Origin of the sequence: Bartonella sp. TT29SHDZB (genome assembly GCF_042193395.1) — a bacterium.
Classification (GTDB): Bacteria; Pseudomonadota; Alphaproteobacteria; order Rhizobiales; family Rhizobiaceae; genus Bartonella.
In genome coordinates this window covers 1-41,232 of record NZ_JBHILQ010000004.1, presented here as the reverse complement: position 1 = coordinate 41,232, position 41,232 = coordinate 1, and the positions used below count along the sequence as shown (strand labels likewise).

Below are 41,232 nucleotides of genomic sequence, written 5' to 3'. Positions count from 1 at the left end.
TGAATTGCCAGAAATTTTTCGCCAATTTGTTTCTCATTCATTGCGTTTAGAAGCATGCATTTTTTTCATTTAGAGATGCTGCTGTAGTTTAAGCACTTTGGTCAATAAGCGGTGGCTGTAGTTTAAGCGATGATAATCCAGTGGGAAAATAAATCGAATTACTGAAAACAGCTTTTGGGGGTGTTTTGAGAAGAATAGCGCCTTGCTTCTTTCTTGCGATATTTAGAGCAGTATACCCATTTTTTTTACAACCGAAATTTCACAATTAAAACTAATCTAGAGTGTTTTTTTTCTGCCTAATTTCTATTTGGCGTAGAAATATCTTGAGCTTATAGCTTAGAGGGGGTGTATAAGTATTGATTTCGAATATGGCATGGGATGGAGTATGGTTGGTCTTATGGAAATCGACTTTGGTTGATTGCAGCTGGAACACTTTCTGTTGATCTATCGTGTGATTTTGTTTTGGCTCTGATAATGATCTGGCTCTAAGATAGAGCAGGGGTTTGTACATCAATTTATTTATGCTCTATAATTTATGCCTATAAAGCTGCTGTAAAGTGTGTGTTAATGAGGATGATACACATTGTTACAGTTTTTGGGCTTCTTTTGTTTTGAATGGAAGGTATTTTCCCTCGCGTAAAATAAAATATCCAAAATAAAGTGCCATATAATGAATGTCCCATGGGTTCCCTGTGCCCCCATGCATGTTCCTCTCTATGAAATGTCCCTCTCTACGCGATGTCATTGTGGTGTGATGGGTATATTCAAAAACACCTCTCAGTTCTTATTCACATCCGTTGAGCCTCTCTCATCTTTACGCTTGCAAAGGAAAAAGCCGGCACGATCATCATCTTTGCCAGTCCCCAATGTTGCGGTAGCCTTTGGAACTTGAGACAATTCATTAGAGGCATTTTTAGTCCTTTCTTGTACAGTTTCACTCTATACGGCAATCCCACGTTTCATATGTAAGAGAATGGTTTTGATTGCTTCAATATAAACAGATTTGTAATGAGAAAATCTTAGGATATTCGGGATTCTTATGCAACATACAAAATAATTAATTATCTTTATAAATCAACGTGTTGAGTTATAATGATAGCGTCATGCTATAATGTAAAAAGTTTTCGCAAAGTGTGTACCATCCATTGCATAGCCTCTTTACACATTATGAATGTGCAATCCAGCACTGATCTATTTGCTCGCTTGCGATGTTTAACCGTTATGGCATTGGATATGATATAGAAAGGGAATTTTTATGCTTTAGAGGGTGCTTGATCGGGTGCTTGCTTGTGGTGTGTGAATGGTTTTGATTGATTTCAGTTACGCTTCATAAAGTATGTTTCATAAAGATGCTGTTCGTTGCGTGTTATAATTGTATAAATTTGGGGGGATGATTATCTTTTTACTGGTTTTGTCTTGTACTGCTGTTTTCTTTGTGGTCTTGTCTTTATTCACATCTTTATTCACATCTTTATTCACAGGGGGGAAAAGTGTATAGACTGTAGTTTATGGCAGAGACGATTCGTATTATAGGCATTGATCCCGGATTACGGCGTACAGGGTGGGGCGTTATCGATGTTGTGGGTAATCGTCTTCAGTTTATTGCAGCAGGGACGGTTTCTTCTGATGTAAAGTGTGAGCTGGCTTCCAGACTATGTCAGATCCACAAAGGTCTTTCAGAGGTTGTGCATCAATTTATGCCTCATGAAGCTGCTGTAGAACATGTGTTTGTCAACAAAGATGCTACAGCAACTTTAAAACTTGGGCAAGCGCGTGCAATTGCACTGCTGGTTCCTGCGCAAGCCAATCTTCCTGTTTTTGAATATGCGCCCAACAAAGTGAAAAAATCGGTTATTGGGGTTGGACATGGGGCTAAAGAACAAATCCATATGATGGTCAAAGTTCTCCTCCCACGGGCTGAATTTGATAGCAGTGATGCGGCTGATGCTCTTGCTCTTGCTCTTTGTCATAGTATGCACCGTAACAGTATTGACCGATCTTATCAGGCAAGGATAGCGATATGATTGGGGTGGCAACATGATTGGCAAATTAAAGGGCACCCTTGAACATATCTTTGATGATCATATCCTTCTTGATGTGCACGGTGTGGGGTATGTTGTTTTTGTGTCAAATCGGCTGCGTCCTTCTTTGCCCTCTGTTGGGGAGGCGTTAAGCCTTTTTATTGAAACGCATGTTCGGGAAGACGCAATTCGCCTTTTTGGTTTTGCGACAAGAGCGGAACAGGAGTGGTTTTGTCTTCTACAAAATGTTCCTGGAGTAGGGGCAAAGGTTGCTTTGGCAATCTTGGGTACTTTATCGCCAGATGAACTTGCACAGGCTATTGCTTTAAACGATGTTGCGATGATTAGTCGAGCGCCGGGCGTTGGTAAAAAAGTCAGTGAAAGAATTGTGGGTGAACTGAAAAGTAAAACACTCCCCTTTGAACAAGCGGTCAAGACTGTTTCGGTTTCTCAGCGTGAGATGACCAATCAACCTGCGCATGATGCGCTTTCCGCGTTGATGAAGCTAGGGTTTGAACGGGAGCATGCATCCCGTGCTCTTGCTCTTGCGATGAACGCTCTTGAGGGCGAAACTGTTTCTTCTGCCCTGCTGATCCGCCATAGTCTCAAATTGCTTTCTTCTCCTACTTAAAATCAAGGTAACAATGCATAAAGATGAAGATAAACGCCTTCTGGGTTCCGCCCCCCTTCCTAACGATCCAGATCGTTCCTTAAGACCACAAGTTCTCGATGACTTTATTGGTCAAGAAGCGGCACGGGCTAATTTAAAAATATTTATTGAAGCAGCAAAAACGCGGCAAGAAGCGCTGGATCATGTTTTGTTTGTAGGACCACCGGGGCTGGGAAAAACAACGCTTTCACAGATTATGGCAAAAGAATTAGGCGTTAATTTTCGCTCTACTTCAGGGCCGGTCATCGCTAAAGCAGGAGATTTAGCCGCTCTCTTGACCAATCTTGAAGAACGTGATGTCTTGTTTATTGATGAAATTCATCGCTTAAATCCGGCGATTGAGGAAATTCTTTATCCAGCCATGGAAGATTATCAACTTGATTTGATCATTGGGGAGGGGCCGGCCGCACGCTCGGTGAAAATTGATCTGGCTAAATTTACTTTGGTAGCGGCAACCACACGTTTGGGGCTTTTGACCACACCGCTGAGAGACCGTTTTGGCATTCCAATTCGTCTCAATTTTTATACGATAGAAGAATTGGAATATATTGTGCAGCGTAATGCGCGGCTTTTTGCCGTCAAGATCAGTGATGATGGTGCCCATGAAATTGCACGCCGAGCACGGGGGACCCCTCGTATTGCCGGACGGCTTTTACGGCGCGTTTGTGATTTTGCTTTGGTTAAACAAGCAAAACAAATTGACCAAAAAATTGCCGATGAAGCGCTTTCGCGCCTTGAGGTTGATCATCTTGGGCTTGATCCGCTTGACCGCCGCTACTTGCTCCTGATTGCGGAAACTTTTTTAGGGGGACCGGTGGGGATTGAAACAATTGCTGCTGCTTTATCAGAACCACGCGACGCCATTGAAGATATTGTTGAACCGTATTTGCTCCAACAAGGTTTTATTCAAAGAACCGCTCGTGGACGCATTCTAACTGAAAAGGCTTGGAGCCATTTAGGGCTTTCTGCTCCAGCCTCTACAACGTCTATACAAAGGCGTTCTCAACTTTCTGATGCTCAAGACAATTCATCACTTCAGACGTCTTTATGGGATGGGGAAGATGACTAAGGCATCCCTTTATTAAAAGAAACTATTTGAACATTTTATAGCAAGGTCATAAAATACAAGAGATGTGCTGCCTTTAACATATTCTGGTCGAAAAGGTTTGTCCCTGGTGAGGGGTTGTGCTTTTGCTTTTCACAACTTCAACACAAAAATGTGTTCAATCTTTTGATTGATAAACAATTTGCTATATTAGCTATATTAGATGATTTTATGGGATATGAAGTCGATGACAGAAATAACACCTTTTAAGAGCAATCATACAAACGCTTTTCATAATTTTCAAGTCCGCGTTTATGTTGCGGATACAGATTTTTCCGGTGTGGTTTATCATGCGCGTTATCTTGAGTTTTTTGAACGAGGACGTTCAGAGTTTTTACGGGATACCGGTTTTAATAATAAGATGTTAGCAGCAGGGGGTGAGGGGGAAAAACTATTTTTTGTTGTTCGTCATATGGAAATTAATTTTTCAAGACCAGCTAAAATTGATCATCTTTTAGTTGTTAAAACACGTGTTACTCATATCCAAGGGGCCCGCTTTTTTATGGAGCAATCTATTTTGCATGAGGCGATTACGTTGGTAACAGCCAAAGTTGAAATTGCTCTGATTAATGAGGAGGCAAAACCGCGACGTTTACCCAAAGAGCTTTTTGCAAAAATACTTGGTTAAAAATGTGCTTCATTGAAACAGCCGCTTCAGGAGAGATCAGCAGATATAAAGTAATCTATAATCTAAGACTATACATTTATTATAGCCTAAATGTTTTCCAATAAGGTTATATGATACAGCAAAAGAAAGCACCTCTGCTACAATAACTACAATAAATTGAAGATGATATCCCACAAAATTAAACACGCTTCATCCATGTTATGATTCAAAATCAATGTCATATCATCCATTTTCTGCTATAAGCTCAAGATATTTTTCTTTCTTTTGAAGAAAGGTTTGTTGGTATCAGAAAACAGCGAAAAGTACAAAATATAAAAAGAAATAAAAATGTATATACCCAGCAACATATTGCAATAAAGTGATAATAAGCTATTAGGTCGAAAATTGTCTCAAAACACCCAAAGGGTGTTTTTAAGCAATTTGATTTGTTTTTTTACTGGATTATCATTTGGCATCATAAGAGCGCGTCTCTCATCCATTTCTATCTATAATGCATCACTTTATGTGCGCTTCTAAGCGTAGTGAATGAGTGAGAGATCAATGTATATAAAGCAGAAATGTATTCTTGATTTAAAGTTTCAAAAGCATATTAGTCTATATAATATATTGACTGAGAAAGATAAATTATCACTTCTCACGGGCACAAACCCCAATAGAGGAATAGAATAAAATACTTTCATTTCAAATCTGTTCATGTTGAAACAATTAAAATCATTTGCTTATACATCATAAGAGAGCAATATAAATCATTGAAAAAAATTGAAAAAATGTTCCTTATGGATCATTCTCAATGCAATAATGATCAAATATCGCAAGTGAGAAAGAGAGCGAAGAAGCTGGTTTTCATGAAGTAAAGATATGAAAAGGCTTTTTTCATATCACAGAAGCTTTTACGTTATACCATAGTGCCAGAGAGATGATAGGCATTGAAAGAGGCAAATTCACAACACAATGAGATTACATGAGACTTACACTAGATTATATAGGACTTATAGGGGGCCTGGGTGAGGTGCATTGTTGTGAGGCGTTTTAGGGTGGTTTAGTGTCGTTTTTTTGCCCGATGGTGTGATCTTATTAAAGAATGAGAGAAACAATAGCCTGAGGCAAAGCATAATTTTTCATGATGATAACATATTTATTTACAATGATAATTTACGGCGTTGTCACTTTCAGATAATTCTGAAACTTGTAAAATTTTTTCTTTTCAAGCTCTATTGCCGCGAATTAATCAAAAACATTTTCTTACATGTCACAAGTGGGGTTGGTGAGTGGATACAAAAATACTTAAGAAAGGAATAAAATACCTCTTACGAATCTTTTCAAGTGCTAAGACTTATCACTGTATTTTAAGCTGGAAATGCGTATGATGATTTAGCGTTCTTTTCATGAGCGTAAAGATGGTGGTGCATAATAGATTTAATATCATGCATTTTTATATCTTTTATTTTTATAGTATTTATGGAGAAGTTCTTATCGTTATATTTTTCATAAATGCTGTTGTGAAATGAGGAGGGGCCTGCATTGAGGGATGTCTCTCGTCATCACTTTTTAAGGAAATTTAAGAAACAAGTCTTGTTTTAGCGCATGGATTTATGTGAGACTAGAGTCTTTACTTAAATTTAGAAACTATAAAATAATCTGTTTTATAAAATTTAAAAAATGCATCTTTCATTTAGAGGGACAAAAATTATGCCGCATTTAGAACTAACGAATCCAGAAACAATTGGAATGTTGCATTTGTTTATGCAAGCGAGTTGGATCGTGAAAGGTGTTATGATTGGGTTGCTGCTCGCTTCTATCTGGAGTTGGGCAATTATTTTTGATAAAATTTTTACGTATCGGAGAATACGGCGTGAAATAAAGCAGTTTGAACGCACATTTTGGTCTGGCAAAGCGCTAGAAGATCTTTATGCATCATGCAAAAGTCAACGTACCAATAGTATATCCGCAGTTTTTATAGCAGCAATGGTTGAATGGAAAAAATCTCTTGAAAAAGGGACCCATACATCGAAAAGTTTGCAGAGCAGAATTGATAAGGCTATGGATTTGACGCTGGGACGTGAAAGTGAAAAAATAGAATCAAAATTAAGTTTTCTTGCGACACTGGGATCTGCGGGACCTTTTATCGGACTTTTTGGAACAGTTATTGGTATTATGGAGTCTTTCCTTTCTATTTCAGCTTCTCAAAATACGTCACTTGCCATTGTCGCGCCAGGGATTGCAGAAGCGCTTTTGGCAACCGCTATTGGTTTGTTTGCAGCAATTCCTGCCGTTATTGCTTATAACAAGTTGACTCATGAAAGTGCGCGCATCATTGCACAAATAGAAAATTTTGCCGATGAATTTTCAACAATTGTATCGCGGCGTATTGATGAAACACGCACAGCACCTTCCTCTTTATAAAAAGGAGCTTATCCATGGGCCTTTCTGTTGCTTCTTCTTCTCGCAAAAATACACGTAGGCGGCATCATTCACGAAGCCAACTGATGAGTGAGATCAATGTCACTCCTTTTGTGGATGTCATGCTGGTCTTGTTGATTATTTTTATGGTCTCTGCCCCTCTTTTAGTAAATGGTGTTCCTCTGGACTTACCGCGGAGTCAAGCGGGTCCCGTACGAGCTCAAAAAACACCCCTTACGGTTTCACTTGACGCGCAAGGGCGCTTTGCCATTAATCAAGATTATTATGAAACGTCACAGGCCCTGATTGCACACCTGAAAACTCTTCTGGAAGCAGATGCTACACAAAAAGATCAACGAGTTTTTGTGCGGGTTGCTAAAACTGTTGAATATCAGCAAGTATTAAAACTGCTGGCGGATATTCAAAAAGCGGGGTTTTCTCAAGTTGCGTTAGCAAGTCTAGCACAATAAATAATAAGTAATAAAATTTCGCATAACTGATTGTTTTTAAGATGTTTTTTAAATAGCATAGAGTGATTAAAAATGAAAAAATGTAAGGCATAAATAAGGCATAAAGAATGAACAAAGACTCCTATCATAGCATGAAACGAGGCTTGGCTTTATCCCTTGTGGTCCATGTCATTTTTCTCAGTTGGGGAGCCATTCAGTTTACAAGCTCTGTCTCTTTACCACAACCATTGGAAGCAATTCCTATTACTCTTGCTCCTTTGGTGGACGAGTTTTCTTCTCAACAAGGAGCCGTGAAGGCTCCTATCCGTGCAATCCCTGCCGTTAAACCAACTATGCAACCACAAGAGAAAGAAGATGCACGCCATATTGGAGAGGGACAAATAGATAGTCTTGCACCGTTTCAACCAAAGGAAAAGCTGCTCCCCGTTGAGACAACACCGCCGCCACCAAGCGAAAATACGCCGGATACATCTGCACCAGAACTTACAAAACCAGAATTATTAGAAGCAAAAACAGAGGATGCGCCCAAGGTTGCGCCTGAGACGCCTTTGGAGACACTGGAGGATGCGCCCAAGGTTGCGCCTGAGATGCCTTTGGAAGCACTGGAGGATGCGCCCAAGGTTGCGCCTGAGACGCCTTTGAGAGCGCCGGAGGATGCGCCCAAGGTTGCGCCTGAGACGCCTTTGGAAGCACCACCGGAGGATGCGCCCAAGGTTGCGCCTGAGATGCCTTTGGAAGCACTGGAGGATGCGCCCAAGGTTGCACCTGAGATGCCTTTGGAGGCACCACCGGAGGATGCGCCCAAGGTTGCGCCTGAGACGCCTTTGGAGGCACCGGAGGATGCCTCTAAGGTTGCGCTCAAGCCTGCGCACAAAAATGAAGAGATGATATCGCCAAAAGAATTGGCTCCAACGGTCCCAAAAGTACCAGAAGAGCAGATTGTTCATCAAGCGCCCAAAATTGTGCTTCCAAAAAAATCTCTTCTTCCACAGTTTAAACCAAAGTTTGACGGAGAATTTCCAAAGAAGAATGAGGCTGCATTGAATCAAAAGACGCCAAAGCTTAACAAGAAAAACCAAGAGGAACAGACCATTGAAGATATTTTAGCTCTGGAGGAAAATAATTTGCTCAATCGTGCGCGGTCACAAGGAGGGGGGGCAAAACGTTCTCATACACCAGAAGCTTTGGGTGCAAGAAAAAATATTAATGATACCACAAAAATGGCACAAACATTGGTCAATATTGCGGGGGGATGTATTCAACAGAAGCTTAAACTTGTGGCGCTTGGCGGCGATTTAAAAAACCGTCCGGTTGTGCGGTTGCGATTTTACTTAGACCGTGAAGGGATGGTTGTGGGTGATCCTATCATTGATCCCGTAAGCGGCCTTGAGAGTCAACAAGCTATTATGATAAGGCAGGTATATGCTGCTGTCTTTTCATGCCAACCTTATGCAGATCTGCCACGTGATCAATATGATCTATGGGGGCAAGGTTTTGACTTTAATGTTGATCCCCTCCAAGAAATAAGATGATAAACGAGAAAAAAGCGCTTAACGAAAGGACACATTCTATGATGACTATAACGAGACATAAAGTTTTTGCTTGGTTTATTGTCACTTGTGGGTTGTGGCTTTCAAGTATTTCATCCGGTTATGCGCAATTGAAAGGAACTATTTCGAGCGCTGATTTTAATCCCATTCCCATTGCAATTACAGACTTTATTTCCAATGATTCGATTGGGTTGAAAATATCTGCTGTGGTGACAGCCGATCTTGAACGGTCGGGGCTTTTTTTACCACTTGATAAAGAAAATTTTTTTGAAAACATTTCTAATCCTAATAAACAACCGCATTTTGCTTCTTGGCAGAAAATAAAAGCGCAAGGTTTAGTTACTGGGCAGGTCATGAGAGAAGTCGATGGACGTTTGAGGGTCGACTTTCGTTTATGGGATGTTTTTGGACAAAGGCAATTGAAAGGACGGCGTTTTTATACTGCGACAGAACGTTGGCGGCGTGTGGCACATATGATCGCAGATGAGATCTATAGTGAGATGACAGGAGAAAGTGGTTATTTTGATACACGAATTGTTTTTATCGATGAAACAGGCCCCCAAAATGCGCGCATTAAACGCTTAGCAATGATGGATCAAGATGGCGCAAATTTGATTTATATGTCTGATGGAAGTGAATTGGTGCTTACACCGCGGTTTTCTCCAAAAAGACAAGAAATGACCTATATGGCTTATGAGGACAATCAAGTACCTCATGTTTATCTCCAACAAATTGAAATGGGGCAAAGAGAGTTGATTGGAACGTTTAATAACATGACAATTGCTCCACGTTTTTCTTCTGATGGACAAAAGGTTATCATGAGTTTGTTACAAAATGATGGGAGTGCCAATCTTTACACCATGGATTTACGAACCCGTACGATGACGCGACTTACAACAACTTCTGCTATTGATACTTCTGCTTCTTATTCACCGGATGGAAAACAAATCGTCTTTTCTTCAGATCGTAGTGGAAAGCCGCAAATCTATAAAATGAATGCGGATGGGAGTGATATTCAACGTATTTCTTTAAACGAGGGGAGTTATTCAACACCTATTTGGTCTCCACGGGGTGACTATATCGCCTTTACAAAACAATTAAACGGACAATTTTCTATCGGTGTTATGCGCCCTGATGGACAAGGAGAACGAATTTTAACCACAGGGTTTCACAATGAAGGACCAACTTGGGCCCCCAATGGTCGTGTGCTGATGTTCTTTCGCAAAAATCCCGGTATGGGACCAAAAATCTATACGATTGATATTACGGGTCGCAATGAACGTCAATTACCCACCCCCAATGATGCTTCAGATCCAGCATGGTCGCCTTTGCTCAATATACAATAAAACAAAATGCTTAAAAACAGAATATAGAAGGAATACAGTCTCAAGTTTACACAATCTCAATAGTTTTTAATTATTTAAAAGAAGGAATTGATTATAGTGGGCATGGGGAGTTATGTAGGTTTCATCTATCATCTACGGTTGTTGATCGATAATGGAATTTCCTTGGGGGAAAATGCTTAAAAAAATTCAAAACAATACCTTGAAAAAATAGAGCCGAAAATTCTGAGATCTCTAGATTTCAACTTTTTATTCAAAGTGTCGCTATATATATTTTTTTAAACTTCCTCTTCAATTTTGTTTGTGAAGAGTTTGGTCTTGTCAGGGGGCTGTTGCTCTCTGATGTGTTTTATTCAAGTACGCGGTTGTTTTAGGTCTGAATATTGATTGATTGGTAAGAGCAAAAGGACAGATTTTTAAGATAAATGACGTTATTTTAGAAATATACGATATCATAAAGTTAATGCCATAAAGTCAAAAATTTATTTGCAACAGATTAGAGAGATGTACCGGCTTTTTGTACAATACTTTGCTAAACAATCAGCTCTGGCTTTCCATTTGCTTATTTTTATTCTGTGATGTTGTAAAAACACTGTCCTTTGAAGTGTGGTGATATAGGGCGTATAAATAGGACGTATAAACCTCCTTGATATATTCTAAGTGTTTTTAAGTGCGTGGCGAATATTTAGGGGAGTGCATGTTTGTTGAGCCTTAAGTTTCAAGTGAATTTTATGAGTGATTCGTCATAGGAATACGTTAGGAAAATCCGAATTGTTTACAGGCTAGATCATTTTCATCACTTGAGGGTGGGGAGGTTAATCTTAAAGAACAACAAGATCGAATAGAGAGGGGATATAGGGATAATCTTTGGGGCATGTAAGAAAGGTGTGAGACTACAGAGTTTTGTATGCTTTCTTTTTGGGATTATGTTTTCTGCGATTGATTGTGGTTTTTTGTTGCACCAATGGCTTACCCCGCTATTGACGCGGGGCTTTTATATGTGCGGATAAAGAAGAAGAATGACAAATGCTTTTGAAGCTCTCATGAATGAAGAGAGGGCTTGTGCAAATGATGGAAATTATACAGATAATTTTGCCAAAATCTCATCACTGACATCAAAATTGGCATAAACATTTTGCACATCATCATCTTCTTCTAATGTTGAAATCAGTCGTAAAACGGACAAAGCTTTTTCTTCATCTATTGGTGCAAGGGTGGTGGCTTTCCAAATTGTTTTAATCGATTCTGCTTCACCAAGTTTTGCTTCAAGCATTTTTGAAACTTCACCAATATCTTCAAATGCGCAGGTAATATGATGTCCGGTTTCTTCTGATTGCACATCTTCGGCACCGGCTTCAATTGCTGCATCCATGATGTTATCGGCTGTTCCTGCTTCTGGCTTATAGATTATTTCACCAATCCGATTAAACATGAAACTGACCGATCCTGTTTCCCCTAAGGCTCCTCCTGATTTTGTGAAGGCGGCGCGCACATTTGAAGCGGTGCGGTTGCGGTTATCGGTTAAAGCTTCAACAATGACGGCAACGCCACCTGGTCCATAGCCCTCATAGCGTACTTCATCATAATTTTCGACATCGGTGCCTGACGCTTTTTTAATCGCGCGTTCAATATTATCTTTCGGCATCGATTGTGCTTTGGCATTTTGAACAGCCAGCCTTAAACGTGGATTCATGGCTGGATCAGGAGCACCTTGTTTTGCTGCTACGGTAATTTCGCGCGCAAGCTTAGAAAATATTTTCGAGCGCATAGCATCTTGACGCCCTTTACGGTGCATAATATTTTTAAATTGTGAATGGCCTGCCATAGTTTTCCTTCCTGTTTGAGGGCTTTCTTTCCAGTTGGACACTCTTTAGAATTTAAGGCGATAAAGCTCGCATCCCACCAGAATAAATGTGCCACAGCATGAGGTGAAATAATCGAATAAACCCTTTATAAGAAAATTCATCTTAAAGGTAAAGACACCTTAGTTGAGGATCATTACAAGAGAGATCTCTTGTCGTTGAGCAAAAATAACGCTATAACAGAATGTAATTTCATAGCAAAATGGTTTATTCCATCCGCGCTTTGTTTTAGGAGTGGTTGGAGAGACCTAAACATATAAAAAAGTTCCAGTGCTCTTGAGTGGGCGGTAACCTGCCTCATAGAAGAGGCGCAGAAGAGGATTTATAAAAATGGCAACGCAACTTTTGATGCCCAAAGCAACAGCTGTTTGGTTGGTTGATAATACAGCTCTTTCTTTTGATCAGATTGCAGAATTTTGTAAATTGCATGTCTTGGAAGTAAAAGCTATTGCCGATGGTGATGCGGCTTATGGTATTAAAGGTTTAGATCCGATTAGTTCTGGGCAATTGACGCGTAGTGAAATTGCACGGGTGGAGGCTGATCAAAATGCACGCTTGAAAATTTCTCAATCGAGGGTGCATATTCCTGAAAAAAAACGTAAAGGGGCGCGCTATATCCCTCTTTCTCGACGCCAAGATCGTCCCAATGGTATCTTATGGTTGGTTACGAACCATCCCGAGTTGAAAGATGCACAAATTGCACGGTTGATTGGGACAACAAAAGCGACAATTGAACAAATCCGCCTTAGAACCCATTGGAATAGTGCAAATTTGGTTCCTCTTGATCCTGTAGGGCTTGGTTTGTGTTCGCAAATCGATTTAGATTTTGAGCTCCAGCGTGCGGCGAAAAATCGTCCTGTTGCAGCAGAAGAAGATAGGTCGTTGCTTCCCGCTTCTCTGACGGAAAACGCTGCTCTAGAGGAAAATGAGGGTGAAGACAATCTGCATAAGACTTTTGACGCTGATAAAGTTTTTGCAAAGCTGAACGCGCTGCAAAAAAATCGTCAAGATCAAGATCAAGATGATGCATAAAAAACCATGACGCATAAGGGAAACATTTCTTATAGAAATGTTAGAGGAATGGCTGAAGAGAAGGAAAATTGGCAGAGACTTAAAAGTAAAAATGATGACCAAAAAAATAGAAAAAATTTCGTCTTCATTAGGAATTAACGGTTATTCTTAAAAATATTTTTAAGAATTGACCCTTCTTTACGAAATTCAAGGAGAAACGGACTATGCGCTCTACCAAAAAAACCATCTCTCATTCCTTAGCTATCCTCTTTCTTTTCTCACTATGCTTGGGTGGGTGTGGCAAAAAAAATGTCGGTGCACTTAACGGTATGAATGGCGCTTATATGAATGATGCTGGTTTGAATCAGATGTCACCAGGTTCAGGACAAGAATTTACGGTTAATGTGGGTGATCGCGTGTTTTTTGGTCTCGATTCTTCTTCACTTGATGCTGATGCTGAACGTATTTTAACGCGCCAAGCAGAATGGTTGCTTCATTATCCTTATTATTCTATTATGATCGAAGGTCATGCTGATGAGAGGGGAACACGTGAATATAACTTGGCACTTGGACAGCGCCGTGCTGTTGCTGTGCGAAACTATTTGGTGTCTCTTGGTGTGTCTGCACAACGGATTCAAACAATTTCTTACGGAAAAGAAAGACCTGTAGCGGTATGTGATGATATTTCCTGTTGGAATCAAAATCGACGTGCTGTGACAACGTTGAGTGACATGAATAGTCATTAAAAATAAGATTGTTTGTTTCAATTATTTAATAAGCTCTTAAGGGGAAAAAAGAATGTATCGTAAAATCAATTGGAAAACACTCTTTTATATGGGGGTTTTCATAGCTTGTTCTACTTCACTTGTTCAAAGTGCGGCACGAAAGGCTTCCGAATATCCTGCACATGATACGGATAAAGTTGATGCAGTTGATAAGGCAACTGATGATGTAAAGAAAGCACCTGAAGCCGCTGATAAAGCAGCATCTGATGTGTTGGAAAAAGCCACTGACGCTGTTGATAAGGCAACTGATGATGTAAAGAAAGCACCTGAAGCCGCTGATAAAGCAGCATCTAGCGCGGTGGAAAAAGCTACTGACGCAGTTGATAAGGCAACTGAAGCTGTAAAGAAAGCCCCTGAAGCCGCTGATAAAGCAGCATCTGATGCGGCGGAAAAAGCCACTGACGCAGTTGATAAGGCGTCTGATGCTGTGAAAGAAGCCCCTGAAGCAGCTGATAAAGCAGCATCTGATGCGGCGGAAAAAGCCACTGACGCAGTTGATAAGGCAACTGATGCTGTAAAGAAAGCCCCTGAAGCAGCTGATAAAGCAGCATCTGATGTGTTGGAAAAAGCTACTGACGCTGTTGATAAGGCTGTCGATGCTGTGAAAGAAGCGCCTGAAGCAGCCGATAAAGCAGCATCTGATGTGTTGGAAAAAGCCACTGACGCTGTTGATAAGGCAACTGAAGCTGTAAAGAAAGCCCCTGAAGCAGCTGATAAAGCAGCATCTGATGTGTTGGAAAAAGCCACTGACGCTGTTGATAAGGCAACTGATGCTGTGAAAGAAGCCCCTGAAGCAGCCGATAAAGCAGCATCTGATGTGTTGGAAAAAGCCACTGACGCTGTTAATAAGGCTATTGATGCTGTAAAGAAAGCACCTGAAGCAGCTGATAAAGCAGCATCTGATGTGTTGGAAAAAGCCACTGACGCTGTTAATAAGGCGTCTGATGCTGTAAAGAAGGCACCTGAAGCAGCTGATAAAGCAGCATCTGATGTGTTGGAAAAAGCCACTGACGCTGTTGATAAGGCGTCTGATGCTGTAAAGAAAGCACCGGAAGCAGCTGATAAAGCAGCATCTGATGTGTTGGAAAAAGCCACTGATGCTGTTAATAAGGCTGTCGATGCTGTGAAGGAGGCACCTGATGCTACTGATGAGGCATCTGATGCGGCGGAAAAAGCTTCGGATGTTATGGAGCACCAAGGGATTATTTTAGAGAATCAACAGGCTTTATTTAAAGATTATGATTTAGATAAGCTTTTGCATGAGATACGAGCAGTGCTTGAACATAATAATTTGAAAAATGTTAACAAGCAGTTTCATCGGCTTTTTGATAAACAAGACTCTTCTGTTTATTCTTGTCCCTTTGAAAATGCCGCTGTGGATGAACAAGTTCAGACTGTAAAAGAAGAGATGGAGCAGGACCATAGTACAGGTGATCAGACAAAGGTTGCTGCTGTGGAAGCTAAGGTGGAGAGCCATGACCATGAAAACAGTCAACCTTTTAACAAAGCGCATGATGTAAGTGCTCCAATTGAAGCACAACAGAGTATAGATGGTACTCTTTCTTCTTCCAAAACTTTGTATAAAGAGGGTTATGATTTTATTCGTTCTGCCAACTATGTTGAAGCTGAAAAAACCTTTTGCACTTTTCAAAACCGTTACAAAAAAGATCCTTTAAGTGATGATGCTTTGTTTTGGTTGGCAGAATCTTTATTGGGACAAAAGCGCTATCATGAAGCAGCACAAGTTTATCTTAGGGCATGGTATGCAGATGAAAAGAAGCTCTATACCTCCGAGATTTTGCTAAAATTAGCAAGAAGTATGGTCGCTCTTGAGCCAAATAAAGACGATTGTGCTCATTTTGTGAAAAAATCAAAACGTCAACAAACATTAGCATCTGTTTTTTGTAAACCTGCAAAATAAAAAGCGAGGTCGTTTTCGGTGTGCGTTAGACTGGCAAGAAATCTCTTTAAAACATCGGATTTTATTCAATGTCAGAAGTTGATTCTTGCCGTCTCAGGGGGAAGTGATTCTTTGGCTTTGATGTTTTTGGTCAAAGAACATTTGGAGACTCTCGCATTTCCTCCGGAAATGATTGTTGTCACGGTTGATCATCAATTGCGTAAAGAATCGATGCGTGAAGCAGAAATTGTTGCGGAAATTTGTCGTGCCCATCACATTAAACATATCATTGTACGGTGGGAAGGCGAAAAGCCAAAGACGCATATTGCTTCCAGTGCTCGTGTTGCACGCTATGATCTCTTGGTTAAAGAAGCACAAAAACAAGGTGCATCACTTATTATGACGGGGCATACACTCAATGATCAGGTTGAAACCTATCAAATGCGGTATCAACGTCTCCAAAAGAATAGAGGTGCTTTGTATAGTGAAGCTGTTGCCATGCGTGATGAGCTTTATACCAGTGGTTTTGCTGGTGCGTTGTGCGCTGAAGCCGAGGGTATACGTGATGAGGATCATACCAGAAAAACGAGAAAAAATATTGCCGAAAAAAACTATGGTCCCCTCTATGAGCGCGGTTTATCCTGTATTCCGCGTGAGGCGTTGTTGCATAGAAAAGTGCGGTTGATTCGGCCACTCCTTGGTGTAAAACGCCAAACATTACGGAATTATTTACGCTTACAAGGACAAACATGGATTGATGATCCAACCAATGAAGATCGCAATTTTGAACGTGTGCGCGTGCGTCAATCTCTTTCTCCGCAAAAATTGGCTTATATTGCTCAAAAAATAAATGAAGCCGCATTGCAGCGTCGTCAACAAGCCAAAAATATTGCTGATTTGATCTTAGCGCTGGATATTACAGTCCAACATGGGCGTTGTTTCATAGCAAAGCCTGCGCTATTTTTACAGAAACATTCCAGTTTTCCTTTCGTGGTGGGGCTCTTTGCGGTGCTGATGGGAGGGGGATTTTATTTGCTCCCCAATCAAAAATTAAGCATGCTTGTTCAAAAACTCTGTCTCCATTCTTCAGAAAAGCAGCGTTTTACTTATGCGGGCTCTGTTATTGAATATAACAAAAATGGAATTGCTTTGTGGCGCGAAGGGCGAAATATGAAAGAGGCTATCGTTGAGCCTGACAAAACTTTTATATGGGATGGGCGCTATCAGATTACAAATCATGGATCTGAGGCTATAAAGGTTGGAGCAGCAAATTTAGAACAGCTGAAATTTTTATTAAAAAATAGCGACTTTGAGCTTGAAAAGCCTCATTTTCCCTCTTTACAATCGCTGCTGATGATCTCAAACGATAAAGGGTATGATATTCCAGAGTTGATTTCTCAAGCGGTTGTTTATAAAAATGTTATCATCAAGCGGATTATGGCGCCTTTCGATTGGCTTTCCTCTCGCGAAGATGCTGCGCTGGTGAATGTTGTGGAACCTTTTTTTAATATTGAGGTGAAAAGATAAAGGGAAAATTACTCTAAAAGAAAATAAACAGCTTCTCATCTCTTGGCAAGGGGCTGACAAGGTTATATGTTAAGGGGAACTGTTTGAAATCTAGATTTGATTAAGTGGGCTGAATATGAATTCCAATTACCGCTCTCTCCTCATTTGGGGAGTTATTGCTTTGATTTTGATTGTGTCGTTTTCTTTCTTTAATGGAGATAGTCAACGTTCTGGTGGTGGAGAAGTCTCCTATTCTGAATTTTTGCAAAAAGTTGAGAATAATGAGTTGAAATCTGTGACCATTCAGGGTCAAAAATTAACAGGACAAACCATTGAACATAGAACTATTTCAACCTATGCTCCACGAGATCCAGGTTTGATACAAAAATTGGAAAGCAAAAACGTCAATGTTAAAGCTATTCCTGAAAGCTCTGGAAATAGTATTTTCCTCAATCTCCTCTTTTCCTTGTTGCCTGTTATTATTATCGTGGGGGCGTGGGTCTTTTTTATGCGGCAAATGCAAAATGGATCGCGTGGTGCAATGGGATTTGGGAAGTCAAAAGCAAGATTGCTTAATGAAGCGCAAGGACGTGTTACTTTTAAAGATGTTGCTGGTGTTGAAGAAGCAAAGCAAGATCTTCAAGAAATTGTTGAATTTTTACGCGAACCACAAAAATTTCAACGTTTAGGAGGGCGTATTCCACGTGGTGTTTTGCTTGTTGGTCCTCCAGGAACCGGTAAAACTTTGTTGGCACGCTCTGTGGCAGGTGAAGCCAATGTGCCATTCTTTACCATTTCAGGCTCTGATTTTGTGGAAATGTTTGTAGGTGTTGGGGCAAGCCGTGTGCGTGATATGTTCGAACAGGCTAAAAAGAATGCGCCTTGTATTATCTTTATTGATGAAATCGATGCTGTTGGACGCCATCGGGGTGCTGGACTAGGCGGTGGAAACGATGAACGTGAGCAAACCTTAAATCAGTTGCTTGTCGAAATGGATGGATTTGAGCCTAATGAAAGTATTATTCTTATTGCTGCAACAAACCGTCCCGATGTGCTTGATCCTGCTTTATTGAGACCAGGGCGTTTTGACCGGCAAGTTGTTGTGCCGAACCCTGATGTTTCTGGGCGTGAACAAATCTTGAAAGTGCATGTGCGCAATGTGCCTTTAGCCCCCAACGTTGATCTAAAAATTTTGGCAAGAGGAACACCAGGATTTTCTGGTGCAGATCTGATGAATCTGGTCAATGAAGCTGCTCTTATGGCTGCGAGCCGTAATAAAAGAGTCGTCACCATGCAAGAATTTGAAGATGCCAAAGATAAGGTGATGATGGGCGCTGAACGTCGTTCAACCGCTATGACACAAGAAGAAAAAGAGCTCACTGCTTATCACGAAGCAGGACATGCTATTGTGGCTCTTAATGTGCCGGTTGCTGATCCTGTCCACAAAGCAACAATCGTTCCAAGGGGAAGAGCATTGGGAATGGTGATGCAATTGCCTGAAGGCGATCGCTATTCCATGAGTTATCGTTGGATGATTTCTCGTCTGGCCATTATGATGGGTGGACGCGTGGCTGAAGAATTGAAATTTGGAAAGGAAAATATCACATCTGGTGCTTCTTCTGATATTGAACAAGCAACCAAATTAGCACGCGCAATGATCACACGGTGGGGATTTTCTGATCTGCTTGGAAATGTTGCTTATGGGGATAACCAAGATGAAGTCTTTTTAGGTCATTCTGTTGCGCGAACACAAAATGTCTCTGAAGAAACAGCGCGCATGATTGATATGGAAGTGCGTAAGCTTATTGATGATGCCTATAAAAATGCGACAAATATTTTGAAAACAAAAAGAAAAGAATGGTTTGCTTTGGCACAAGGTTTGTTGGAATATGAGACTTTAACGGGAGCTGAAATTAACGAAGTCATTGCAGGAAAGCCTCCTTCACGCACACAGAAAGATGAGGGTGCTGCGCCACGGGGGTCCTCTGTTCCAAAAACTGGAACGCTCAGAGCAGAGACAACAGTGATTGATGAACAAAATGCTGAAGCAGTCTCTAAAACAGTGCTTCATAAAGTAGAGACCGATAAAGGCGAGGCAGACAAAGCAGAGGCAACTGTTGGGAAAAAAACAGCAAAATCCGGTAATGTTGAGCCTAAGGAGACTCAGTCTAAAGAAGTGCAATCGGATGAGACTGAGAAAAAAGCGCAAAGCACAAAAGCTACTACAAAATCAGTCAATCGCTCTAAAAGTAATGCTGAAAAGAAGTCCAATACTGCGGGAGATGATAAAGAAAAATAAGAACTGTTTAGTATCGCTTGAGTGACGATGTTTTAGGAAAACTGCTAAATTTTTTGAGAAAGGCGCAAGTTTTGTTTGCGCCTTTCTTGTAATATTTGCAAAAATATGGAAGCACAAAATTAAACAAAACCGTTGTATGATGACGGCTTTAGCATGCTACAAGGCGAGGTGGATTGTTGCTTTTCTAATGTGGTAGGAGTTGTGAGGTTAGGCGATAGATTTCCTTGCCTGATGTGGTAGGGTATGAGGTTTGGTGCTGGGTTTCTTTACGGATTTAGCAAGGGTGTGAAATTATCCGTTGGTTGTGTTAAAGGGATGTATAGAGCATTTTGAGGAGATAATATTGCTTTTATGTGTAAGGGTGTAAACATAATTGCTTGAGAGTAGTTTAGATGTGTAGATGGTGAATAGGGGGCTTGATTGTCTAAATGCATGAAGGTTTAATCAATGATCTGATTTTATACGGAGAGCGGGGGGACTATTGTACCAAGGGGGCTTGTTAGGGAGTTAAAAAAGCCAAGGGAAAAAGTAGATATTAAAGGAAAGATGCATGGTGCAAAAATATTTTGGTACAGATGGAATTCGGGGGAAAGCCAATTCATTTCCAATGACACCCGATTTTGCCATGAAAGTAGGGATGGCTGTAGGGGTTTTATTTCGCTCACAACATCAATCTCATCGTGTGGTGATTGGCAAGGATACACGATTATCGGGCTATATGTTGGAAAACGCTTTGGTTTCAGGATTGACTGCTGCGGGGATGGAAGCTTTTTTATTGGGGCCAGTGCCAACGCCTGCTGTTGCAATGCTTTGCCGCTCTTTGCGCGCGGATCTTGGGGTGATGATTTCTGCTTCTCATAATCCGTTCTATGATAATGGAATTAAACTTTTTGGTCCTGATGGTTTTAAGCTTTCAGATGATATGGAAGCGAAAATTGAACAATTGATCGATACAGATCTTTCAAAATCTTTAGCAAGTTCTGCCGAAATTGGTTATGCAAAACGGGTTGAGGGAGATATTTATCGTTATATTGAATATGCCAAACGAACTTTGCCGCGTGATGTTCGCTTAGATACTGTGCGTATTGTTGTGGATTGTGCCAATGGGGCGGCTTATAAAGCGGCTCCCCGTGCTTTATGGGAATTGGGGGCTGAGGTTTTTGCTATTCATGATGAACCCAATGGGACCAATATTAATCAAAAATGTGGGTCAACCGATTTAAGCTCTTTAAAACGAAAAGTGCATGAAGTGCGTGCTGATGTGGGGATTGCGCTTGATGGAGATGGAGATCGGGTTCTCATTGTTGATGAAAAAGCACAAACAGTTGATGGAGATCAATTAATTGCTGTGATTGCTGAAAATTGGCATAAAATGGGACGGTTACGGTGCAATGGTGTTGTCACAACAATTATGTCAAATCTTGGGCTGGAGCGTTTCTTGAACGGCAAAGGGTTGCACCTTGTAAGGACAAAAGTTGGAGATCGTTATGTTGTCGATGCCATGCGCCAAAAGGGATATAATGTTGGTGGTGAGGCTTCTGGCCATATCGTACTTAGTGATTTTGGTACAACGGGTGATGGCTTGGTGGCTGCCTTGCAGATTTTAGCCTGTATGAAGGAAAGCCAAAGCCCTATGAGCCAATTGTGTAAACGGTTTGAGCCTGTACCGCAAATTTTAAAAAATGTAACGGTTAAAAATAAAAATGTTTTGAAAAAAAATTCCGTCAAAACGGCTATTGATCAAGCAGAGAAGCGATTGGGAAAAGAGGCACGCCTCGTCATTCGTGCTTCTGGGACTGAGCCGGTTATCCGTCTTATGGCTGAAGGCGATGCACGAGAAGTGTTGGATGCTGTCGTGACAGAGTTGAAGGATGTTATTATGCATCATGATGTACGCGCGGGGGATGCGCTTGAGGAATCTTGAATGCTGTAAGGGGCAAGCAATCAGCTAATCTTTTGAGAAATAAAAGATGTTTGCTGCGGGAATTATTTGTTGCAATAAAGGGAATGTTTCTAGAATTTGGTAGATCTCAAGCGGGTGACCTTTTGAAATAAAGGGGAGGGTTCCTATGGTGGTTGAGGGGAAAAAGAGAAGGCTAAAGCTTGGGGATTGGTGTGTTCTAGAGAAGGGGAGATCTTGAGAGAGAGGTGAAAATTCTTGAGTTGTACAGGAGAAAGAGCTGGTGAGAGCAGGCAGTCGAAATGGTTATTCAAGAAAAACAGCCGTTGGTGAAGGGGGGTGTGTGATGGCCGAAGTTTATCCTTTATACCTTTCATATAAGGAAGGATTAAGAATTACGTAAAAAAGGGTTCGGCGATTTATATTGGTGAAAGCGATGTCGTTTCGTGGTTTTGTCTTTAATGTTGTTTTGGGATGCACTTCATAAATATGGATTTTTGATTTATCAAAAGCATCTCCTAAAGAACAGTCTCATGATAAAGATTGCGTAAAAGAGTTTCAAACGGCGGTGAAGTTTTTGCAACAGAGACATGTACAAGAGCAAATCATGTGTATGAGCGTACAAGGTTAAAAGATGTGACGCGGGTAAGACAAGGAATAAAATCTTATTTTCATAACTCGATTAAGCCATATGACAAAAGAGAGCTAATCAAAAGAGGTTTAATATGGGTGTGACAAAAGATGTTGTGCGAGCTCGCATAGATAGACATTAAAAAAGAAGCCCATGAAATATTAGCAAGTTTAGGACTTACGGTGTCTGATTTCATCCGGATTGCTTTAACTAAAGTTGTTTATGAAAGAGAATTGCTATTTGATATGTATATTCCTTATGCGGAAACAAACTGTTGAGAAAAGTGACAAGGGTTAAGAGATATAGCTGAAGATAAGTAAGATTTGTTTTGTCATTTGGATATTTGATATTTCTGATCATTTACTTCAAATGAGCTTTTAATTTACATCGTTATCGTTATCGTTATCGTTATCGTTATCGTTATCGTTATCGTTATCGTTATCGTTATCGTTATCGTTATCGTTATTGTTATGGGTGTTTCCGTATATTGAATGATGTATGCAAACCGTGATTGAAATGGCAGCTTATTGAATTTCTGTGAAAGAAGAAGCCATATCGCCTGAATAATTATTTGATATTGTTTCTTTTATTGCTACTCATTCAGATGCTGGTGGTCTTATGCAAGGGTTGAGAGAAAGCCAAGGAAAGTTAGGTTTAAAAGCATAAGAGTAAAAGTGGGGGATATAAGGTTATACCCTTTTTTGGTGGTTAAAATATTCCGGTGTTGATCGAAGATATTTACAGTCAATCATCTTGAGGTAATTTGATAAAATCAGAGAGGAATGCGTTGAAGAAAATTTTTATACTGCGCCTTGATGAATATCGAAAAGAATAATAATGGATAAAGCACATAAAGCAGGATCTTGTATATTACAAGGTGCTCGTGAAGCTCTTGTCTGAAGCTAAAGGTGAAGCGGATACTAAATTTGGTATTTATATTCCTGCAAATGTTGATGTCAAAAAAATCAGAAAAATATAGGGTTATAGATATCATTTTCGGCACGTTTTGGTTTTCCTGTGGGGCGCATGCGTGATTGGGAATGGGGATGATATTTTTACTTCTCTTTGCTTTTTATTTTCGATTATTGGCACTGAACTTGAAGCTATGGTGGTAATTTAGCACGCGATGATATCCGCGGCTTATAATCGTGTTTTTAAGAAAGCTCTATTGGTATAGTTTTTGCTTATAAAAAAGGGTGTGAGGGTGGCGTTTTTTTAAAAAGCATCACGGCGTTTGAAAGGGTCGTAATAGATTTCTGTTACACGAAATTTGCCTTCAAGGCGTTTGCATTGGATGATGACATCTATCATCGAGATTAATAAGCCGCGGATATCATCGCGTGCTAAATTACCACCACCGTCACTTTCTTTGACTAAAAGGGTCATTTGTTCAAAGGCTGCAAGTGCTGTTGAGGCGTGGACGGTGGTAATGGAGCCGGGGTGACCAGAATTGACATTACGGATATAGTAAAAGGCTGTACCATCACGCAGCTCTTGTAGAAGGATTCTGTCGGGGCGCATGCGTAATCCTGATTCAAGCAGTTCTTTTGCGCCTGCTTTTGCTAAGCCTTGATTATCTTTTGAATAAAAGAGCTGCACTTTGTTGGCGTGCGGAACGACAAGTTCTGGCGTGTCTTCAATGGTGAGAATTCGTTCATAGTCAGGGATTTTTGCAATCAAAGCTTTAGAGAGGGTTGTTTTACCAGAACCGGTTTTGCCCGATATTAAGATATTTTGTTGTGTAATAACGGCTTTTTCTAAAAAGGTGCAAAAGTCTTTGGCGATAAAGAGATCTGTTAGCTCTTTGTCTGTGTCAGAGAGTTCGGATAACCGTTCTGTCATTTGTTGCGTGGGTGTGAAACTGGTGTTTTGGGCAACAGAAAAAAGATTGTTTTCATGTAAACTTTCAAGAGAAAAAGTGCGTGATGAAGGTTTACGAATGGTCATGCTAATGGTATTGGCTGCAACTGCTGGAGGCATAACAATTTGTATGCGTTCGTTGTTTGGCAGTGTTGCGGAGAGAACGGGGTTTTCTACACTGATTTTTTGTGTTGTGTAGGCAGCAACAACTTTTGCAATCCCTTCTAGTTCGCTGTAGGTTAGCTCTTTTAAGATGTGGGTTTGCCAACCATTGGGACCCTCAACGATTACTTCGCCAGGGCGATTGATAACAATTTCAAATAAATTGTCATCATTGAGGAAGTCATCTAAGATCTTTAATTTTGTTAAAACGATGGAGGCGCGTTCTGCATTTTTTGCTGATGGCATAATGTGACTTTATTGGCTTAATGAAAAAAGGAATAGCTGGGAGTAGAGCGGTTTCTTTTGCTCTTTACGACTAGTTTATAGACAGAGGAAAAATCGAGATCTTTTGCTACAAAGATGTTGACCAGTTCGCCTTGAAATTTTTCTAAGGTAGGAGGGATGTTGATTTGATTTTCAAGAGCAATACTGGCGGCCTCTTTTCCAGTGTTGTTTGCGCCTTCAAAACCGCCGCCTCCAGAGTTGTTTGAACCTTCTTTATTGGAATTGCCTACTATTTTATTTGTTAAAACTGTTGTGGCACCATCAATAACGGTGAGTAAAAGGGAAGAGCCAAAGCGTTCCCACCAATGGGTGTTGATGTTGCCATCAAAACCGGCTCTGCCTAAACTGTCGGTTGCGGGTGAGGCAAGGTCGATGATGACACCGGTTGGGGTTTTTGCTCTTGTCCAGAGTACAAAGAGGCGAGATTGACCTTGTTTTATCCCTCCGCGGTATTCGCCAATCACTTGGGTTCCTTTATCAAGCAAAACAACGCGCCCATTGTCAGAGAGGATATCACGGTTGATGATGCAGCTTGCAAAGCCTGGTTGCTCACTGTTTAATGCGGTTTCTAAGATACAGGGAATAGAGGTTCCCATGGCGATGATAAAGTTTCTATTGCCGATGAGTTTTGCTTTTGCTTTTGCTTCTTCTGTTTTGGTAGGCTTTAATAGGGTTGCAAAATTTTGTGTGTCTTGAAGGGCAGGAGAATTTTGCGCATTCGCGAGATTTTCAAGGGCATGGAATTTGTCAAAGGGGTTGAGAGTCGTGTTGACGATGTCTTTTAATTGAGATTTAGAGCCTTTGGCAAAAGCTAAAACAGGGGCACGTCTTGCGGCATCAAGTAGTGGGTCATCTTTTTTGGGTTCTTGTGCGAGTGGTTGTGGGGGTGGTAAGGTTATTGGCGCTATGTTGGCGCGCGGGTCAGAGGGGGCGAGCTCTAAAGGAGCGAGGGAATTGTGAAAGTTTTGTGCTTGTTTTTTATGAGCTTTTGCGGTGTCTTTTTGTTCTGTGGGGGAGGATAAGATGTTCCAGAGCACATAGCCGCAGATTCCTATACAGGCTATTGCGACAACTATTTTTTTGCCAGCGGTTTTGGCGCTATTGTTTTTGCCATCCCCAATAGATCCGCGATCTTCGATGATTGATTTATCACTCATGTGTTGTCCCCTTCAATTCCCGCTTATTTAAAGATCTGATGCAATTTTACGTTCAACAGATGGTGAGGTTGTTCCGGTATTTGGATTTGTGCCTTTTGGTTGATAGGCTTCGTTAAAGACGCATAGGACGTTTTTTCCCTGTCTTAGGGTGAAGCGTGCGCTAATGGCATGGACAATCACCATGTTGCCTCTTGTGGTTTTGGGAACCAGCGATTCTGTACCGTCATTGCTGACAATGTAAATGGCAGGGATTTCTTGGTTGTCTGGAAATGTAAATGTTGTTGTTTTGCCATTGTCATAAACGGAGGAGGGTTCAAGAGTGATAGAGCCTTGAGCGGTGTAAGCCCAATTGCGTGGTCCGTAGGTTTCAGAAGCGTTGAAGACATTATCGATACGCTGGGCTTGTTGTTTTTCTTGTCGCATAAGGGCTGCGAGTCTTCTTTGTTCTGCTTCTTCTTGTGGGTAGCGAAATTTCACAAGGAAATATGTTTCTTGTCCAGAGGAAATTTCCCCATCTTTGACCATCAGTTCAAATTGATAGGAGCGCTTTGAGCCATCAAGCTTTGTGGTGACGACTTGGAGATTGGTAATGGGTTGGACTTCTCTTGCCTTTAGGAAAAGAATATTGCCAGCGGGGGCGACTTCCCATGCAACGCTGTTGCCAATTGCCACATGGGCAATTTCTTCATTGGGAGAAAATTCTATTTGTACCGATGAGCGTATGGAGCCAATAATTTTTGTGACATTATAGGCATCATAGTTGATAAAGCGAATGCGGCTATCGCTTGGCGCACGAGTGGGAAAAATACTGGCATGGCTAGGCGTTAAAGAAAGGGTAATAGCGATGTTAAGAATGAGAAAAAGAATTTTTTTTGTCATGATCAGTTGACCACTTCCGGATCGGTTCTATATTCACTAACAATAAACCCTAGAGGATTTATCAAACGGTTTTGGACAGAGATAGGGGCATTGATGTATTCAAAGGTAAGTGTTGCAACCCAGTGGGTGATGAATTCTTTGTTGTTGTCGTTGTCGTGAATGGTTCTGTAGTAACGCACTTGGGCGACATCGTCATTGATAAAGGAGATTGATTTTATTGTTATTGTAACAGCGGCGTGTTTATAGAGAATTTGAGGACTTTGGGGATTTCTTGCTCCATACCAGTTGGCAAATCTTTCCTGTTCTTCAGAAGAAGAGAGGAGGGAGACGGTTTGGAAGTTGTGTTGTGTTTCTTCTGTGGTGAAGCCTTCACGGGAGCGGACATATTTTGCAGCAAAGTAGCGTGTGATTGCTTCATCGACATTGGTGGGACCTTCTTTTAAGGCTTCCACAACTTCGGTGATGCCGGTTGAATTGTCCACACGGATGACAAAAGGTTCCACGGTTTTAAGGGGTGTGAGGGTGATGACCGCGAGAGAAGACATTATTGCAACAGCAACTGCGATGCCGGCAATGGCAAGCGAGACGCGGGTGGTGCGGCGTGAGGCGAGCATGCGATCTTGATCGAACGAGCGCGCTTCAGCAATGTATTGTTCTATGTCTTTTTCTTTCATGCTTTTTGCCCGCAATTTTTGTAAGATTTGATTTCTTCATCCGTTAATTTTTGTGCCAGAAGCATTTCCAGCTTACCTTCTACGGATGAAGGGGTGTTGTTACTGATGATAATGGGTGTGGGCGTGGGTTTTTTCCCTTCCCAATTCCACATTGATCTGTTGAGTGGACGTTTAGAATATCCATCACACTTTGGGAGTGACTTCAGTGTGTTTGGTGAAGACACACAGCCACTGAGAAAGAGAAATGGTAAGATAATCCCAATTTTTTTAAATTCCCGCATTTGAACTTAGGCCTTTGCTAATTGTGCTATTAGTGATGCTAATTTTTTTGCACCTTTCGTTATCGTTTTAGCTCCTCCTGAGCCTGTAAGGGAAGCCCCCCCAGAGGCTAAAGCGGAAGCCATGCCAGGTAAATTGAAGAAAAGAAAAATACCACCAACGCCAACCACGAAGAATTCTCCATAGGCTAACACGAAATCTTTAATGTCTTTTGAAAAGACATTCATTGCAAGTTCGACATACATACCACCAAGCAAGATGACTAATACCTGCAAAATGATGAAGTTTGCAACTTGTCCTAACCATGCTTCTGTAAAACGCCTTGTTGATGAAAACATATAGAGGCTTATGAAGAGCGGTCCTACTGATATGACAAGAAACAAACCAAGTTTAGCAAACAGTGTGACGATAAAACCAATTAGGCAAAAAATTATAGCAATTGTGTAACACAATGAAGCATAAATCCATGAAACAAGATACGCCCCCAGTGCAAGCCATGATGCAGATTTTGTTGAATTTAAAATATGTGAAACAGCTTTATTTATCAGATCATCCCATATATTTTTATCTGAGTGTATTGTACCTTGTGTGGCATGTGCAATGGCATTCGGCAGACTATTGAAAAATAAATCCCCGACCCACTCATTATAAAGAGCAGCATTAGTGGCGAGTGAAACAATGATGCCAAGTTTGAAAGCTGTCACTATAAATTCCCATAAGGGCATGGAAGAACGCCCTGAGATGATATTGTACCCCATAAATATAATGTAAATTGTACAAGACAGCTTAAGTGGAGTACCTAAAGCCGATGAGAGATGTTCAACGGAGTTATGCATTATCTTTACAATAGGTTTAATTAACATATCTTCTGCTGTGGTAAAGTAAGCTACTTTTTCGAATGTCATTGCACGTCCATTCTATCTAATTTTTGCAAATATGATCATTTCTGATTCAATTATTATGTTGGTTCTGTTCAGCCTGTTCTTTCGCTTTTTGTTCAGCTTTAGCGCGCTCTTTTGCTTCTCGTTCGGCTCGCAATCTATTAGTGTCAGCTTCAATTTTTTCAAGTTTAGCCTTCATTTTAGCTTTAAATTCTTCATCTATTTTGCGATTATGTTCATCAATCTCTGCCCGACGTTCTTTCTCAAGTTCAGCGCCTGCTACTCTTAGGTTTTCACAATTTTTTGAAGTTCCTATCCCTCCACATCTCGTGACCCATTCATCAAATAATTTTGGATTTTTTTTAAATTCTGCAACGCTATAGGTTTTTTCACATCCAGCGGTGATGAGCCCTGTGCAAAGTAGCAATGTTGTTATGAGAACTTTATTCATAGATATTTCCCCTTCTTTCTTTCAGTTTTTGAGGTTTGAGCATAATCTTTAAATTATGCTATGTTCTGGTTTTTTATAACCAGTGATGATAAATCTAGGGCACAGACATAATGTTGCCATAAATATATTGTACAGTCTGTAAGGTTCTTTAAGTTGAGCAGCTAAAGCGCAATAGATGTTATCCATTGTTTTTGTAATGGGATTCATCAACATATTGTCTATCTTAGTGAATATGCCTTTGCTTTCTACTGCCATTGAGATGCTCCGCTCTTCATTATGTCTTAATGGTTATTTTGTTGTTCTTCTGCCGCGCGCTCTTTTGCTCTTCGTTCTTCCTCAGCACGCTCTTTTGCTCTTTGTTCAGCAAGGAATTTTTGATTCTCTTCTCTCATTTTTTTAATTCTGGCTCTCATTTCAGCTTTCAATTTTTCCATTGATTTGCGATTTTCTTCGTCAATTTTACGACTTCTTTCTGCTGCTTTTGCTTCATATTCTTTCTGAAGTTCTAAAAATGCTAACCGCATGTTTTCACAATTTTTTGAAGTTCCTGCAAATCCACATTTAGCATCCCACTCTAAGCGTAAATTTTTATCTTTTTTAAATTCTGCTACGCTATAGGTTTTTTCACAACCAGCAGCCATAAGCCCTGTGCAAAGTAGCAATGTTGTTATGAGAACTTTATTCATGATTAATGACTGTCCTGTTGTTGTTTAGCTTTAGCGCGCTCTTCTGCTTCTCTTTCGGCTTGTTCTTTTGCTTTTTCTTCAGCCTTTCTTTTTTCCATTTCAGCTTTTAGTTTTTTTATTTCAGCTTGCCTTGCTTGATGTTGAGCTTCCATTGCGGCGTCAAATCTTTCCATCGCTTTACGATCTTCTTCTTTGCGTTCACGTGCTCTTTCTTCAGCTTTGGCTTCATATTCCTTTTCAAGTTCAAGTTGTGCTAATCTTAAGTTTTCACAATTTTTGGCAGTTCCTGCGAATCCACATTTAGCATTCCACTCTTCCATCAATTTTTTATCTTTTTTAAATTCTGCGACGCTATAGGTTTTTTCACATCCAGCTGTGATGAGTCCTGTGCAAAGCAGCAATGTTGTTATGAGAACTTTATTCATAGATATTTCCCCTTTTTCCTTTCAGTTTTACAAGTTTTGAGCACAATTTTTAAATTATGCTATGTTCTGGTTTTTTATAACCAGTGATGATAAATCTAGAGCACAAACATAATGTTGCCATAAATCTATTATAGAGTGTACAAAGCTCTTTAAGTTGAGCAGCTAAAGCGCAATAGCGATGTGTAATGGTGCTATCCATTGCCTCTGCAAGGGATTCCATTACAGTATCATCTATGTCAGTAAATACACCGTTGGTTTCTATTGCCATTTAGATGCTCCGATCTTCATTATGTCTTAATGGTTATTTTGTTTTTCTTCAGCGCGCTCTTTCGCTCTTCGTTCTTCTTCAGCGCGCTCTTTCGCTCTTCGTTCTTCTTCAGCGCGTTCTTTTGCTTCTTGTTCAGCTCGGAATTTTTTATTCTCTGCTCTCATTTTTTCAATCCTAGCGTCTTGTTCAGCTTTAGCTTTTTCCATTGCTTTACGATAACGTTCGTCATCTTCACGCTCTCTTTCTTCAGCTTTTGCTTCATATTCTTTCTGAAGTTCTAAAAATGCTAACCGCATGTTTTCACAATTTTTTGAAGTTCCTGCAAATCCACATTTCGCATCCCACTCTAGGCGTAATTTTTCATCTTTTTTAAATTCAGCGACGCTATAGGTTTTTTCACATCCAGCAGCGATAATTCCAGTGCCAAGTAGCAATGTTGTTATGAGAACTTTATTCATTATTTATTGTCCTGTTGTTGTTTAGCGTGCTCTTTTGCTTCTCGTTCGGCTTTAGCCCGTTGTTTTGCTTCAAATTCAGCTTCCCATTTTTCTTGTCTAGCTTTTTGTTCAGCCCAAAGTTCATCCATACTTTTTTTCCGTTCCTCTGCTGCTTTACGACTTCTTTCTTCAGCTTGTGCTTTATATTCTTTTTCAAGTTCTAAAAATGCTAACCGCATGTTTTCACAGTTTTTTGAAGTCCCTGCAAATCCACATCTAGCATCCCACTCTAAGCGTAAATTTTTATCTTTTTTAAATTCTGCGACGCTATAGGTTTTTTCACAGCCAGCAGCGATGAGCCCTGTGCAAAGCAGCAATGTTGTTATGAGAACTTTATTCATGATTAATGACTGTCTTGTTGTTGTTTAGCGCGCTCTTCTGCTTCTCGTGCGGCTTGTTCTTTTGCTTTTTCTTCAGCTTTTCTTTTTTCTATTTCAGCTTCTTTTTTTGCTATTTCAGCTTTCCATTTTTCATGTCTAGCTCGCAGCTCGGCTCGATATTCTTCTAGCGCTTTACGATCTTCTTCTTCGCGTTCACGCGCTCTTTCTTCCGCTTTTGCTTCATATTCCTTTTCAAGTTCAAGTTGTGCTAATCTTAGGTTTTCACAATTTTTTGCAGTTCCTGCGAATCCACATTTAGCATTCCACTCTTCCATCAATTTTTTATCTTTTTTAAATTCTGCTACGCTGTAGGTTTTTTCACATCCAGTTGTGATGAGCCCTGTGCAAAGTAGCAATGTTGTTATGATGATCTTGTTCATATTCAAGCCCCTCTTTTCTCCCGTTTATTGACCACCGAGTTTTTTGGCATAATCTGCATATCGCGCTGCAAATTCTTCGTAAGCTCGTTGTTCGGCAGCTTTGTATTCCGCTTGTTGAATCATCGCGGCGGCTTGCATTTGGAGAACTTGTGTTTGGAGTTTTGCTTGTATTGCTGATAATTGTGCTTGAATGCCTTGAATTTTACCCGAATCTTTAGTACTTCCAAGTTCGTCAAGGAGCTTGTTAATGGTTTTTTGTGTTTCACTGGCTTCTTCGTAGACGTCTTGGCCTTTGGCTGCCTGTCCTACCGTGTCCTGTTCGGCTTTTTTCACTTCTTGTGCGTAAAAAGCATCTGCTGCCTCTTTTGATCCAGCACCCCCCGCGGGCTCTTTGTATTTAAGTTCTTCTTGCCATTTTTGCGTGTTTTTGCTGCCGCCGCCACCGCCACCGCCGCCACCACTGCCCATTGATTGTTGAAAGTGGTTAAAATCTGAAGGAAGGGCGCCACTGCTCCCTTGCTTGTTAAACATCTCTTTCAATCCCGAAATGTCAGGCTTGACATTTAAGGAGTTATATAACTGTTTCGCTTGATCGAGTTGGCTCTTTAATTGCTCAAGCTGTTGTGCACCTTGTTGAATTTGTTCTTGCAATTTGTTAAGTTGTTGTGTGCCTTGCTGGACTTGTTTCATTATTTGTCCTACAGCCGCGGGATCATATACCATGATAGCGAATGCATTTGTTTGAAAGCCAAATGAAGCTGCATAGACGGTTGTTGCCAATAAAAGTTTTTTCATTGCTTTGACCTTTCTTGAAAAATAGGAAGCCATTTTTCTGGAGATTGTCCAACTTCATCCATAATGGTCTCTAGGAGTTCAATATTCTTGGTGGTGCCACTTAAAATGGCTATTTCATCATCAAAGCCGCGTAAATTTAGCTCTGCTACAACTGAACTTTGTCCTTGTTTGATGAGAAAACGCCGTGACTCACGGCTTAATTCTGATTGTATCAGGTTAAATTCTCTGTCCGATAATTTAAAACCTTCTACATAATCCCCATGATTGCCCTTTTGATTGGGAAAATAAATTTGTGTGGGGCATTGCTCTATAATGGTGTGAGCAATGGTCGAATTGATCGCATCTTTGGGAGATTGCGTTGCAAACAACATCAAACCATTTTGTTTACGGATAGTTTTCAGCCTGTCTTGCGCAAAGGCTTTAAAGGAATCATCCTCTAAGGCTTTCCAAAACTCATCAATGACAATGATAATACGACGTCCATCAATCAGAGACAAAATCCTATGAAAAAGATACATCATTAAGGGGGGACGAATTTCATTATTGTCTAAAAAATCCGTCATGTCATAACCAATAAATTTTGCATCAATGCCAATGTCGTCATCAGGATTGTCAAAAACCCACCCTAAGGCATTGCCTTTACACCATCTTTCTAAACGACCCGCTATCCCCTCCCTGTGCGTGGTGTCAAAAAACATTTGTAAGGCCGATATTGTCCGTTGTTCTTTTGGCAACAAGGCAAGTTGGTCAACAGCAGCAGAAATATCTTGTCTTTCTGATTCACTGATCTTTTGATCTTCAGACGAAACAAGCTTTATAATCCATTGGCGTAAAAAAACTCTATCTGCTGGATTGTTATAGTCTAAGCCTTTTAGCGGTGCTATGCCTGTCGGTCTACCATTCTTCAAGGGCATATAAGTGCCGCCACCCGCTCTGACAAAAAGTTCTGCACCCCGATCTTTATCAAAAAAGACCATATTGGGATCATGCTTTTGAAGTTGCGCTAAAAGAAAATTGACAATAACCGTTTTCCCAGAACCAGAAGGACCACAAACAAACGTATTGCCTAAATCACCAAAGTGAAAGTTAAAATAAAACGGTGAACCAGCAGAGGTTTTCATCAAGGCTACCGCTGGTCCCCACACATTGCCATCTATTTTTCCAACCGGAAAAGAATGAAAAGGAGAAAGCGCTGCATAATTGCGGCTTGTTATTGCACCAGAGCGGGTGCGATAAGCATAATTGCCAGGCAATTGTGCCCACCAAGCTGCCGCTAACCCTAAGTCTTCCCGCGCAATGACAGCCCCACCATCTGTAAGACGAGAACGCGCTTTGGCAAGATTATCCGCTAACTCTTGCGGCGTATCAGCAAAAACTGCCAATGATAAATGATGCTCCCCTAAAACAAAACGATTGGATTCAAGATCATCAAGCGCATCATCCAGTTCCATAATTTGTGAGCCCGCACGGTCTCCTGCATTGACCATTTGGTTTTGTTTGCGCCCCATAATTTGCTTGGCAGCATTTTTGCTCTTGAAAATAAAAGATTGGGTGAAAATAAACTCAAAGGGAAGGGTGAGCAAACCATCCGCCATGCCTACCCTAGTTTTTGCTGGATATTCTTTCCAACCAAACATGCCCGCAAACCGCTGTCCCGCCTCGGTGCGTATTTCTATGATCTCTTTTCCAAAAATGAGACGGTCTGAATAAACAGTCGAAGCTATCGTCCCCCATGTGAGAGGGATACGTTCACGACGACCTCCCACCAATTGGTGGATAAACTCACTTTGCTGCGAATAAATATTGCCTTCATGTTCATAAAGACTCAATCTTCTTGCACCATAACGCTCTAAATTTTGAATAAGATCTGTGGTAATATCTTCAAGCTTGCGAATGGACTCTGCATCAACTTCTGTCTTTTCTTGCTTGGCTTTGCCTAAACGTTTGAAAAACTCCACTAATTTATCCGTTTGATCAACGTGTGGATTCCACAAAATAGAAAGATAAAGCTCATTGCGATAAAGCTCCTGTGAAATCATCCGCTCGCGATATTTATCATCTAATTGCTTGGCAAATGCCGATCTGAAAGTCCCATCCGGATAAATCGTTTCACGCTTTCTGATAATATGGCTATAAAGCGCTATCCGTTCATCCGCTATGTTTTTAAACAGATTATTGAGCTGTTCGTGAAGCACATTCAGATCAATAATATCCGCTGTCTCAAAGTTAATCCCTTCAAGTTTAATAACGCTCATGAGAGCGCGTGAATCCAGCGCAATGATGTGTTTATTGACATGGCGCACATAAGGAATGATCGCCTCTGGCTGCTTTTCACGTTTGCGCTCTGTTCTATTCATTGTAATTCCTCATAATTACGAATTAATCGTAATGGAGAAATACTTCCCCCACCCCATAGACTCGAATTTCTGGCAAAAATACTTGTTTTTTGCCATGTCAGAAGAATACGAAATTTGTTATGGTCATGCTTTAGGATTTCCTTGAATATGAAATGCAACATCACACCAAAGGTGATAAGAAAAATATTGCCTGTCATAATAAACAACATCATCGTTCCTATCGCATTTAATCCCATAGCTTCCACCGTCACGCCCGCAATCATTGCAGGGCGCGTGCAAGCAAGAAATAACGTATCTTCTGTTAGCTTGTCGTGCTCTTTCATGGCTTTGAAAGGCTAAAGTTAAGCGAATTAAGACATAAACATTGATGCGATTTGTGGTGCACCAAAAACAATGCCGATGCCAACACAAACAAAGAAAGCTTTACGCATTTCAACATAACCAGCAATCCATGCAAGCCCAATACCAGCAACCGCAATCGTCGCAATCGATTTTGCAATGTTTCCTGTTAAAGCTTTGACTAATTTATCAAGAGCGCCTTCAATTTTTCCAAAGTCACCTGCGGCAAATGCTGGTTCACTCAGTGCCATGAAGGCAATAAACAGCATCAATGCTGCTGTTAACCATTTCTTTTGGGTGTTGGATAGAATAGTTTTTTGTAAGGTATGTTCATTAATGAACGAATTATTCATGTTTTTCATGAAAATTCCCCCGCTTTATGTTTAAGTTGATCACAAAATTAATATTCAAAATATTAATCGGGAATCATATAAATGAAAAAAATAAATTTTTCTATCGATAAATTAATAATATTTAATCTTTTATTATTTAATAAACAAAAAATATAGTAATATTCAAAATGATACTTTTAAAATATCTTCGAGCAGCGCCTAAATATATTGTCTTAATTTGTATTATTATTTTAGGATACTTTTATTTCAGTCAACATACTGAAAATATTATGCAATTTTCTCTTTTTGAAGGATCAGAAAAGACAATTGGAAACCCCGTTCAAAATCCGAAGTCACAATTGGTTGATTATGCAAACCAACAAGACGCAATCCAACAAAATGTGGTGTTGCATTCAGAACCAATCGCATCACAATTTTATGAAGAAAATGTGCCGGTCTATTCCGGTGCTATACAGGTCACAAGTGGTGTGACCTTTAAAATGATTACGCTTGTAGATGATGGGTGGAGAAAAAAGATCATCCGTGATATCCGTTTATATGGTGTGGAAAGCTGTGAAACACGACAATTTGCCTCACGCAACGGAGTTAAGTGGCCTTGCGGTGCTTTTGTTACGGCTTGGCTTGTTTCAAAAACAATTGATAAAAAGGTTACTTGTCGGCAAGCACGTGTCGTTCAACAGGTTCATTATGCACAATGTTTTGTAGATGGGGTTGATCTGGCGCGGTTGGGGCTTGCTGAAGGGTTGATGGTGTTGACAAAAGATCAGCATCATTTTCCATCCCCAGCAGACTATAAAACCCTACAATCTGCTGCTCAAAAAGCACAAAACGGTTTATGGTCGAGCCAATTTCAACAACCAGAAGATTGGCGAAGAGATCATGGAAGCTATAATCCCATTGACCATAATTAATATTGACCATTATTGATAAAGCGTTCTCTCAAGCGCTATTTAAAAATCAAGACAATATTCTACTGCAAATCTTATCAGAAAAAAGTTAATTATAATCCACGCAGTCCTTGGTGGACAACGCTCGTTATGGAAATTTGTTGTGTTTAAAGCTCGCTTACGCATATAGGTTGCTCACTACAGCGCTATAGGAGAGCGCGTTTCCTTCCCCTAAACAAAATAGTCATTGTAACAAACATGAGTGTTCAGAAAAATCTGAACACACGCAAACTACTGATGTGACCTTTGGTTCTGAAAAAAGTTTATGAAAATATAGAGAAAGGCAAAAACGGAACATCATCTCCTTCAAAAAACAATAAATGGCTTCGAATTAAACTAGGACTTCTAATGCAAGCATTGCCTCATGTTGTTATGTTCATGAAATATGGGTTGCAATCTGAAAGAGAGTGTAGCGGTTCTATGGAATTTTTAGCAAAATGAAGGGGATTTTTTTTCAGGCACTTGGAGAAGCTAAAGAGACTATGAGGAAAAAATGTGCTTTCTTTTGCTATAAAAGAAAGCACACTGAGGGGGAATTTAGAGTGACAGCTTTACATATTTTACTTTGAAAAGCGGTCTTTTTTATCTTTTTTCCACAAAAAATAAGTTGCAAGTCCGAGAATGGGAACACCCAATTTGGCAAAAGGGAGATGTTGACTGAGAGCTGCAAGGCTGGAAACGGTCGCATCTGTCATGAGTTTGTGGCGTTGTTCTTCTGTCTTTTTTTGTTGGTCATAGCGTTGATAAGTTTTGAGAACGCGACTGATAATAAGACCTAATCCCGCAAGAGAAAGACAAATTAAAAACATGATACTGGCGGCAGCAAGAGGCTTCATAACAGAACATAACGCAATAAAACCGATGGTACATAAAAAAAGCAAAGACATGAAGAATGAAATGCCAATAAACCCATAAAAAATTGCTTGAAGGCGTACTTGCTTGACTGTGCTTTTAAGCCCTCCACCGACAAGATGGTTTAAAAGAGGCGCGATAAACTTATGCATTGCTTAACGACGTAGTAATTGAGAAAGAATAAAACCAACCCCTGCGGCAAACAAAACGCTTTTGCCAGGATTTTTGCGAACGCATTGATTCATGGTTTGTTCAAGATCACTGATTTTGTCTTTTGCTTGAGACATCATGTCTTCACCACTTTCTTTCGCTGAGTGATATAGTTTTTCCGCTTTGTCTTTGGCGGCGTTGAATTTGTTTGCACCAAGATCTGTTAGGGTTGAGGTAATCCCTGAAATTTCAGTGCGTAACGTTTCTAATTGTCCTTGTAGGTTTTTTTGTTGGTCTTTTTCTACGGCTGATTTATCGTGCTGTGTTGTTTTATTATGGGCCATGGTATTTTTCCCTCTTGATTCATTATATTTGTATTGGTGTGTTCATAGTGATCATTTGCATTGGAGTGAAAATTTTCACTGCTTGAGTAACGCCAAAAGCTTTTTTTGGTTCCTTTCATTTTGTCGAATTTAAAACTGTTTTTGATAAAATAAATCTTTCCTATACGATATGCTTTGTCTGTAAAGGGTCGCATCTGTTGAGAATTGTCTTATGCTTTTGCAGCAATTTAGCACCATTCTTCAGTTTCTCGTGGCGCAGTTTTTTTATAAAAGTTTTTTAAAAAGCCTGTTGAGGTTTATTTTTTAGGCTTGTGACAGGTAAAAAACATCGTTGTTGCGATTTTGCGGCAGAAATAATGTCATTTTTATGCTTTTGCAGAAGAAAAAGAAAATAATATTGCGGCTCTTTGCTCTCTATGTATTTGGGGGCAACACGCGCTCCCCATGATACTTTTGGTCAGTTTAAGAATATTGCGATCGTTCTTTTTTAAAAACGTAAGGTATATTTTTATTTTAGGATAGGAGAGGTACTTTAGTGCACTGGTTGTTAGAGAAGTGCATATCCTTTTCTCCGAGGATTTTATGATATTTTTGCTGCTTGTTTCATGTAAGCAAATATTTTGTTGGCTTTAAAAGAGCTGCTGAAATGAGAAAAGCTTTGCGATATGAGAGATTTATTTAACAGGAACGATGATAAATTATTCTTATAAATTAAAATATTATATGCGATACTTCTTGTAAGTTTATCATTTTGCCTAATTTATGCAATAAATTGATTGGGTAAGATAAACTTGTTGAATTGTTAGAGAAAAATTTCTTGAGTAATTTCTTTAGAATTAAGAGAGAGCTTGTGAAATAAAACTATACTTGATTTATCAAGTTTTCTTTCTTAAGAGGAATACACAAGTGACGTTAAAAGGGTAGTGGCATTGTGGAACAGTGATGCTATGCGGGGTGACGATCCAGCTCATAAATAAAGATAAGAGCACAAGAATGTGAGATAAAAATGGAATCTGAAACAGTCCCTTTAGATAATATGTCTGCTGTATTGACAGTGCATGATTTTTCTCCTCTTTCTATGTTTATGGCTGCTGATTGGGTGGTAAAAGCCGTTATCATTATTTTGTTACTTGCTTCTCTTATGTCTTGGACAATTGCTTTTGTGAAAATTGTTGAGATCACTTTGGTAAAACGAAGAGTACGTCATGAACTTCAATTGGTTCTAAATGCTCAGACTCTTACGCGTTTGGCAGCTAGTTTGAAAGAAAGCAAAGGGGCTGGTGTGTTTTTTCTCAAAGAAGTCCTTAAAGAGGTGTATCTTTCTGCGCAACAGGTTCATTTTTCTGCTCCTGAAGGGATAAACGAAAGCTCTGGTGAAAAAACCAGTGTAGGGGAAAATGCACAAACGATTGAAGATATTCTCTTTTATGAGGAGAGCAATCAATATGAAGATGTTTCCCGCGATGTTCGCGATGCTAAGGCTCGTGATGTTCATGAAGGTTTAAAAGAAAGGGTTCATTCACTTTTGTCACGCTGCTTGCTGGCTGCTACACGCCGTGTTGCATGTGGAAGCGCTGTTCTTGCAACTATTGGCGCAATTGCTCCTTTTGTTGGTCTTTTTGCAACTGTTTGGGGAATTATGAATTCTTTTATTGGGATTGCTCAGTCTCAAACAACGCGACTTGATGTGGTGGCGCCTGGAATTGCTGAAGCCTTATTCGCAACGGCTGTTGGGCTTTTTGTGGCTATTCCCGCTGTTGTTATGTATAATAGCCTTATGCGTGCTTTGAGTGGTTATCGTAGTGATTTAGGTGATATCGCTGCTGCTCTTGAAAGGCTCTTGAGCCGTGAACTTGATAGACAAAGACAACAGAAAAGTCATAAAAAATGAAAGCAAGCCTTAATAATGATTGGGATATAGACGAGAGTGGGTTGCAAAGCGAAATCAATGTGACCCCTTTTATTGATGTTGTATTGGTGTTGCTTATTGTTTTTATGGTTGCAGCGCCTTTGGCAACATCTGCCATTTCCGTTCAGCTTCCTTCTATAACTCAAGCACCTTCAGTGGTTCAGTCTGATGAACCTCTTTATGTTACGTTGCAAAAAGATCGTTCTCTTTACATTGGTGATCATCTTGTAGAACAAGCAGCTTTGAGAGAAGCTTTGTTGAGGGAAACGACGCAAAATTTAGAGACAAAAATTTTAATCAAAGCGGATAGCGAAATTGATTATGGTACTGTCATCGATTTATTAAATCAAATACGCATGGCTGGATATCATAAAATCGGTCTTGTAGGATTGCAAAACTCTACCAATCTTGTTTCAAGAGGTGAGATCAATAATAAAACAACAGGGGTAGCGGATGCTGCTGTCGATGGAGCGGGTGGTAGCGCGGGTGGTAACGTTGTGGGGCATGTGGATGCCGTAACAACGAGCCCTGCGGGAAACGCTAATATTCCAGCCGATGCCTCTGATCAGTGATAAAAAACAGCCTTTGTTGCAGGAAGCAAAGCATATTACTCAAACTCGTAGAGTGAAATTGATGAGGGTTCCGTGGATTTATTAAACCAAATACGCATGGGTTTGATATTACGCAGGGGGTTCATATATTGAATCGGTTTTTTTAGGATTAAACTCTACTCATCTTGCCGCAAGAGGTGCGATCAAGAAAACAGCAGAGGCGATTGTTGTGTGTCTTAATACATCTTAAAGCCTTTTTTGCGGCGGTGTTCATAAATGGTATATAAAAAGCAAGTAAAATAAAATAGTTATGTCTAATATGGGGGAATAGGTGAATCTTGATTCTATTGAGTTTTTTTGCCTCTATCCCTCATCTTTTTGAAGCTTTTTTATCGCCTCTATAGCTAACCTTTTACGGTCTGCGCTCTTTGTGTAAAGAGATGCCATAGCATCATTTGTCCAGCCAAAAATTGCTTTGAGTTGTGATACTGTTGCACCAGAGTTAGCTGCGCGTGTTGCTGCTAATTTTCTTAATCCATGCGCCGATTTTTTAATTCCAGCAGCATTACAAGCGTCTCTAAATGTATCGCCAAAGCTTTCTTTGGAGAGTTTTTGATTAGTTTTACTACAGATGAATGTTTCTACTCCAATAGGACCATCTTCAAGCGTTTTGGCTAATTCCGGTAAAATAGGTAGAAAGACATCTGTTTGGAATTTACTTTTCTCTGTTTTGAGATGAATAATATTGTCTTTGACATCTTTCCAGCCAATGCGAACCGCATCACCACGACGTAAGCCCGTATACAAAAGGACATCAATCCAGACACGTTCATGGGTACCATGGGACCATCTTTGATAATATTTCTCAACATCTTCTTCTGTCCAAACAGGAAAGCCGCTTTTATTTTTAAGAGGAGGTTTTTTGACGCCTAAAGTTGGATTATTTTCCAAAAGACCTTGATCAATTGCCCAATTAAAAAGTCCATTAAGGGCTTTCAGAAAGTTTCTAGCCATTGCTGGTGTTTCTTTGCGCCGTTCAACACCGGCTATGATATGTTTCTTTTCAATTGCTTGGTATGGAATATTTCCTATGGAGTCGCATATCTTCATAAGAATGTATTCTTTTTGTTTCTTTGTAGTATTAGAGTAGCTATGCCAATTAGAGCTGTTAAAGTATTGTTTAAGCAGCCATGCAAATGAACCTTCAACAAGTTTACCAGTTTTTGATTTAGGAAGTATAAGCCCTTGTAACTCGGCAAGTGCGCTTTTGTAGTTATCAACAAACTCTTG

At 40.2% G+C, this 41,232-nt stretch carries 39 protein-coding genes; 18 read left to right on the top strand and 21 right to left on the bottom strand.

From position 1 onward, the window contains the following. Positions 1-1,508: 1,508 nt before the first annotated feature. The 8 genes from ruvC to tolB all read left to right on the top strand — a co-directional run bounded on the left by ruvC (position 1,509) and on the right by tolB (position 10,190). Positions 1,509-2,024, top strand: a complete 516-nt coding sequence (ruvC, locus tag ACFIJJ_RS03345) for a crossover junction endodeoxyribonuclease RuvC (RefSeq protein ID WP_375645901.1) — start codon at positions 1,509-1,511, stop codon at positions 2,022-2,024. A 13-nt stretch (positions 2,025-2,037) separates the two neighbouring features. Continuing rightward, positions 2,038-2,652: a Holliday junction branch migration protein RuvA gene (gene ruvA, locus ACFIJJ_RS03340; protein ID WP_375611757.1), complete on the top strand. Its 615-nt coding sequence runs from the start codon at positions 2,038-2,040 to the stop codon at positions 2,650-2,652. Between the two features lie 13 nt (positions 2,653-2,665). Then, positions 2,666-3,760, top strand: a complete 1,095-nt coding sequence (gene ruvB, locus ACFIJJ_RS03335; protein ID WP_375613207.1) for a Holliday junction branch migration DNA helicase RuvB — start codon at positions 2,666-2,668, stop codon at positions 3,758-3,760. Between the two features lie 223 nt (positions 3,761-3,983). Then, complete coding sequence (gene ybgC / locus ACFIJJ_RS03330) at positions 3,984-4,424, top strand: tol-pal system-associated acyl-CoA thioesterase (protein ID WP_375622609.1); 441 nt, start codon at positions 3,984-3,986, stop codon at positions 4,422-4,424. Between the two features lie 1,689 nt (positions 4,425-6,113). After that, the gene (gene tolQ, locus ACFIJJ_RS03325; RefSeq protein ID WP_375640353.1) at positions 6,114-6,827 is read left to right on the top strand and encodes a protein TolQ; all 714 of its coding nucleotides are present in this window, start codon (positions 6,114-6,116) and stop codon (positions 6,825-6,827) included. 14 nt (positions 6,828-6,841) lie between these two features. Next, complete coding sequence (gene tolR / locus ACFIJJ_RS03320; protein WP_375622611.1) at positions 6,842-7,294, top strand: protein TolR; 453 nt, start codon at positions 6,842-6,844, stop codon at positions 7,292-7,294. A 107-nt stretch (positions 7,295-7,401) separates the two neighbouring features. Further along, positions 7,402-8,826, top strand: coding sequence for a cell envelope biogenesis protein TolA (locus ACFIJJ_RS03315; RefSeq protein ID WP_375645899.1), 1,425 nt, complete (start codon positions 7,402-7,404; stop codon positions 8,824-8,826). A gap of 38 nt (positions 8,827-8,864) precedes the next feature. Further along, positions 8,865-10,190, top strand: a complete 1,326-nt coding sequence (gene tolB, locus ACFIJJ_RS03310; RefSeq protein WP_375622615.1) for a Tol-Pal system beta propeller repeat protein TolB — start codon at positions 8,865-8,867, stop codon at positions 10,188-10,190. A 1,075-nt stretch (positions 10,191-11,265) separates the two neighbouring features. Here tolB and ACFIJJ_RS03305 read toward each other — a convergent pair. Then, a complete protein-coding gene (locus ACFIJJ_RS03305; protein ID WP_375622617.1) occupies positions 11,266-12,012 on the bottom strand; it encodes a YebC/PmpR family DNA-binding transcriptional regulator in 747 nt (248 codons plus the stop codon). Between the two features lie 367 nt (positions 12,013-12,379). Here ACFIJJ_RS03305 and ACFIJJ_RS03300 point away from each other — a divergent pair, with 367 nt between their 5' ends. The 7 genes from ACFIJJ_RS03300 (at position 12,380) to ACFIJJ_RS03270 (ending at position 22,359) form a co-directional block, all read left to right on the top strand. After that, positions 12,380-13,081 (top strand): DUF1013 domain-containing protein, encoded by a 702-nt coding sequence (locus ACFIJJ_RS03300; RefSeq protein WP_375645898.1) that lies wholly within the window; start codon positions 12,380-12,382, stop codon positions 13,079-13,081. A 203-nt stretch (positions 13,082-13,284) separates the two neighbouring features. Then, positions 13,285-13,806, top strand: a complete 522-nt coding sequence (gene pal / locus ACFIJJ_RS03295; RefSeq protein ID WP_375622621.1) for a peptidoglycan-associated lipoprotein Pal — start codon at positions 13,285-13,287, stop codon at positions 13,804-13,806. A 52-nt stretch (positions 13,807-13,858) separates the two neighbouring features. Then, positions 13,859-15,766 (top strand): tol-pal system protein, encoded by a 1,908-nt coding sequence (locus ACFIJJ_RS03290; RefSeq protein WP_375645897.1) that lies wholly within the window; start codon positions 13,859-13,861, stop codon positions 15,764-15,766. Between the two features lie 18 nt (positions 15,767-15,784). Beyond that, on the top strand, positions 15,785-17,272 hold the full coding sequence (gene tilS / locus ACFIJJ_RS03285) for a tRNA lysidine(34) synthetase TilS (protein WP_375645895.1): 1,488 nt from the start codon (positions 15,785-15,787) through the stop codon (positions 17,270-17,272). Between the two features lie 115 nt (positions 17,273-17,387). Further along, positions 17,388-19,550: an ATP-dependent zinc metalloprotease FtsH gene (ftsH, locus tag ACFIJJ_RS03280; protein ID WP_375622627.1), complete on the top strand. Its 2,163-nt coding sequence runs from the start codon at positions 17,388-17,390 to the stop codon at positions 19,548-19,550. Positions 19,551-20,100: 550 nt separating this feature from the next. Then, positions 20,101-21,474, top strand: a complete 1,374-nt coding sequence (glmM, locus tag ACFIJJ_RS03275) for a phosphoglucosamine mutase (protein ID WP_375645894.1) — start codon at positions 20,101-20,103, stop codon at positions 21,472-21,474. Between the two features lie 789 nt (positions 21,475-22,263). After that, positions 22,264-22,359 carry a hypothetical protein gene (locus ACFIJJ_RS03270; RefSeq protein ID WP_375622631.1) on the top strand — a complete coding sequence of 32 codons (96 nt, stop codon included), beginning with the start codon at positions 22,264-22,266 and terminating at the stop codon, positions 22,357-22,359. A gap of 937 nt (positions 22,360-23,296) precedes the next feature. On the opposite strand, the gene virB11 is transcribed toward ACFIJJ_RS03270, so the two are convergent. The 17 genes from virB11 to ACFIJJ_RS03185 form a co-directional block, all read right to left on the bottom strand. Then, positions 23,297-24,349, bottom strand: a complete 1,053-nt coding sequence (gene virB11 / locus ACFIJJ_RS03265; protein WP_375645893.1) for a P-type DNA transfer ATPase VirB11 — start codon at positions 24,347-24,349, stop codon at positions 23,297-23,299. Between the two features lie 17 nt (positions 24,350-24,366). Then, positions 24,367-25,545, bottom strand: coding sequence for a type IV secretion system protein VirB10 (gene virB10, locus ACFIJJ_RS03260; RefSeq protein WP_375622635.1), 1,179 nt, complete (start codon positions 25,543-25,545; stop codon positions 24,367-24,369). A 27-nt stretch (positions 25,546-25,572) separates the two neighbouring features. Beyond that, positions 25,573-26,424: a P-type conjugative transfer protein VirB9 gene (gene virB9, locus ACFIJJ_RS03255; RefSeq protein ID WP_375630944.1), complete on the bottom strand. Its 852-nt coding sequence runs from the start codon at positions 26,422-26,424 to the stop codon at positions 25,573-25,575. 2 nt (positions 26,425-26,426) lie between these two features. Continuing rightward, positions 26,427-27,098 carry a virB8 family protein gene (locus ACFIJJ_RS03250; protein ID WP_375641192.1) on the bottom strand — a complete coding sequence of 224 codons (672 nt, stop codon included), beginning with the start codon at positions 27,096-27,098 and terminating at the stop codon, positions 26,427-26,429. Beyond that, a complete protein-coding gene (locus ACFIJJ_RS03245) occupies positions 27,095-27,379 on the bottom strand; it encodes a type IV secretion protein VblB7 (protein ID WP_375645891.1) in 285 nt (94 codons plus the stop codon). Before ACFIJJ_RS03245 ends, ACFIJJ_RS03250 begins: the two co-directional genes overlap by 4 nt. Before the next feature lie 6 nt (positions 27,380-27,385). Then, a complete protein-coding gene (locus ACFIJJ_RS03240; RefSeq protein WP_375645890.1) occupies positions 27,386-28,282 on the bottom strand; it encodes a type IV secretion system protein in 897 nt (298 codons plus the stop codon). Positions 28,283-28,328: 46 nt separating this feature from the next. Continuing rightward, complete coding sequence (locus tag ACFIJJ_RS03235) at positions 28,329-28,709, bottom strand: EexN family lipoprotein (protein WP_375645889.1); 381 nt, start codon at positions 28,707-28,709, stop codon at positions 28,329-28,331. Positions 28,710-28,990: 281 nt separating this feature from the next. Continuing rightward, on the bottom strand, positions 28,991-29,395 hold the full coding sequence (locus ACFIJJ_RS03230) for an EexN family lipoprotein (protein ID WP_375645887.1): 405 nt from the start codon (positions 29,393-29,395) through the stop codon (positions 28,991-28,993). Between the two features lie 2 nt (positions 29,396-29,397). After that, positions 29,398-29,820, bottom strand: a complete 423-nt coding sequence (locus ACFIJJ_RS03225; RefSeq protein WP_375645886.1) for an EexN family lipoprotein — start codon at positions 29,818-29,820, stop codon at positions 29,398-29,400. 49 nt (positions 29,821-29,869) lie between these two features. Next, positions 29,870-30,088: a hypothetical protein gene (locus ACFIJJ_RS03220; RefSeq protein ID WP_375645885.1), complete on the bottom strand. Its 219-nt coding sequence runs from the start codon at positions 30,086-30,088 to the stop codon at positions 29,870-29,872. Positions 30,089-30,114: 26 nt separating this feature from the next. Continuing rightward, positions 30,115-30,546 carry an EexN family lipoprotein gene (locus ACFIJJ_RS03215; protein ID WP_375645884.1) on the bottom strand — a complete coding sequence of 144 codons (432 nt, stop codon included), beginning with the start codon at positions 30,544-30,546 and terminating at the stop codon, positions 30,115-30,117. After that, positions 30,546-30,926: an EexN family lipoprotein gene (locus ACFIJJ_RS03210; protein ID WP_375645882.1), complete on the bottom strand. Its 381-nt coding sequence runs from the start codon at positions 30,924-30,926 to the stop codon at positions 30,546-30,548. The genes ACFIJJ_RS03215 and ACFIJJ_RS03210 overlap by 1 nt, the downstream gene beginning before the upstream one ends. A 2-nt stretch (positions 30,927-30,928) precedes the next feature. Next, positions 30,929-31,345: an EexN family lipoprotein gene (locus tag ACFIJJ_RS03205; protein ID WP_375645881.1), complete on the bottom strand. Its 417-nt coding sequence runs from the start codon at positions 31,343-31,345 to the stop codon at positions 30,929-30,931. Between the two features lie 24 nt (positions 31,346-31,369). Further along, positions 31,370-32,140: a type IV secretion system protein gene (locus ACFIJJ_RS03200; RefSeq protein ID WP_375645960.1), complete on the bottom strand. Its 771-nt coding sequence runs from the start codon at positions 32,138-32,140 to the stop codon at positions 31,370-31,372. After that, positions 32,137-34,497: a VirB4 family type IV secretion/conjugal transfer ATPase gene (locus ACFIJJ_RS03195; RefSeq protein ID WP_375638294.1), complete on the bottom strand. Its 2,361-nt coding sequence runs from the start codon at positions 34,495-34,497 to the stop codon at positions 32,137-32,139. Before ACFIJJ_RS03195 ends, ACFIJJ_RS03200 begins: the two co-directional genes overlap by 4 nt. Continuing rightward, positions 34,494-34,820, bottom strand: a complete 327-nt coding sequence (locus ACFIJJ_RS03190; protein WP_273791704.1) for a type IV secretion system protein VirB3 — start codon at positions 34,818-34,820, stop codon at positions 34,494-34,496. Before ACFIJJ_RS03190 ends, ACFIJJ_RS03195 begins: the two co-directional genes overlap by 4 nt. A 27-nt stretch (positions 34,821-34,847) precedes the next feature. Next, a complete protein-coding gene (locus ACFIJJ_RS03185) occupies positions 34,848-35,198 on the bottom strand; it encodes a TrbC/VirB2 family protein (protein ID WP_375645880.1) in 351 nt (116 codons plus the stop codon). 158 nt (positions 35,199-35,356) lie between these two features. Between ACFIJJ_RS03185 and ACFIJJ_RS03180 the strand changes: the two genes are divergently transcribed. Continuing rightward, a complete protein-coding gene (locus tag ACFIJJ_RS03180; RefSeq protein WP_375638296.1) occupies positions 35,357-36,100 on the top strand; it encodes a nuclease in 744 nt (247 codons plus the stop codon). 596 nt (positions 36,101-36,696) lie between these two features. Here ACFIJJ_RS03180 and ACFIJJ_RS03175 read toward each other — a convergent pair. Next, on the bottom strand, positions 36,697-37,140 hold the full coding sequence (locus ACFIJJ_RS03175) for a hypothetical protein (protein WP_375630955.1): 444 nt from the start codon (positions 37,138-37,140) through the stop codon (positions 36,697-36,699). Between the two features lie 3 nt (positions 37,141-37,143). Then, positions 37,144-37,482, bottom strand: coding sequence for a YqjD family protein (locus ACFIJJ_RS03170; RefSeq protein ID WP_375645878.1), 339 nt, complete (start codon positions 37,480-37,482; stop codon positions 37,144-37,146). Positions 37,483-38,488: 1,006 nt separating this feature from the next. Here ACFIJJ_RS03170 and ACFIJJ_RS03165 point away from each other — a divergent pair. Both ACFIJJ_RS03165 and ACFIJJ_RS03160 read left to right on the top strand, forming a co-directional pair. Beyond that, positions 38,489-39,373, top strand: coding sequence for a MotA/TolQ/ExbB proton channel family protein (locus tag ACFIJJ_RS03165; RefSeq protein ID WP_375645877.1), 885 nt, complete (start codon positions 38,489-38,491; stop codon positions 39,371-39,373). Beyond that, on the top strand, positions 39,370-39,963 hold the full coding sequence (locus tag ACFIJJ_RS03160; RefSeq protein WP_375645875.1) for a biopolymer transporter ExbD: 594 nt from the start codon (positions 39,370-39,372) through the stop codon (positions 39,961-39,963). The genes ACFIJJ_RS03165 and ACFIJJ_RS03160 overlap by 4 nt, the downstream gene beginning before the upstream one ends. Positions 39,964-40,305: 342 nt before the next feature. On the opposite strand, the gene ACFIJJ_RS03155 is transcribed toward ACFIJJ_RS03160, so the two are convergent. Continuing rightward, on the bottom strand, positions 40,306-41,232 hold a 927-nt coding region (locus ACFIJJ_RS03155), incomplete at its 5' end, for a tyrosine-type recombinase/integrase (protein ID WP_375645874.1).

Bases quoted from the DNA above. Each gene is read 5' to 3' on its own strand.
- pal (WP_375622621.1), top strand. From the start codon at position 13,285: ATGCGCTCTACCAAAAAAACCATCTCTCATTCCTTAGCTATCCTCTTT.
- ACFIJJ_RS03225 (WP_375645886.1), bottom strand. From the start codon at position 29,820: ATGAATAAAGTTCTCATAACAACATTGCTGCTTTGCACAGGACTCATC.
- ACFIJJ_RS03170 (WP_375645878.1), bottom strand. From the start codon at position 37,482: ATGGCCCATAATAAAACAACACAGCACGATAAATCAGCCGTAGAAAAA.
- ACFIJJ_RS03235 (WP_375645889.1), bottom strand. From the start codon at position 28,709: ATGAATAAAGTTCTCATAACAACATTGCTACTTTGCACAGGGCTCATC.
- ACFIJJ_RS03240 (WP_375645890.1), bottom strand. From the start codon at position 28,282: ATGACATTCGAAAAAGTAGCTTACTTTACCACAGCAGAAGATATGTTA.
- ACFIJJ_RS03250 (WP_375641192.1), bottom strand. From the start codon at position 27,098: ATGAAAGAAAAAGACATAGAACAATACATTGCTGAAGCGCGCTCGTTC.
- ACFIJJ_RS03215 (WP_375645884.1), bottom strand. From the start codon at position 30,546: ATGAATAAAGTTCTCATAACAACATTGCTACTTGGCACTGGAATTATC.
- ACFIJJ_RS03160 (WP_375645875.1), top strand. From the start codon at position 39,370: ATGAAAGCAAGCCTTAATAATGATTGGGATATAGACGAGAGTGGGTTG.
- ACFIJJ_RS03315 (WP_375645899.1), top strand. From the start codon at position 7,402: ATGAACAAAGACTCCTATCATAGCATGAAACGAGGCTTGGCTTTATCC.
- virB9 (WP_375630944.1), bottom strand. From the start codon at position 26,424: ATGACAAAAAAAATTCTTTTTCTCATTCTTAACATCGCTATTACCCTT.
- ACFIJJ_RS03195 (WP_375638294.1), bottom strand. From the start codon at position 34,497: ATGAATAGAACAGAGCGCAAACGTGAAAAGCAGCCAGAGGCGATCATT.
- glmM (WP_375645894.1), top strand. From the start codon at position 20,101: ATGGTGCAAAAATATTTTGGTACAGATGGAATTCGGGGGAAAGCCAAT.
- ACFIJJ_RS03165 (WP_375645877.1), top strand. From the start codon at position 38,489: ATGGAATCTGAAACAGTCCCTTTAGATAATATGTCTGCTGTATTGACA.
- tolQ (WP_375640353.1), top strand. From the start codon at position 6,114: ATGCCGCATTTAGAACTAACGAATCCAGAAACAATTGGAATGTTGCAT.
- ACFIJJ_RS03230 (WP_375645887.1), bottom strand. From the start codon at position 29,395: ATGAATAAAGTTCTCATAACAACATTGCTACTTTGCACAGGGCTTATG.
- virB10 (WP_375622635.1), bottom strand. From the start codon at position 25,545: ATGAGTGATAAATCAATCATCGAAGATCGCGGATCTATTGGGGATGGC.
- ACFIJJ_RS03205 (WP_375645881.1), bottom strand. From the start codon at position 31,345: ATGAACAAGATCATCATAACAACATTGCTACTTTGCACAGGGCTCATC.
- ACFIJJ_RS03305 (WP_375622617.1), bottom strand. From the start codon at position 12,012: ATGGCAGGCCATTCACAATTTAAAAATATTATGCACCGTAAAGGGCGT.
- virB11 (WP_375645893.1), bottom strand. From the start codon at position 24,349: ATGCCATCAGCAAAAAATGCAGAACGCGCCTCCATCGTTTTAACAAAA.
- ftsH (WP_375622627.1), top strand. From the start codon at position 17,388: ATGAATTCCAATTACCGCTCTCTCCTCATTTGGGGAGTTATTGCTTTG.
- tolR (WP_375622611.1), top strand. From the start codon at position 6,842: ATGGGCCTTTCTGTTGCTTCTTCTTCTCGCAAAAATACACGTAGGCGG.
- ruvA (WP_375611757.1), top strand. From the start codon at position 2,038: ATGATTGGCAAATTAAAGGGCACCCTTGAACATATCTTTGATGATCAT.
- ACFIJJ_RS03200 (WP_375645960.1), bottom strand. From the start codon at position 32,140: ATGAAAAAACTTTTATTGGCAACAACCGTCTATGCAGCTTCATTTGGC.
- ACFIJJ_RS03180 (WP_375638296.1), top strand. From the start codon at position 35,357: ATGATACTTTTAAAATATCTTCGAGCAGCGCCTAAATATATTGTCTTA.
- ACFIJJ_RS03185 (WP_375645880.1), bottom strand. From the start codon at position 35,198: ATGAAAAACATGAATAATTCGTTCATTAATGAACATACCTTACAAAAA.
- ruvB (WP_375613207.1), top strand. From the start codon at position 2,666: ATGCATAAAGATGAAGATAAACGCCTTCTGGGTTCCGCCCCCCTTCCT.
- ACFIJJ_RS03220 (WP_375645885.1), bottom strand. From the start codon at position 30,088: ATGGCAATAGAAACCAACGGTGTATTTACTGACATAGATGATACTGTA.
- ACFIJJ_RS03245 (WP_375645891.1), bottom strand. From the start codon at position 27,379: ATGCGGGAATTTAAAAAAATTGGGATTATCTTACCATTTCTCTTTCTC.
- ybgC (WP_375622609.1), top strand. From the start codon at position 3,984: ATGACAGAAATAACACCTTTTAAGAGCAATCATACAAACGCTTTTCAT.
- ACFIJJ_RS03190 (WP_273791704.1), bottom strand. From the start codon at position 34,820: ATGAAAGAGCACGACAAGCTAACAGAAGATACGTTATTTCTTGCTTGC.
- ACFIJJ_RS03300 (WP_375645898.1), top strand. From the start codon at position 12,380: ATGGCAACGCAACTTTTGATGCCCAAAGCAACAGCTGTTTGGTTGGTT.
- ruvC (WP_375645901.1), top strand. From the start codon at position 1,509: ATGGCAGAGACGATTCGTATTATAGGCATTGATCCCGGATTACGGCGT.
- ACFIJJ_RS03290 (WP_375645897.1), top strand. From the start codon at position 13,859: ATGTATCGTAAAATCAATTGGAAAACACTCTTTTATATGGGGGTTTTC.
- ACFIJJ_RS03175 (WP_375630955.1), bottom strand. From the start codon at position 37,140: ATGCATAAGTTTATCGCGCCTCTTTTAAACCATCTTGTCGGTGGAGGG.
- tolB (WP_375622615.1), top strand. From the start codon at position 8,865: ATGATGACTATAACGAGACATAAAGTTTTTGCTTGGTTTATTGTCACT.
- ACFIJJ_RS03210 (WP_375645882.1), bottom strand. From the start codon at position 30,926: ATGAATAAAGTTCTCATAACAACATTGCTGCTTTGCACAGGGCTCATC.